The organism is Acinetobacter sp. YH12106 (assembly GCF_013418995.1).
GTDB classification, from domain to species: domain Bacteria; phylum Pseudomonadota; class Gammaproteobacteria; order Pseudomonadales; family Moraxellaceae; genus Acinetobacter; species Acinetobacter pseudolwoffii.
In genome coordinates this window covers 1-57671 of sequence record NZ_VPAV01000008.1, presented here as the reverse complement: position 1 = coordinate 57671, position 57671 = coordinate 1, and the positions used below count along the sequence as shown (strand labels likewise).

Genomic DNA, 57671 nt, shown 5'->3' with positions numbered 1-57671 from the left:
TAAATTCTCACAATTTTTAATTCAGGTAGCCGATTTTAAATGGCAAATACCATTTTGAATGACTGTAAAAATAGAACTAATTTGACCGGATACCATCGTTTTTATAATCCACATCAAAACGGAACTACGACTTCAATCTCAACCGGAACACCACTCAGCGGCTGGCTAAAAGCCAGATAATTGGCATGCAAAGCCATACGCTTTAAAGGGCTGCGCTGGGGTTCAGGATGATAAATTTTATCGCCAGTAATGGGATGACCGATATGCAGCATATGCACGCGTAGCTGATGGGAACGGCCTGTGATGGGCGTGAGTAAAACCCGACTAATGTCTTGCTGGGGCAAATATCCTATTGCCTGATATAAGGTTTTGGCAGTTTTGCCCAGTTCATAATGCACCATCTGACGCGGACGGTTTTCCCAGTCGGTCATCAAAGGCACTTCGACGCTGCCCTGACCTTCAAGTTTGCCTTGTACCAGTGCGACATAATTTTTATGCACGGTACGTGCCTGAAACATTTTACTCACCGCCACTTCTGCATCACGGTGTTTGGCAAACATCAAAATACCTGAAGTGGCCATATCCAGACGATGGGTGATTTTAGCCTGCGGATACTGGTCCAGAACCCGCAAATAAGCACTGTCATGATGTTCAGCTAAACGCCCGGGAACCGACAATAATCCGGCCGGCTTTTCAATCACCACCAGATCATCATCTTCATAAACAATATGCAACGGTTCTTGCGGTGGGCAATAGACAAAGTCGGGGTTGATGGGCATTTTAGGAATACAGCATCTGGAACAATGCGCGCAAAATAACAAGCTGTATTTAACCTGTCAATCACCGCGCATAGCCAGATAAATTAATCTGCCAGATAATAATCCACCGTCGAAACTACACGGACTTTTTTCAAATAGGGGGTATTGCTGTCGCGATCTTCGATACTAAACATGCCCTGATTGGCGGACTTGATTTTCCCCAGACTGCTTTTTGAATCTGCGGCAAATTTTTCTGCCACACTGCGGGCATTTTCGGTGGCTTGTTCAATCATCGCCGGCTTAATGTCATTCAACTTAGTAAATAAATATTCGGTTCTTTGTCCGGAATCATCTCCAGCAAAGGCAATGCCTTTTCGACCCAAAGCCATCAGACGGCTTTGTGCCTTGCGTACTGCATCGATGTTGTGGGTATAGACGGTAATGGTCTGACTGGCAGTATAGCGCAGTGCGACATTGGCATCACCGCCGTATTGCTGGGCGTATTTATCGGTAATACTCGGTGAAGCACTGGTGATCTCTTCGACACTAAAACCTTCATTTTTTAGAAAGGTCTGAATTTCCTGGGTATTGTTTTGCATGGTATCGTACAACTGGGCCAGATCCTGACTGCCTGCGTTAAAACGGATCGGCCAGACTGCTACATCAGCTTTGACTTCGCGTTCCGACAAACCTTTGACCGACACAATACGTTCATACTGTTTGATTTTTAAGGCGCTATTGCCCAGAATCCATCCTGAAATTATCATCCCTAAAGCAATCAAGGCACCCAAAATCAGTGCCGGTTTGACTTGATTCATCTGCATCAACTCCTTTGAAATCCTGTTTTAATTGTTATTTAACTGGACTAATCCCAAGCTATTTTTTGTCATTAAAAGATTCAGTTCAGGATCGCGCTTAACTTGGTTTGATCAAATAGATTGCAATTAAAGGCGCCAGGTTAAACAGCAAAATTCCAATTTTATATAGCGCCATACCCGAATAATGAATCACATCGAAACTGGCTTCAGACAGCCGGAACCATTTTCCGTGCACTTGTTTCATCCAGTTTCGGGCAAATACAAAAACCGTGAACCAGAGCATAAGAATGACGTAATTGATGAGCAAGGAAAATAGCAAAAAACGACACCAAATATCGAGATTCATCACAATTCCCCACCGGGCAGCTGATGCTTTAAAAATAACAGTTTTGATCTGGGAAAATGAGAACTGATTTGTATCTTGCTGGAATGAATATTTTCTTAAGTTTTTGATTTATTATTATTTTAATAATTTCTTATGTTGCCTTACTGGAAAATTTTTTAGGGTGTTGGGAAAACGTTTCATGGTTTACTTCAACTATCAATCTTTGTAAGACTTGATCTTATAGCCTATAAACTTGTGGTCTATAGCGTCCTAAGCCGGATCGAGACCTTTTGGGTTCGTACTGCACTCGCGTTTTGCGCCGCTCGCAGCATGCTACTCTTTCCGATCCCATCACACCCTTGAAAGCTATATTAGGCAAAGACGGACGGGATTAATTTCCTATGTTTTTTTAATTTCGACTAAATCTGAAAATTTATTTCATCATTTATATCAATATAGAGAAATAAATTCCATTTCTGATTTTTTACGCTTTTTTATTCGATAAAATTAGAGTTTATTGCAATTTATATTCAGGACATAATTACTGTTTTATTGAAAGAATGTTCCCTGAATCCATTGCACACTAAACCACCAGGCACTGATCGCGGACATCCCGCACAGAAGATTGGCCAAGACCTTGTTGAGTCTGGTCAGCTCAGAACTATAAATTTTCAGGTTAAGTAGATAGGCGATCACAGCGTAAAACGAGCCAATCGCGCCCCCAAAAAGAATCAAGATGAGCGGCCATGCTGAATAGAAATGGGCTTTTTTATCTAATTTTCCTGACTCTGGTGCGTGCTGTTGAATATCCATAAGTGATAGCCCTCTTTTTAATATATGCACTTGCACTATTTCAAGGCAGATATTTAGCTGTTATTAAATATTTGCCGATTAGGACTTTGATTGAAGCAAGAAGCAGACCAGTTTTAGCGTACAAAAAGCTGACGAGTATGTTGGTTGATATAGGCGTTCAGGCCATCGCCATATCGGGCAAGCTGTTTCATGTTTTCCACATGCTGATCACCGGCACTGCTATAACTGTAGGTATAAACTTTCGAGGTTTTCTTAAATTGCACGCGAATAAATTCGTTACCAATCTCGTAATTGGCAACACCTGAGTCGTGATTAAGATCAAGATAATGTTGCAATTAAGCTGCCCTAAACACTGTGAATCTAGGGTTTTAGATGGGGTTGTAATGGTTAGTTTTCAATTAATCTTAAACTATAAATAGTGATGTTTGGATAACAAAAAGCCCTATCGAGTAATAGGGCTTTCGTTCAAAACAGAGGGTAACTGTTTGAGTTGTTTTGCTTAGGCATTCTTATTGTTAAATTGATTGCCTTGGCATTTGGTACACGGTGGTAAACGATCAGTACCAATTTCTAAGTAGGTGCGGTGTCCGCATTGAACACAAAAATAGAAGCCTGTTCCGGGTTTTTCGCCAGCAGTAACCATCTTTGTTCTCCATGGTTTTAGAAATGGTCTGTCTAGTATAACCCTCTGGTGATGAATGTCTATTGTCCATTTTTGTAAATGATGATGTCGTTTGGGCGAAGACTAGAAGACTAGCTATTAGTCACTAAGTTAGTTCTAATAATCAGCATTGATATAATTACATAACCTCTCATTCTCATTTTGTAGCCAATGCTCGAAATTATCTGGATCTTGAGAAACTTCAAGCATATTCTTCAACGAAGATCTATCCATTATCAAATCCAATCCGCTTTGACAAAACTTCCACCCTGCTACCAAGTTTTCTTCGATATACCTATCAAGCTCGTCAAAAATCTTTACAATTTCAATAAACTTATCTTCATTTAAAGGAGTTGAGGTAAAGTGGACGCTATTTTTATAATCAGACATTGTTGCAGGAACTGCTCCATATCCCTCTAAATGGAAATGAAATGATTGACTCTTTTTTTCAAATCCACCATGAGCAAAAGTGTTACGATATTTTTCTTTTATTTGAATTAGATTGTCATAAATCTTTTTGGATAAACCTTTGCATCCTAACACTTCAATATATTTTTCAGACCAAAATTGACCAATGATTTTTTTAATTTCATATTTTGAATCTTTTTTTGCAAATGGAAGTATTAAAACCAATACATGCTCTAATCTACTAAAATATGAATCAATCATTGAAAGTGCGTTATATACAGCTTCTCTTTCCCAATCTTTTTTCCTAAGATAATTTGAAAGTACTTTCGTAAAATCTTTATCTTTCCTGGTAATTTCTTTAGCGAATAATTTTTGAGCTTCATAACGAAAGTACATGTACTGATTATCTAACTTATGAAAGTTATTTTGAATCGTAAAATTGCTTGAATTAATTTGTTCTTCAGCATATTGAGCTAATATTTTTGTCTCGATAAACTTAATATTCTTCTTTAGTTTATTTATGACTTCTTTATGATTTGTACTTCTATCTACTTTTTGGCTATAAATTCTCAAACCAAATTTATGTGAACTTATCATATTCACAATACCTTTATATTTAAAAACTATTCCCCAATGCATCTTATCCCATCTATAAATAGAACTGAATTTACATATTTTATGTAAGGTAAACAGTAAAATAGCTTCAACAGGAAAGTCCTCACGAGAAATAGAAATATAAGATTTATCATCAATCAAATTTTCAGATTTTGGATCTGCATAGGTAAAATCTTTAAACAAGATATCTAATCTATTCTGTATTTCTGGTTGAACGTACATAAAATTTCACAAATAAAAAACCTACATGAATGTAGGTTTTTTATATATTAAAATCAAATAAGACCAATTGAAATCATCAAGCCACATTCCCTTCCAAGAAATCCTGTGCAAAGCGTTGCAACACCCCACCCGCTTCATACACATGCACTTCTTCTTCAGTATCCAGACGGCAAGTCACAGGCACTTCAATAATCTGGTTCTTACCATCATCGGTTGAACGCTCAATCACCAAAGTCAAAGTCGAACGTGGCGCGATATTACCAATCACACTATACAGCTCCGTACCATCAAGACCTAAAGTCTTACGATCCGTACCCGGCTTAAACTCAAGCGGCAATACCCCCATACCGACCAAGTTGGTACGGTGGATACGCTCAAAACCTTCTGCGACAATCGCTTCCACACCAGCCAGACGTACACCTTTCGCTGCCCAGTCACGGCTAGAACCCTGACCATAATCCTTACCGGCAATAATGATCAACGGCTGTTTACGGTTCATGTAGGTTTCAATCGCTTCCCACATCCGCATCACTTCGCCTTCAGGCTCCACACGTGCTTTCGAACCCTGCTTGATGCTGCCGTCTGAACGCACCACCATTTCATTAAACAGTTTCGGGTTGGCAAATGTTGCACGTTGTGTGGTCAGGTGATCACCACGATGCGTTGCATAAGAGTTAAAGTCTTCCTCAGGCACGCCCATTTTTTTCAGGTATTCGCCTGAAGCACTGTCGAGCACAATCGCATTGGATGGTGACAAATGATCGGTGGTGATGTTATCACCCAAGATCGCCAGTGGACGCATATTGGCTAAGGTACGTGGTGCAGCGAGAGCACCTTCCCAATACGGCGGACGGCGGATATAGGTACTTTGCGGACGCCAGTCATATAGCGGGCTTGCTGCCTTTTCATTCACACCCAAGTCAAACATCGGAATATAGATTTGACGGAACTGTTCCGGCTTCACTGCTTCTTTCACCAGTGCATCAATTTCTTCATCCGATGGCCAGATGTCTTTTAGATAAATCGGGTTGCCATCTTTGTCATTACCAAGTGAATCCGTTTCGATATCAAAACGAATCGTACCGGCAATCGCATACGCCACCACCAGTGGTGGAGATGCCAGAAAAGCCTGCTTCGCATAAGGATGGATACGGCCATCGAAATTACGGTTGCCCGACAATACCGCTGTGGCATACAGGTCACGGTCAATAATTTCTTGCTGAATTTTTGGATCTAGTGCGCCCGACATGCCGTTACAAGTGGTGCAGGCATAAGCCACGATCCCAAAACCCAGTTTTTCTAAATCTTTGAGTACGCCAGCTTCTTCCAAATATAACGCTGCTGCTTTAGAACCCGGTGCAAAAGAAGATTTCACCCAAGGCTTACGGACTAAACCGAGTTCATTGGCCTTACGCGCCAGCAAACCTGCCGCCACGGTATTTCGCGGGTTTGAGGTATTGGTACAAGACGTAATCGCCGCGATAATCACCGCGCCATCTGGCATTAAACCTTCAGCTTCTTGCGCACGTGCAGCCTCTAGATTACCGGCAATGCCTTTTTCTTTTAAGTCAGATGTCGAGACACGAGCATGTGGATTGGATGGGCCAGCAATGTTACGGGTTACTGTTGAAAGATCAAAACGCAATACACGTGGATATTCTGCCTGAGTCATATCCGATGCCCACAGACCAATCTCTTTGGCATAAGTTTCAACCAGTTTGACTTGCTCTGCTTCACGACCGGTCAAAGTCAGATAATCAATGGTGTTCTGATCGATATAGAACATCGCAGCGGTTGCACCGTATTCCGGAGTCATGTTGGAAATCGTGGCACGATCACCCACTGACATGCTGTCGGCACCTTCACCGAAGAATTCTAAGTATGCCCCGACCACACGTTCTTTACGCAGGAATTCTGTCAGTGCGAGCACAATATCGGTTGCGGTAATGCCCGGCTGACGCTGACCAACAAACTCCACACCAATGATGTCAGGCAGACGCATCCAAGATGCACGGCCCAGCATCACATTTTCCGCTTCCAAGCCGCCAACACCAATCGAGATCACGCCCAATGCATCTGTATGAGGCGTATGCGAATCTGTACCGACACAGGTGTCCGGGAATGCCAGACCGTCACGGTTTTGAATCACCGGAGACATTTTCTCCAGGTTGATCTGGTGCATGATGCCATTACCGGCAGGAATCACATCGACATTTTCAAACGCGGTTTTGGTCCATTCAATAAAATGAAAACGGTCTTCATTACGACGGTCTTCAATCGCGCGGTTTTTCTCAAAAGCATCCGGATCAAAACCACCAAATTCCACTGCCAATGAATGATCGACAATCAGCTGGGTCGGTACCACTGGATTGACTTTAGCCGGGTCACCGCCCTGTTCTGCAATTGCATCACGTAAGCCGGCAAGATCGACCAAAGCCGTTTGTCCCAAGATGTCGTGACAGACCACACGTGCCGGATACCATGGAAAATCATGTTCCTGTTTACGCTCAATCAGCTGTCGCAAAGACTGTTCTAAAATGGCAGGATCACAACGACGAACCAGCTGCTCAGCAAGCACTTTGGAGGTATAAGGAAGTTTGGCATATGCGCCTGGCTGAATATCTTCTACGGCCTGACGCACGTCATAATATTCCAGCTGGGTGGATTGCAGCGGTTTACGGTAGTTGTTGTTCATAGCTTGCCTGCCCTCGTTTATTACTCTTTTTTGCACATCAAAATTTATTGATGACTTGTTTTTAATCAAGGCATTGTACGCTGCCGAAAGTCCATTTCCCAAATCTTATAATTTTCAATAGTTTAATTATAGAAATCGGTCTATTTTAATAAATTTGTTATCTGGCCTTTAGAATTTTGGCTCTAAACTTCTATTTTTTTGAAAAATCGTAGAAAATTCATCTCATTCTTTAGTATGAGACACTCACAACAGCATAAAAAACAATCAACATATAGGCGCAATAAACAGGCTTTATTTCATATTCATGCAACTTTTATGAGCTGTATTTTAAGCAGCGAATAGACCCTATAACCGATTAAAAGCCAACTATTAAAAGCCAAATAAGTCTCTTCTCTTACATTTAGGTCTTTATATGCAAGCGGCTTGTTGATAAAAACTGGATATTAAGCATATCTTCAAAACATCCTTATACAATAATTCCGAAAATCATCGTATTTCAGCGATAGAACCATTTAAAAGCTGTGTCCTGATTCAATTCCATAATTTTCGTAAGACTTTCTTACAAATTTTACAACTATTTTAATATGTTAGGACTTACGCACTATTATTTATAGATTCTCTGTGGTAGCAGATGATTTTTATCGAGAATAAAGTCATCAATGAAGTTATCGACGGGAGACATGGATATTCTGTGGAAAGATAAAGGCAAGAACAGCTATTCTAATGAAAATATCCTCCTGTTTCAGCAAATTCAGTATCGATGCACTCACCCGGCAGGTACAACCAATCTCAATAATTGTGATGCTGGTGAAGTCGGTATGCTGGAAGATTATCAAGGCCTGAATGCCTTTAATTCATGGGGAGCAAATCATTATTACACCTCGATTAATGGCAAAGTACATGGCGAGATTCAAGTTGAGCAAAACCAGTTTAAGCGCTGGCGTATGATTCATGGTGGTGTTCGCGACACCCTTGGTCTTATTATTAAGGAACTGCCAAAATCACAAAAATTTACCGCTGAACAAACCATTAAAGCTTGTTCTGAATTCCAGGAAGAAGACAAAAAAGCAGATTTTGATCAGCTCACCAGCTTGCCGGTCTATACCATTGCTCAGGATGGTTTAACCATGGATCATGTGCAGACACGTAGAATCTCGATATTTCAACCCGGTTACCGTCACGATGCGATGGTCGCCTTCCCAAGCACGAATAGATACTGTATTTTTGACACCAACTTGAACATTGATGATGAAATCAATACCATCCCTACATCCGGACAAATTACCCCTCAACTCGCTCCGGGTAATACGTTAAATGCCCAACTACTGGGATGGGTGAATGTCAAAGCGAGTAAATTAAAAGCGCAAACGCCAGCCCAGTTTTTACAAACTCAGGCACAGAAAATTGGCTTAAACAAAGAAATTCAGACCCAGCTCTCACAGTTAAAGCTTTCTGCCTTTATCGACCATCCATCGCTGATGACCACTGAAATTGAAAATCGCTTAAAAAACCGTCCACCACAACGCTCAACCTTCGATGCCAGCTTTGGTCCAAATGGTAAGTTTGGCTACCGTTACAGTGATATTGAGGGAATCTATAGTTTTGGTGACCTCTTTACCGGCGCGGATGCAGTAGAAGGTGCATATGTACGGAAACTGGAATTTGGGCAAATTGATGAATGGATTCTTAGCAGTAATAACCTGAATCATCCTTATCATATCCATGTGAACCCCTTCCAGATTGTAAAAGTACTGGATCCAACGGGTAAGGATGTCAGCGATATTCCGCTGGCAGTAGATCCAAATCCTAATCTGGAAGATATTCAATACCGCGGCTTAAAAGGACAGTTTAAAGATACAATCTTTGTTAAACAGGGGTATCAGGTAATTGTCCGCAGCCATTACAAGAAATTTGAAGGTGATTTTGTACAGCATTGTCATATTCTCGATCATGAAGATCAGGGCATGATGGAATATGTTCGGATTTGTGGCGGTAAATTCCCTTGTGATTCGCCATTACCGGCTAGCCATCACCACTAAATATTATCATTCCATAAAAGCCGATGATTTAGATTGTTGGCTTTTTTGTTTGCCTCTATTTGATGCTTGCTGCACAATAACTGCATTGATTTATAGTATTCAAACTGGGGCTTATCATGGCAACGTCTCCTGCTTTTACATTGTTTAGTCTGAATGGTGTTGATGCACAAAAATTCCTTCAAGGTCAGGTGACTTTGAATACTGAAACATTGGCTGAAAACCAGACACGTTATACCGCGATCTGTAGCTTGAAAGGCCGTATTCAATTTGGCTTATGGCTTAAAAAGCTCAGTCCGGAAAGCTTTGAAATTGTAAGTACTGACGATCAGGCCACTGAACTGGCGAATCATATTAAAAAATTTGGTGCCTTTTCAAAAATGAAACTGGAACTGGTCGGTGCGGTTTATCCTGTGATCAATGATATTCATACTGACTTTGTTGCGACTGAAACCGATGTGGCGACCTGGGAGCAGCAAGCCATTGAATCAGGTCAGGCCTGGATTCAGGCGGCCACTGCGACCCTATTTCAACCACAGGAATTGCGCTTACATCAACGTGAAAGCATTCACTATGACAAAGGTTGTTACTTAGGTCAGGAAGTCATTGCACGCTTATGGTTTAAAGCCAAGCCCAAACACTGGTTACATCTGGTTCAAGGCACAGATACCGCGCCTGATGTTGCAACCAAACTGAATAATGATGTTGAAATCGTTAATAGCATCACGACTGATGCCGGTTATAAAGCGCTAGTCGTGGCAAAGCCTGAGGCATTAACCGAATTGGGCCTAGAAGTGCTGGAACTTCCTGAAGCCTTAAGTGGTGATGTGGCGCGTCCGCAATAATTCAGGTTCCGCCCATGAAAAAAGCCAAGATAAAATTCTTGGCTTTTTTGTTTTAGAAACCATGAAACAGCTTGTTCATGTCTTTTACCACATAATCTTTGAAGTGATAAGCACGCGCATGTTTGGCATCAAACTTTGCCGTGAGTTCACCTTTTTGAAAGACATATACCCGGTCTTCCTGACTAATCAAAAACTCTGCACCAAGTTTCATCAGCAGCGCATCAATCTTGTCTTCATCGGCAATCGATTCATCTGCATTGATTCTGTCATAGTGACGTTTAATGGTTTTGACAAACATGGTGAAATCCTGGGAGTCTGATTTAAACCGAGATTTAATCAGAGAAGTCGGCTGAAGCAAAGTAATCCTTTTGATATCTGCAGGATTGATCAGAAACCTGTCCGAATCATGCATCGATATAATCGGTGTATTGTGCTTCGATGATTTGTATTTAGTGACAAATTGTATATTTACAAAGCACAAAATCCTTTTATGATGTAAGTGAAAATGATTAAAACCGCACCAAGGAATAAGGTGCCAGCAATAATAAGGTTATAGGAACCATGAAAAAATTAGTACTCGCTGCAGTTCTTGCCGTTTCTGCGCAATTCGCTCTGGCAAATACCGTAAAAGATCAGGCCGACCCCCAGTTTGTAAAAATTGAAGCCATGGTGAAAGCCAATAATTTCAAAGGCGCCTATGACGCTTTAAATCAATTGGCTAGTCAGGGAAATGCCCAAGCCATATATAACTTAGGCTATTTAACCCAGACCGGCCAGGGCACTGCCAAAGACGAGAAAAAAGCCATCCAGCTCTATGAACAGGCAGCCAGCAAAGGTTACCCTGTGGCCAATTATGTACTGGGCAAAAATTATGCGGCGGGTACATTAGGACTAAAGCAGGATTTAAGCAAAGCCAAACAGTATCTGGAACGTGCCTCAGCAGCCAACTTTGATGATGCCAGTGTAGATCTGGCTGTGCTGTTATTTGCTGAAAATACCCCCGCCTCAAATAAAATCGGACTACAAAAGCTGCAACCATTAATCACAAAAGGTAATATGCAAGCGATTCACGCCAAAGCCTTATATGACATCAGCTCTGGTTTTAAAAACAAAGATGAAAAACCGATTCAGCAAGGTTTAAGCAGTATTCAGGATCTGGCTAAAAAAGGCTATATCCCTGCCCTGATGGCTGTCGGCAATATGTTTGCCAATGGCAGTATCGTGCAGCAAAACTTGCCTGAAGCGAAAAAAATCTTTGCTGCATTGGCACAGCAAAATATTCCGCAGGCTAAAGAGTCTTTGGCAGCAGTAGACAAAATGATGGCGGAGCAGAAAAAAATACCTGCCAAAAAGAGTTAATTTGGTTTCGCCCCAATGAAAAGCGGAGCTTCGCAAGAAAAGTATCTTGCGGAGCCATACTCTCATCGCAAAACTCGTCAGCCAGCATCCACTGGTAAATTTGTCGCAAAAACAATCATTTTTAATCTTGCGGTACAATACACCGTATGCCTCAAACAGTTGCGGCTGACTTTTCTACCTGTAAAATATAATCATGAATTTAAAAAAGAAAATGCCAATATGGGGCTTTTTATAAGGAGAGAATCAATCCTGGAATGAGCTATCCCCACCACAAGGCAATTAGGCCGCTGGTCACGATAAAACCAGCGATGGTGCTCATCAGCAGTGGTGTTAAGGCTCGATCATTTAAACCATAGGCCTGTCCCAACATACCGAAGATTGTTGGCATCGGTAAGGCAGCAATCAAAGTACCCGCATGAACCATTTCCTGACTTAAACTGGTCAATTGACTGAGGCCAAGATACATCAGCAGCGGCATCATAATGTTGTTAGAAAACACCAGATAGAAACTTTGCAGATTAACGTATTTCAGGCTCATTCCCACAATACCGCCACCAATTGCAAACAGGGCCAATGGTGAGGCAGTTTGACCAATCAAGGCAAAGACCTGATCGATATAGAGCGGAATTTTAATCTGGAAAACAGCACAGACCATCCCGAGCATCACGCCCATAAACAAGGGATTCTTTAGCAAAGTCAGCAATACACTTTTCAGAATGGCGCCAAGATTTGCCTGATGTTGTGTACCCAGCGCAGCCATGACCAGCACCAGCGGAATCAGCAAAACGCTTTCAATGATGACCACCAAAGAGGTATAGGTCATCGCCTGTTGCCCGATCAATAAACTGAGCACAGCCGTACCAATCAGGCCGGTATTCGACATTGCAGCGCCCAGCGACAGCACTGCACTTTGCGAATGTGTATTCTGAAAATGACGGCGCATGATCCAGAAACCGCTGCCATAAAGCAGCAAGGTCACGCTGCTATACACGGCAAAGTATTCAAAATACCAGATTTCATGCAGGTCTTTGGAGGCAAGGGACTGAAAGAACAGCAAGGGCAAGGCTACTTTAATAACAAAAGCACCGACCACCCCCACCTGCTCTTTGTTTAACACTTGACTCTTTACAGTCAGATAACCCAGTGCCAATAATAAAAATATGGGCACAATGACCGCAAAAATCATAATGCAGTATCCTCTTGCCAGTGATATTCCATTATAAGAATTTCTGAGACTAAAGCAGTGTTAAAAAGGCTCAAACAGGTGATTCAAACCATGCGGTGCACAGCGCAGATATTGCGGTGAAATCTTGATTTTTTCCTCAAGTGCTGCCGCTGCATGCCAAGGCCAATGGGGATCGTACAGAATGGCACGGGCAATGGCGATGGCATCGGCTTGGCCCTTTTGTAAAATATCTTCTGCCTGCTTAGCTTCAGTAATTAATCCCACGGCAATCACGGGAATATTCACCACTTTCTTGATCGCATCTGCAAAAGGCACCTGATAATTCGGTTTCACATCAATGTTCTGTTTAGCATGTAAACCGGCACTGGAAATATGAATATAGGCAGCCCCAGCAGCTTCCAGTGCTTTGGACAATTCAACTGAAGAATCAATGGTCCAGCTATCTGGCTGATCCATCCAGTCGCTGGCCGAAATACGCACTCCAATCGGATAACCTTCTGGAACCGCCGCTTTCATGGCTTGTAATACTTCCAGAGTCAGGCGAATCCGGTTTTCCAGTGAACCGCCATACTGATCATCACGTTTATTTGAAAGTGATGACATGAACTGATGCAGTAAATAACCATGCGCTGCATGCAGCTCAATCAGGTCAAAACCGGCCTCAACTGCACGTTTGGCACTTTCTGCAAAGTCAGCAATGACCTGCTCAATTTCCGACTGGCTTAAGGCTTTAGGGGGATGCTCATCTGATTGAAAAGGAATATCACTGGCGGAAACAGTTTGCCAGCCATGTGCTTCATTCGGCTTAAACTGACCTTTACCTGCCCATGGTTTATCTGTTGAAGCTTTACGTCCGGCATGTGCGAGCTGAATGGCAAAAGGCATCGGGGAAATGGATTTGACTTTTTCCAGTAAGGTCTTGATCTGCTTTGCCTGTTCGTCATTCCACAAACCCAGATCGGCATAACTGATCCGGCCTTCTGGCTGTACCGCGGTCGCTTCGACAATACATAAACCTGCACCCGATAAGGCATAGTTGGCCCATTGCTGCTCGTGCCAATAGGTGATTTCCCCCTGCTCTGTTGCGGAGTACTGACACATCGGCGCAATTACGATTTTATTTTGAAGTTGCAGTGATCCAAATTGAATAGGTTGAAATAGTAATGCCACGCTGTATTTCCTCTTTTTATTGCACAGTTTCACTCTAGAAATAAAAACAGGCTCCTAAGAGCCTGTTTAGTTATAACGTGAACGATCAAACTTTAGAAGATGATTCGTGTAGTCAAACCGAGTACCAGTGCATCATCTACATTATTGCTTGAACCTGGATTAATGACATATTGCAGGTTTGGACGCAGCATCAGCCACTTTGTTGCATTATAGCTATAGTTCAGTTCAATATTGTATTCTGCATCAGCATTGAAAGCTGGCCGTGAATCAGCAAAGCGATCATTCACATGCACACGGTTTACTGCCAATCCCAGAATATCATTCGGCTGGCTGTCCGCAAGACCGATATATTTCACACCAATTTGTTGTGAATTATCCACTTTGTTAGTATCGCGGTCATGCCAGGTAAAGTTGGCAAATGAATGCAAACCCTGACGGCCCTGACCTGTAGACGTTAACTGTTGTTCTACAGCTAACCAGCCTGCAAAGGTACGGTTTTTACCCTCAACCCCCACACCATCGACCTTACCCTTAGCAATATCAAACTGATTTTCGGGATTATCGGCAGTATTGTACATCCCGCCGACACGGTAGCTGCCTGGCAGGCCATTCACCCATGATTTCGGCGTCCAGATTACTTCTGCCGGAATCGTCACGCCATCGGCATGATCTGTATCTAAACTCCAGCCTTGATCTTCGCCATAACTTAAACCATTGTCTGGATTAAACTCATACACACCGACTTGTACGGCAAGTTCAGGATTGAGTTGCTGCTTCACGCGCGCACCCCATTGTGCAACCGGGGTATTCATCCAGATATTGCCCTGCCATTTACCCATCTGTGCAGCACAAAATGCCGTACTGGCAAAATCACAAGCCATGACATTAAAGTCCATGCCCAGACCAAGACGCCCCGCCTTAATACTGAGTCCCTGGTCTTTATAATTCTTTTCAATAGACAGCTCGCTCAGACGACTATCCTGATTACCACGTCCGAAAGTACCTTGTACATTGGCCAGTTGCGGTGCACTAGGATCCTGCAAGTCACGAACAGAGGTACTTTGACCCTGACGTGCAGTCATCGCGGCACGTACAGTGACGCCATTCCATCCTGCCAGTTTCTCCATATCCAGTTGAGTACCCAGCCATAATTGGGCAGAAGTTAATGGATCTGCGCCCTCATTACGGCCGCCATCAGCAAGATAGGCTGTATCGGTTAACAGATTGGCTTCAAATTTAATTCCCTGTTGGGCCAGTTCTGTACGTTGACCATTCCAGTCCCCCAGTAAATACTGACCTTGTGGATCAAATGCAGATTCCGCCTGAGCGGTTGTCATGGCAGCCATTAAAGGCAGTAGAGCTAGACCTAAATATTTCATGTAAAACCTAAACATTCGGAGAGAAAAACAAGCAAGGTTTTTAAATTGCTAATAGGTGCATGAATTTACATAACTTTTCATATAAATTCTCAGCATTTTTTTTATTACTCATTAAACTTTTAGTTATGCCTTAAACATAAAAATATAATTTTTATTTTAATAATATTAAATTATTTATATATTTTTCAATATCTTATAATGTATTGATAATTTCCATTCGATTTTCTCCTAAGAAAATTCGCTATAAAAACATAGAAACCCAGTTTATTCTTTAAACAATTACAGCTTAAATAAATATGAAATACCCAGTCATTTTCCGGCGATTTCACCCAGATTAACGCTTGCAATCCCGGCCAATTCACCCAATATTAGCTGCATCTCCCTCGCCACTGATGTGTTATGCCTGAATTACCAGAAGTAGAAACTACCAAAACCAGTTTATTACCCTTGTTAGAACAACGTGTAAAACGGGTTGAAATCCGTCAGTCAAGTTTGCGCTGGCCCATTCCCGAAAATATACAAAAGCTGGTCGGGCAGAAATTACTCAACCTGTCGCGCCGTTCCAAATATATTCTGGCTGAGTTTGAGCACGACACCATGCTCTGGCATTTAGGCATGTCTGGCAGCTTTCGTTTGTGTGAAACAACTGAAGAATTACGCAAACATGATCATCTGATTATTCAGTTTGATGATATTGAACTACGTTATCATGATCCGCGTCGTTTTGGCTGTATTTTATGGCTGGATGCGCAGTCACAAAGCAAACTGATTGATACGCTGGGACCAGAACCCCTGAGTGAAAATTTTAATTCTCAGTATTTATTTGAAAAATTGAAAAATAAAAATGTTGGCACCAAAGTTGCGATTATGGATAACCATGTGGTGGTAGGTGTCGGCAATATTTATGCAACCGAAAGTCTGTTCAATATGGGCATTCATCCAGCACAACCCGCCTCGACTTTAAGCTTGGCACAGATCGAAAAATTAGTGCTGGAAATCAAGCGCATATTAAAACAGGCCATTGATTTAGGCGGGTCGACATTACGGGATTACACCAACGCCATGGGGGAAAATGGCTATTTTCAGCAAACGCTGCTGGCCTATGGTCGTGCCGGGGAAATGTGCGTGAACTGTGAGACCACGCTTGAAAATATTAAACTGGGACAACGTGCTTCTGTGTTCTGTCCAGAATGTCAGCCTTTGAAAAAGATGCAACTCCCTGTCAAAAAACTGGCAACTGTACGAGGGGAAAAGTCATGAAAACAGCCATTGTGCGTCATATTCTGGTTAAAGATAAAGAAACTGCCGAGCAGCTTAAAAAGAAGATTTTGAGTGGCGCTGACTTTAATAAAATCGCCAAACAATATTCAACCTGTAATTCTGCCAAGCGTGGCGGAGAACTGGGCGAAGTAAAAAAAGGCCAACTGGTGCCTGTCATTGATAAGCTGGTGTTTACGGCTGCTGAACGGGTCTTACATGGTCCGGTCAAAAGCCAGTTTGGTTTTCATTTGGTAGAAATTAAGTTCCGGATGGATTTTTAATCTTATAAATCTCTCCCCACCTCCCTTTAACAAAAGGGGGGATTTAGGAGGATTAAAAAAACGGCACAAGAGGCGCCGTTTTTTATTTGTGTCAGAACGCTTATGCTTCAGGACGTTTTTTCAATTCATCACGAATTTCACGCAATAATTCGATATCTTCAGGGGTGGCTTCAGGTGCAGGTGCTTCTTCTGCCTGTTTACGACGAAGTTTATTCATCATTTTCACCAGTAAGAATACCACCCATGCCAACAACAGGAAATTAATCAGAATCGTTAGGAAGTTACCATAAGCAAATACATTCAGACCTTCAGCCTGTGCATTTGTCAAAGAAGTGACATTATTAGGATTATCACCCAGTACCAGGAACCAGTTAGAATAGTCAACATCACCACCTAAAATCCAGCTAACGATTGGCATGATGATATCTTTTACAAAAGAATCAATAATTTTACCAAATGCTCCACCAATAATAACACCGACCGCGAGGTCCATCACATTGCCTTTGACAGCAAACTCTTTAAATTCTTGAATAATACTCATTTTTTCTCCAATAATTCATTTTAAAGTTTGTGATGAATTATACATTAATTATAAGTGATTTCATTTTCACATAAGGTGATGTTTTTTATAAGTTTTATGGTTCTAGTTAAAATTTTAATACAAAAAAAACCGCAATCTTTGAAAAGATTGCGGCTTTAGGAATCTTAGGTCAATAATCTACAGATTATTTACCTGAACGGTTACGTTTACGTTCGTTTTCAGTCAAATAACGCTTACGGATACGGATTGACTTCGGTGTTACTTCAACTAGTTCGTCATCTTCAATGAATTCAAGCGCTTGTTCAAGCGTATATTCAACTGCAGGAACAAGTGTTAATGCTTCATCAGTACCAGATGCACGTACGTTGGTTAACTGTTTTGCCTTAGTCGGGTTCACAGTCATGTCGTCAGAACGTGAGTTAATACCAATAATCATACCTTCGTAAACTTCTAACTGAGGCTTAGCGAATAGACGACCACGGTCTTGTAATGTGAACAATGCATAGCCCAGGCAAGTACCTTGAACCATAGAGATCAACACACCGTTTTGACGTTTCGCAACTTGGCCTTGTTTCATTGGACCATAATGCGAGAAGCTTGATGTCATGATACCCGTACCTGAAGTCATCGTCATGAATTCAGAACGGAAACCGATCAAGCCACGTGAAGGAACAGTTGCTTCAATACGGATACGGCCTTTACCGTCAACTTCCATATTGGTCATCTCGCCTTTACGGCTGCCCATTTGCTCCATTACAGAACCTTGGTGCTGTTCTTCAACGTCAAAAGTCACGTTTTCGTACGGTTCTTGCATTTGACCGTCAATTTCTTTCAAGATGACTTGCGGACGAGATACACCCATCTCGAAGCCTTCACGGCGCATGTTCTCAATTAAAACTGAAAGGTGAAGTTCACCACGGCCAGATACTTTGAAACGGTCAGGACTGTCAGTGTCTTCAACACGTAATGCGACGTTGTGGATCAATTCGCGATCTAGACGCTCACGAATGTTACGTGAAGTTACGAATTTACCTTCTTTACCAGCAAACGGTGAGTTGTTTACCTGGAATGTCATTGTGACTGTAGGTTCATCTACAGAAAGCGGTGGAAGCGCTTCAACAGCTTTCGGATCACAAATCGTGTCAGAAATGTTCAATGCATCAATACCCGTTACGCAAACGATATCACCTGCATTGGCTTCTTCGATGTCCACACGGTCTAAACCATGATAACCCATGATTTTTAAGATACGACCGTTACGTGTTTTGCCTTCTTTATCGATTACAGTCACTTGCGTGTTCAATTTAACTGAACCACGTTGAATACGACCAACACCGATAACGCCTACGAAGCTGTTATAGTCAAGTGAAGACACTTGCATTTGGAATGGACCATCAACGTCAACTGCTGGCGGTTCAACGATGTCTACAATTGTTTGGAACAATGGCGTCATGTCGTCAGCAAGTTCTTCTGGAGAAGGACCCGCCACACCACGAAGACCAGATGCATAAACGACCGGGAAGTCTAACTGTTCGTCAGAACCACCCAAGTTATCGAACAAATCGAATACCTGGTCAATCACCCAGTCTGGACGTGCGCTTGGCTTATCAACTTTGTTAATAATTACGATTGGCTTCAAACCACGTGCGAACGCTTTTTGCGTTACGAAACGTGTTTGTGGCATCGGGCCTTCTTGTGAATCGACAAGAAGAAGTACGCAGTCAACCATCGACATTACACGTTCAACTTCACCACCGAAGTCGGCGTGTCCCGGGGTGTCCACGATGTTAATGCGATATTCAGTATTGGTACGTGCATCCGTCCATTTAATTGCAGTGTTTTTTGCAAGAATGGTAATACCACGTTCACTTTCGATAGCGCCAGAATCCATGACACGCTCAATCTCACCCGCGCGATCACCGAGAGCACCTGATTGTTGCAAAAGTTTGTCTACAAGAGTGGTTTTACCATGATCGACGTGCGCAATAATGGCGATGTTACGGAGAGTTTTAATATCTGACATGTAAATTCAATGCGTATGTAATTTGAGGGCAAATTATACAGAAAAATACAAAACTTTTATAGTCACTGTTACCACACTCCTCAACTTTTTTTAAGGAGATGGGCTTTTTTTGATTTTGTAAAGGCGTGTAACTCGATTAGAATAGCGCCACCCTGCCTTAATTTGCATTGACACATGTCTGATTTTAATCAATCTCCTCCTCCTAAAGATCAACTCGACCTGGTATATGGTCTGGATGATCGTCCAAAACCATTTATTGCTTTTTTAGCTGCATTCCAACATTTATTGGCAATTATTGTCCCGATCGTGACCCCTGGCTTGCTAATTTGTCTGGCACTGGGGGTATCCAAAGAAGACACCAACATGATTTTGTCCATGTCCCTGGTGATCTCAGGTATCGCGACTTTTTTACAGTCTAAAAAAGTCGGACCTTTTGGTGCCGGTCTGTTGATTGTTCAGGGAACCAGCTTTAACTTTATCGGCCCAATTATTGGTATTGGTTCAGCCATGGTTGCTGCCGGTACGCCAGTTGAGTCAGTCATGGCAGCAATTTTTGGTGTGGTGATTGCAGGTGCATTTATTGAAATGGGTGTGTCCCAGATTCTGCCTTGGATAAAAAAACTGATTACCCCTTTGGTGACCGGGATTGTCGTCCTTCTGATTGGTTTAACCTTAATTAAAGAAGGTCTAATCAGTATGGGCGGTGGTTATCAGGCCATGAGCGATAAAACTTTTGCCAATGCAGACAACCTGATCATGTCCTGCACAGTCTTGGCGCTGATCATTATCCTGAACCGTATCCGGATTACCTGGGTAAAAAGTTCTGCCATTTTGATTGCTTTGGTTTGTGGTTATATCCTGGCCGGCTTTATGGGCCATCTGGATTTTTCTGGCTTAAAAGATGCCCCACTGGTACAGATTCCAACTCCAATGCATTTCGGTTTAAGCTTCTCCTGGAGCCTGTTTATTCCGATGGCATTCATTTATCTGGTGACCTCTTTAGAAGCGATTGGCGATATCACGGCGACCTCAAAGCTTTCTAACCAGCCAGTCGATGGGCCAAAATGGATGCAACGCATTAAAGGCGGTGTATTGGTTAACGGTGCCAATTCATTCCTTGCCGGTATTTTTAACACCTTCCCAAGTTCGGTATTTGCACAAAATAACGGTGTGATTCAGTTGACGGGTGTAGCGAGCCGTTATGTCGGCATCTGGATTGCTGCTTTACTGATCATTCTGGGTTTGCTGCCTGCGGTTGCCGGGATTATCCAGGCGGTTCCGCAAGCGGTACTGGGTGGTGCAGTGATGGTGATGTTTGGTGCAGTAGCAGCTTCCGGCATTAATATTCTGTCTGGCGTACATCTGGATCGCCGTGCCCTGCTGATTATTGCGATTTCACTGGCACTGGGTTTAGGTGTTGCACAAGTTCCACAAATTCTTGAGCATCTTCCTGAGTTATTCCGTAATATCTTTAGCTCAGGCGTTGCCACTGGCGGTATTGCTGCCCTTATTCTGAATGTTGTACTTCCTGAAACAAAGAAGTAATTTCATGTCCAAAGAACACTGTCTAGGTCAGACTTAGGCAGTGTTCTTTATATTGGAGAGATACCTATGGATCCTAAAAGCGAAGTTTTATTAAGACAATATGATTTTTTGTCGGGTCGCATCTTACTCATTAATGCACCGACAGATGATCTACTCGCTGAATTCGATGCCTCTATCAATCCCGCTGTCTGGACATGGAATTTTAATGATTTTCAATATTTCCAGTCGCAACAAGCAGATGTCCACTTTGGCGCAGAGATGCCTGAAGCTGAGTTTGATCAGGCGGTTATTTTTGTACCCAAGTCTAAAGAACTGCTCAATTATTTACTGCATAATGTGGCAGCACAACTTAAACCGGGCAGCAGTATTTTCCTGGTTGGTGAAAAGAAAGGCGGGATAGAGCGTGCAGCCAAACAGTTGCAGCCTTATGGTAAAACCCTCAAACTGGATAGCGCACGTCATTGCCAGCTTTGGCAACTGGTTCTAGACCACACGGTCGAGAAAAAATCACTTGCAGACTGGGCACAGCGTTATAGCGTCTCGACCCCGAATGGTGACCTGAATATTTGTGCCCTGCCGGGCGTGTTTAGTCAAAACCGTTTAGATATTGGGACTGCCACCTTATTACCTTATTTGTCACAAGTTACCTCGGGTAAAATCGCTGACTTTGGTTGTGGCGCAGGTGTGATTAGTGCGTATCTGGCAAAGTTGAATCCGAAAAACCGGATTTTCGCCATGGATGTTGATGCCTTTGCGCTGGCCTCCACCCAAATGACCTTTGATGAAAACCAGCTTAGCCCTGAACAGATCGAAATTAAAGCGGTCACTGGCATTGCTGATGCACCCTTGTTCTTGCATGCCATTGTCAGTAATCCGCCTTTTCATATGGGAATCGAGACCGATTACACGGCCAGCGAAACCTTGTGTAAAACTTCGCGTCGTCATTTAAAATCAGGTGGCGAGCTTTGGATCGTGGCCAACCGTTTCTTAAACTACCCGACCCTGATTGAACAAAACTTTGGTCGCTGCACAGTGAAAGCGGATCAACAAGGCTTTAAAGTGCTGTTCGCTAGCACACAAAAAAATGTTAAGGAATCGTGATGAGCGAAACGCAAAATACGATGCAGCTGCAGCGTAAGCTGGGTGCTCGTCATCTGAATATGATCGCTATTGGCGGATCCATCGGTACAGGTCTATTCCTGGCCTCGGGTGCGACCATTGCCAATGCCGGGCCAGGCGGAGCACTACTTGCTTATGCACTGATTGGTGTCATGATTTATTTCTTGATGACCAGTTTGGGCGAACTCGCCACGCATAATCCCACCTCGGGTGCATTTTTCACTTATGGCACTAAATATGTCGAGGGCGGTTTTGGTTTCGCCTTGGGCTGGAACTACTGGTACAACTGGGCCATTACCGTAGCTTTTGAGCTGGTTGCCGTTCAGTTCATCATGAAATTCTGGTTTCCCGATATTCCTGGTGTTTATTGGAGTGCAATTTTCCTGGCCATTATTTTTGGGATTAATGCCCTGACAGTTAAAGGCTTTGGTGAATCTGAATTCTTCTTCTCTCTGGTGAAAGTTGTCGCGATTATTGCCTTTATCATTATCGGTATCTGGATGATCGTGAAGATTATGCTAACCCCAGGCGCAGAAGCATTTGCCAACTGGAGTATTGGTGACGCACCTTTTGTCGGTGGTTTCCAAGCCTTAATTGGCGTGGCGATGATTGCCGGATTCTCCTTTCAAGGAACCGAAATGGTCGGGGTGGCTGCGGGCGAATCGAAAGATCCAAAGAAAACCATTCCGGTGGCAATCAAGCAGATTTTCTGGCGTATCCTGTTATTTTATATCGTGTGTATTTTCATTATCGGCACATTGATTGCCTACAATGACCCACGCTTATTACAGGCGGCTGCGACCGACAATATTGCGCTTTCTCCTTTTACCCTGCTCTATGAAAAGGCCGGCTTTGCCTTTGCTGCGAGCATTATGAATGCGGTGATTTTGACAGCCATTCTGTCTGCGGGTAACTCAGGCATGTATTCCTCTACGCGCATGCTATTTGATATGGCACGTAAAGGTAGTGCGCCAAAACTGTTTGGCCGTCTGGATCCACGTGGTGTACCGATGAATGCCCTGTATGCCACCACTGCAATCGCAGCACTGTGTTTCCTGACTACCTTCTTCGGTGAACAGGAAGTCTTTAACTGGCTACTCAATATGTCGGGCATGTGCGGCTTTATTGTCTGGCTCGGGATTGCGATTTCACACTATCGCTTCCGCAAAGGTTACTTGGCTCAAGGCTACAAACTGGAAGATCTGGCTTATCGCGCCAAGTTCTTCCCCTTTGCTCCTTGGTTTGCTTTTATTCTCTGTGCGATTGTCGTCCTTGGTCAAAACTATCAGGATGTTCTGGCAGGTCAATGGATGGGGGTTCTCTCGACCTATATCAGTATTCCATTGTTCTTGGCAATCTGGTTCGGATACAAATGGAAGAAAAAATCCAAACTGGTGTCTTATCAAGAGATGGATGTACAACCTATGAAACTTGATCAGGAATAAACCATCATAAATTAAAAAATCAGTCTACGGGCTGATTTTTTAATTTCTTAGATTAGTTATGCCGCATGACAAAATTACGGTCATCAATCACAATCACTTGCTGACAGATCCCCTCTGCCTGACGCTGCTGCTCGAATACATCTGCCGGCATCGCATCAAAACTGTCAAAGAAACTGATCTCATGTTCATCTATTGCATAGATCAATGAATGATTACCGACCCCTTCTAAGGTATCGTAGAAAACAATCACGAAACGGCCTGCTTCCACCTGCTGCTGGATTTCTGCATAAGAGATCACACGCTCTTCAACAGGTATTTTAAGTGTCTGTGCTTGTTGATAAAAATCAAGCTCGACTGGCTGTTTATCTGCATCATATTCGCTAAAAAAAGCAACATCCAGTCCCAGCGTCTGCAAAGCCACTGCAAGGGCAATAGTTGAAGTTCCCATTTCCGGATTGTGACGACAGAGCTGAACCAAGTCCGGAATATGCAGGTCAATTCCATAATGATGGAAAATCATCCAGATCGAGAAAATTCCGCTATTGGCTTCCAGATTTTGTAAATCTTCAGGAATTTCAACACCCATGTTATCACTCAATTACATCTTTAATGACTCAGTGTAGTCAAAATTCAGATATAAAAAAAGCGGCTCATAGGAGCCGCTTTTTTAACAATTCAATAATTAATTATTGAGCTTGTTGTTGACCTTCAACTAGTACAGTACGGCTACCAGTGATTGTCGCGAATACACGACGGTTCATAGCACGACCTTCTTTAGTGTTGTTGTCAGCAATCGGTTGATCCCAAGCGAAACCTTGAGTAGACAAGCGAGATGCATCTACGTTGTATTCATTCACAAGTGAAGATTTAACAGAGTTAGCACGAGCCAGAGACAAACGTTCGTTTAGTGCACGTGGACCAGTGTTATCAGTGTGACCTTCGATGCGAGCAGTAGCGTTTGGATATTCAACTAGCTTCTCAGCAACTTTCGCGATTTCAGGTTTGTATTGATCTTTGATGTTTGATTTGCTGGTATCAAAGAACACACGAAGTTCCATGTTCAGGTCTTCAGTCAACTCTTGTGGAGCTGGAGCAACCGGAGTTACAGGCTCAACTGGAGCAACTTCTACTACTGGAGCAGCTGGCTTCAGACGGCCACCTAGAACTACGTTAAGACCAGCAAGTGCTGTATAGTTCCAGAATTTTTCGTCAAAGTGGTAAGTACCACGAGCTTCAGTACGTAGTGCCAATGCATCGTTGATGTGCCAGAATGCACCGATACCCGCGTTACCTAGAGTACCTTCTTCACCATCGCGGTATGCTAATGCAGGATCATCAAATTCATATTCATAGTGACCAGCACCTAAAAGCATGTATGGCTTTACTTTGCTGTCATAGTTGCCAGTAAATACATCTGAAGTCGCATAGAAGTTACCTGCGATATTCTTAGCTTTGTATTCACCACGGTTAGTGTCAACATCACCCTTTACTTGACTATATTCAGCTTCAAAACCTAACCAAGGAGTAAGTTCTACACCAATAGCAGCACCTACAAATAAATCATCCTGTAATTCAGGACCATTTGTTAATTCGCCATCGTTACCGCCATTGTTGTGCTGAGTGTCTTGGAATGTATAACCTAACATCAACGGAGTAACAGTTACGCCTGCATTTGCAGCAGCAAAAGGTGCAGCTACAAGCATAGCTAAAGCAATACGACTCATTTTCATGGATTTATCCTCCAGAGATAACAATTGTTGTTCAAGCTCAAGCCCGTAATAGGCCATCCTGAGATAGGCTTTTTATTACCCCAGTTTTATTCTTAAGCTATTCACATGGCATCATACAAACACTTTATTATTTTTCCAAGTGCTTGATTAATTTAATCAAGTAAATTATTGACAAAATTACTTACAATTTCCGTTGTAATTCAGTAATTTTTTACTCAATTTTTTATTCTGAATGACCTATTGTGATTGCCAATTATTTTTTAATCGCTTTCTTGAGATTTGAGTAACAACCAAATTACATGCTCAACAAAGCATAAAAAACGCATAATTAATAACATGTTTCCTATAAAAATAATATATAAATCAGGTAACTCTATGTATAGAAAAATAACAAGAGCGTTCACTATTGTTGAATTGATTATCTGTGTTGCAGTGCTTGCAATTTTGGCCAGTATTGCCCTGCCTTACTTTCATGAATATCAGTCCAGACAGGAAGCCAAACAGATTCCTATCAAATTATCTGCGGTTAACCGTTATGCACGTAGTCAGGCTGCCGTGTTTCACCAGAATATTGTGATCTGTCCCAGTCAGGATTCACTCAGCTGTCACCCCAATCAATGGAATAAAAATATACTGGTCTTTATTGATAAAAATAAAAACCGGCAAGTCGATGCGGGCGAACAAATTTTACACATTGATGCTCTAAATCTTAAATATGGCAACCTGAGTTGGCGAGGCGCATTAAGTTCACCAAGTGTCACCTATCAGGCACATACCGCCCTTCCGATTGGTTCGAATGGCAGTTTCTATTATTGTTCTGCTCAACTTTCAAGTCAACAGCGTATTGTACTGAGTAAAATGGGACATATCCGGGTAGAAAGTCTCCCTTCTTGCTAACAGAACTATGCAGTTTATGATTGACTGCGATTAGCGCTTCAATCCTGAGTTTTTTTCAATATACTGCTTATGTTTGAAAAATTGATTAAAACTCATACGGAGATATAACAATGACTGATATCGTAATTGTCAATGGTGCACGCACAGCCATGGGTGGCTTTCAGGGTAGCCTTGCCAGTGTAACTGCACCTGAACTGGGTGCGGCTTCAATAAAAGAAGCGATTGCTCGCGCAGGCTTACAAGCAGCAGATATTGAAGAAGTCATTATGGGTTGTGTCCTTCCTGCGGGTTTGAAACAAGGTCCTGCCCGTCAAGCGATGCGTCAAGCCGGCCTTCTGGATTCAACGGGTGCTGTGACCATTAACAAACTCTGTGGTTCTGGCATGAAAGCGGTGATGCAAGCAGCCGATATGATTAAAGCCGGTTCTGCAAATATTGTGGTTGCAGGGGGGATGGAATCAATGACCAACGCGCCTTATGTATTGCCGAAAGCGCGCGGCGGCTTCCGCATGGGACATGGCGAAATTAAAGATCATATGTTCCTAGATGGTCTTGAAGATGCTGAGACAGGTCGTTTGATGGGTTCATTTGCCCAAGATATGGCAAATACCAAAGGCTATACTCGCGAACAGATGGATGATTTCGCCATTCGCTCATTGAAACGTGCACAAACTGCTGTGAATGAAGGCTATTTTTCTGATGAAATCGTAGCAGTTACGGTAAAAACACGTAAAGGTGATGTGGTTGTTGATAAAGATGAACAACCCTTCAATGCCAATATTGATAAAATTCCAACCCTGCGTTCAGCCTTTGCCAAAGACGGCACCATTACCGCTGCCAATGCCAGCTCAATTTCTGATGGTGCATCAGCTCTGGTGATTAGCTCAGCGGATCATGCCGCAGCAAAAGGTTTAAATCCTTTGGCCAAAATTGTTGCCTATGCTTCAAATTCACAGCATCCTTCTGAATTTACCATAGCGCCAGTGGGTGCAATTCAAAAGGTTCTCGATAAAGCAGGTTGGAATGCTCAAGATGTCGACCTCTGGGAAATCAATGAAGCCTTTGCCATGGTGACCATGTGTCCAATGGATGAATTCAAGCTTGATCCTGAAAAAGTCAATATTAATGGCGGTGCCTGTGCCCTGGGTCATCCTGTCGGTTCAACCGGTTCACGTATTATCCTGACTTTGATTCATGCGCTGAAACGTACTGGTGGTAAACGTGGTATTGCTGCACTTTGTATCGGTGGCGGTGAAGCGACTGCTGTGGCGATTGAGTTGCTTTAATTAAAAGCCTCCCTTTTAAAAAAGAGATTTAGAGGGATTTTATAAATCCTCCCCTCTTGCGGAACATCGTTCCTCATCCTTTAATAAAGGAGGGGGAATTTTAGAAATCAAAAAGCCTCCGATTGGAGGCTTTTTATCGTCAAATATTCAAAGCTGTACTTTAAATGATAAGACTTAAAGAATTTCTTTACGAAGTTGCTCAGGTGATTTCATTGACAACAAGCCCGGTGCCACATCAAATGCTGTTTTTGCACCATACTGCTGCATTTGATTTAAACGATAAGTTGCACGTGCATAAGCAACTAAAACGCTGGCTGTAAATTCTGGATTACTTTCTAGTTTTAATGAAAACTCAAGCACTTGTTTATGTGCATCACTGGTGTTTCCACTACGAATCACAAAACCACCATGCGGCATACGCTGGTGATCTTGTGCTAAAGTTACTTCATCAATGAAATTCACAGTCGTGTCATAGTCGGCAAAATAATCCGGCATGGTCACAATCGCTTGCTTAACTGCTTCTGCATCTGCACCCTCTGCAAGCACCACATAACACTCACGGGTATGTTTTTCTTTGGTCGTTAATACTGGACGAACACCACTACGTACTTTCTCAATTGCTTCTGTTGAAGGAATGGTATATTGCACCCCTGCTTTCACACCTTCTACACGACGAATGGCATCTGAATGACCCTGACTTAAGCCTTTGCCCCAGAAAGTATAGGTTTCACCGTCTGGTAGTAAAGCTTCACCAAATAAGCGATTGATCGAGAACATGCCTGGATCCCAACCAATGGAGATCATCGCAGTTTTCTTGCTGGCTGTTGCAGGTGCATCGACCGCTGCATAATATTCAGGAATACGTGCGTGGGTGTCAAAACTATCGACAATATTAAACTGGCTGGCCAAGATCGGACCTTGTTGCGGTAAGTCGTCTTTTGAACCGCCACATAAAATCAGCACATCAATTTTATCTTGGAAATCTGTCAGTGAGTCCATATGGAACACTTGGGTTGCTGCGAAGCAAGGAGATACCGTTTCAGGCGCACGACGGGTAAAAATACCCACAAGTTGTAAATCTGGATTCTTTTGAATGGCGGTTTCAACGCCACGACCCAAGTTGCCATAACCAGCAATACCAATACGGATAGAATTTTGCATAAAGACAAGTCACTTCATCATGAAAAAATTAAAAAAATAAATCAGATGACGATCCCATTAAAATCGCCCTCTTGATTGATTTTGCATACTCGAAAATTAGCGCTCTGCTCGCGTTACTCTCAGCATAAAGATACTTATGCTACAGCAATTCGCAGCAATTTAAAGTATTCAGGATAGTATAGAAACAATCATATCTATCGTCCAAAGCAAACAAAAAGCCTGCATTGCAGGCTTTTTGTTTATAAGAAAAACAGACTTATTTACAGACAAGCTTTTTAACTTTCAGGTTAGGCACCTGTTTGATAATTTGCCTGATTCACCGCGGTCGATGCCTGGTACGGATTTTTAAAATCACTTAAACCGGCAGCCGCCTCCTGAATGTCTTTACCTTCTTTAATCACGAAAGTATCGAAACCGGAACGCTTCATGTAGTTCAACACATCTTTGAATACATCACCAGTGGCACGAAGTTCGCCTTGGAAACCTTGACGGCGTAAAAGTGCTGCAAATGAATAGCCACGGCCATCATTAAAACCGGCAAATTCAATAAAGATTGCATCTAATTGAGCTAGCGGAAATTCATTGCTTTCAGGTGAAGCATCAACGGTTAAGTACAATGCTTTTTTACCTGAAACATGGCGAAGCTGATCTAACTGATCTACCGTCAGAACCACATCACCTTGTGGTAAAACACCCTCTTCACCGATGAGCTGGTAAGTATTTTCTGTCACTGTGCCATCTTTAGAGAGCACTGCGAGTGCGGTATTAAGCATATGCACGCTCCTTGAATGGTTGGATGCCAACACGGCGATAAGTATCGATAAACTCTTCAGCGTCCTGACGTAGATCAAGATAGGTATTTAGAATTTCTTCTACAATATCCGGCACCACATCTGCTGCAAATGACGGCCCAAGAATATCGCCAATTGAGGCATCATGGTCTGCATTACCGCCAAGCGTGATCTGGTAGAATTCAGCGCCTTTTTTATCAACACCCAAAATCCCGATATTACCGACATGGTGGTGACCACAGGCATTCATACAGCCTGAAATATTCAGATCCAGTTTACCTAGGTTATAAATCGTATCCAGATCATCAAAACGGCGTGAAATTGCTTCAGAAATCGGAATGGATTTCGCATTGGCCAATGAACAGAAATCACCACCCGGGCAGCAGATGATGTCGGTCAAGAAACCGATATGCGCACGTGCCAGGTTATTTTGCTCAAGAGTTTGCCATACAGCGAACAAATCTTTTTGCGGTACATCCACCAGTGAGATGTTTTGTTCATGCGTGGTACGCAGCTCACCGAAAGTGTACTGATCGGCAAGGTCTGCAATCAGGTTCATTTCTTCCGTGCTGACATCACCCGGTGCAATCCCGGCACGTTTCAGTGAAATCGTCACAATACGATAACCTTTCACTTTATGTGCATTGGTATTGATGTTGAACCACTGTTTGAATTTCGGATATTGCGCGAACAATTCAGTGAAATCTTCATCTGCATAATCTTGGTAATCGAATGGCGTGAAGTTCTCATCCATTTTTGCCAAAGTGTCTGCATCGATTTTCAAAGTCTTAACAGTATGCGCAAATTCAGCTTCAACTTTCTCAGCAAATACCGCTGGCGTTAAAGCTTTGACCAAAATTTTGATACGGGCTTTATATTTGTTGTCGCGACGACCATGCAAGTTATACACACGAAGCACTGCTTCAAGATAAGCAATCAAGTCTTCACGTGGCAGGAACTCACGGATAAAGCTGCCAATCACTGGAGTACGGCCAAGACCACCACCCACTTTGATTTTATAGCCCATTTCGCCGGCTTCATTACGCACAATATATACACCGATATCGTGAAATGCAGTGGCTGCACGGTCGGTTTCTTCAAGCGCAGAGACTGCAATCTTGAACTTACGTGGCAAGAAGGCAAATTCCGGATGGAAAGTTGACCATTGACGGATCAACTCACAGGTCGGACGCGGATCGGCAATTTCACCAGCCACCACACCGGCATACTGATCCGTCGTGGTATTACGGATACAGTTGCCTGAAGTCTGAATCGCATGCATTTGCACGGTCGCCAGTTCAGCCAGCATATCAGGTACGTTTTCCAGTGCCGGCCAGTTAAACTGAATGTTTTGACGGGTCGAAATATGCGCGTAACCACGGTCATATTCTTTAGCCAAATCAGCCACTTTACGCAGTTGCTTTGAGTTCATCAAACCATAAGGCACTGCAATACGTAACATCGGCGCATAACGCTGCACATACAGACCATTTTGCAGACGAAGCGGACGATACTCATCTTCGGTGAGTTTGCCGGCTAAATAACGTTCCGTTTGGTCACGGAACTGTGCAACACGTTCATTAATCAGTTGCTGATCGAAATCAGTATATAAATACATGGCGTACAGCTGCTAGTAGTTTCTATTATATCGATCGCAAGGATAGCGAGATTAAACCTATCAATAAAATGCTTTTTATACATATTTCATAGCTGTTTTATTGATAAGCCTGCCAAAGTTTCACTGATATCACGGTTTAGCGCATTTAGTGTAGTTTTAAAGCAATAACGCTTTAATTCATCAATCGTTAGCAGTTATCTTCATATAGTGATATTTCAATCTTTTACCCTTTTTTGTCTTTTAAATAATTAAAAATATTACCATTTTTCACTCTCACCCAAAAACTGACCGACAAAATCATAACGTATCTTTGAACGTGAAAATTTAATCGGACAGGCCAGTTGTGCTTCGGTCTGCTGACTATCGGGTTTTAATGGAACCTGAACTAGCCATTCTCGCTGTTGCGCCAGATCAGAATGCAAAGCTTCTTCAAGTTTTAGCACCGGCTCAACACAGACATCCAGCGCTGCGAATAGTGTTTGCCATTCCGCTAATGATTTTGACTTTATTCTATTTTGAATTGCCTGTTTCACCGCAGCACGATCTTCTGGAGCAAAAGAATTGCCTTTTTCTAGAATAATCGGCAGCTCTAAAGCCTGTGCCAATCCCTGCATAAATTGAGGTTCCAGACTGCCAATCGACAGATAACGTCCATCCTGTGTTGCATAATAGTCATAGAAAGTCCCGCCATTCAGATAGCCAGACTCAGGTCGTTGATGCTGATTGCCAGCCAGACTGGCGGATGCGGCCAGATTATTCATCGTCACCACGCAATCGGTCATGGATATATCAATATATTGTCCTTTGCCACTTTGCTGACGTTCAATTACGGCAGCCAAAATTGCAATTACGGCATGCATGGAACCACCTGCAACATCGGCGACCTGAATTCCCAAGGCTGGTGGCCCACTTTCGATCCGGCCACTGTGTCCAGCAATACCGGACAAGGCCAGATAGTTAATATCATGTCCTGCTTTCGCTTTGTAAGTACCGGTTTGGCCATAGCCAGTGATGGAACAGTAAATTAATTTGGGGTTAATTTCGCTTAAGGTTGAGTAGTCCAGCCCAAGCCTTTGCATCACGCCGGGACGGAATTGCTCAATCACAATGTCATAATCTGCAACCTTGGATTTGACCAATTCGATATTGGTCGGATCTTTCAAATCCAGTGCTACCGATTGCTTGTTTCGGTTCAGATAACTCTGTGAAGTGGCCTGTCCATTGGCAAAGGGGGGCATTAATCGCAACAGGTCCGGGCGGGTCGGTGATTCAATATGCACAACCTCGGCGCCGAGATCAGCCAGATATAATGTCGCGAATGGGCCTGGTAATAATGTAGAAAAGTCTAGAATTTTCAATCCTTTTAAGGTATATGACATTGGAATATTTACTCTACTTATATTGCTTTTTTCAGCATCATAGAAACATAAATGCATAAAAACAATGTCATGTTCAGCCATTTACCTTGATAGTTTCGGCAATCTAATATGTAAGAAAATGGCAAAGGTGTTCTTGTAAATTGCCATTGCTTTATTATTTTTCGTCATTTAGGTCAAATATTAGTGAACATTAAAGAGACTGAAGGATTAAACATGAGTCGTGATACGATCAGTATCCATTTCGTCAATGCAGCCTTATCTGGCGTCAAGCGCTTAGGCATGGATGTCGATACTTTATTGTCTCACGTCGGAATTGAAGCAGAACTGCTGCATCAACCCAAAGCCCGTATTTCACCTGAACAATATACCCGCTTTATTAAAATGTTATGGATGGTGACCCAGGACGAGCATGTCGGCTTTGACAAACAGCAACGCCGGTTAGGCACTTTTGCCATCATGTGTCAGCTCATCATTCATGCCAAAACCTTAGGTGATGCACTGGAACTTTCCTCGCAGTTCTATAAACTCTTCGGTGATGACTGGTCGGTGACCCTGGAACGTGACAAACACGAAGCACGTCTGGTGCCCCTCATTCCAAATGCGATGGATCCGGATCATTTTATTACCGAAAGCATGCTGATGATCTGGCATGGTCTGGCATCTTGGCTGATTGAACGTCGTTTACCGCTGGAACGTGTGCATTTTAGCTATCCACGTCCAGTCCATGCCGATGAATATGATGCCCTGTTCTTTGCGCCGGTAATGCAGTTCGACATGCCACGTACCGAAATCACCTTTGCTGCGGACTATCTGGACCTGCCGATCCGTCAGAATGAAGAAACCTTAGAGGAATTCTTGAAAGCTGCGCCTGCTCAGCTCCTAGTGAAGTTTAAAAATACCAACTCGCTGACCTCAAGAATCCGTGATGTATTGAAGAGCCAGATTGGCGAAGAAATGCCGACATTGAATGATGTCGCGTCAATGCTGTATTTATCTCCTCAAACCTTGCGCCGCCGTCTGGCAGCCGAAGGTAAAAGCTATCAAGGTGTGAAAGATGCCTTGCGCCGTGATGCCGCGATTCATCTGTTATTGAATCCAGATCTAACCCTCGAAGATGTCGCGCAGCAGGTCGGTTTCAGTGAAACCAGTACCTTCCATCGTGCCTTCAAGAAATGGACCGGTGTAACCCCAGGTCTATATCGCCAGTTGCATGGTTATCATTAATTAAAATTCTCGATATCCTCTTCTCCAGCCCAGGCTTCCAGACCTGGGCTTTTTTTATTGGCAAAAATCGTCAAATGATCTGGTCCGTTCTCGTCATTGCACTTCAAAATTTAAGTATTACACTCGAGTCATTAGAATAATTTTCAGCAAATTAATAAAAGGGACATGCTATGAGCGAGGCATATATTATCGACGCCATTCGCACGCCACGCGGAAAAGGTAAAAAAGATGGATCTTTACATCAAGTCAAACCCATTTCATTACTGACTGGCTTACTTAACGAACTTCAGGCACGTCATCAATTTGATACATCAAAAGTCGATGATATTGTGCTGGGTTGTGTCACACCGATTGGTGATCAAGGCGCCGATATTGCCAAAACCGCGGCAATCGCAGCGGGTTGGGACAATGATGTCGCCGGTGTACAAATCAACCGTTTCTGTGCTTCCGGTCTGGAAGCTGTCAATCTGGCTGCACAAAAAATCCGTTCTGGCTGGGAAGATCTGGTCGTTGCAGGCGGCGTCGAATCCATGTCCCGCGTAGCGATGGGTTCCGATGGCGGCCCTTGGGCACTGGATCCTGAAACCAATATGGCCTGTGATTTTATTCCGCAAGGTATTGGCGCGGACTTGATTGCCACGATTGACGGTTATAGCCGCACCGACATAGACCAGTTTGCCGAGCAATCCCAGAAGAAAGCCGCTGCCGCACAAGCCAATGGTTATTTCAACGCTTCTGTTATCCCGGTCAAAGACAAGGCCGGTGTGGTGATTCTGGACAAAGACGAATTTATCAAACCGACCACAACTGCTGAAGGCTTAGGCAAACTCAATCCTAGTTTCGCGACCATGGGACAGATGGGCTTTGATGCCATCGCCCTACAAAAATATCCTGAAGTTGGCACGGTGAATCATGTGCATCATGCCGGGAATTCTTCCGGAATCGTCGATGGTGCAGCCGTAGTTCTCATCGCATCAGAACAAGCGATCAAAGAACAAGGTTTAAAACCGCGTGCCAAAGTACTGGCCACGGCGCTGGTCGGGGCTGATCCTACCATTATGCTGACCGGCCCTGCCCCGGCAGCACGTAAAGCTTTGGCTAAAGCTGGCTTGACGATTGATGATATTGACCTGTTTGAAGTCAATGAAGCTTTTGCTGCGGTGGTGATGCGATTTATTAGCGAACTCAATGTTGATCCAGCGAAAGTGAATGTGAATGGTGGTGCAATCGCTATGGGTCATCCATTGGGCGCAACAGGCGCGATGATTCTGGGAACTTTACTGGATGAGTTAGAACGCCAAGGCAAAAAACGTGGACTAGCCACACTGTGTGTCGGTGGCGGTATGGGCATCGCCACCATTATTGAATTGGTTTAACTCAAATATTTAAAGTGTTTGATTCACGTTTTAGTCATATGCAACCTGAGCAAAACCAAAGCACTGCTTTGGTTTTAGCGCAAGATCATTGTTTTACAAAATTAATAGATTTTGCGTATGACAATGGTTTGCCTACTTTTGCTAAATGAGAAATACATTTCGCAAGACAGGTCAAACTGAAGCTTAAACCAAGAATTTAGATGAATTTGGAAAGGCTCCGTAATAAGGAAAATTTCTAAAATCTAATCAGGATATTAACTCCAAATTCATCCCATTATGATCTGGATAAAAATTTATGAGCGCAATTCAATATCAAAAAACTGAAGATAATATCGTCATTCTGACCTTTGATTCTCCAAACCAGTCTGCCAATACCATGAATGCAGATTTTCGTAGCGCTTTGGCTGAAACCGTAGAAAAACTCAAAGCTGATGAAAATATTACTGGCATCATTTTCCGGTCTGCGAAAAAAACCTTCTTTGCCGGTGGCGATCTGGATGAACTGATTCAAGCTACACCTGAACATGCGACTGAATTCTTCAACATGATTGAAGAGATGAAAGCACAGATGCGTTATATCGAAACCCGCGGCATTCCGGTTGTGGCTGCACTAAATGGCACAGCACTGGGCGGTGGCTGGGAGATTGCTCTGTGTGCCCATCATCGTATTGCCTTGAATGACCCTAAAAGCAAGTTTGGCCTGCCTGAAGTCACACTGGGTTTACTACCCGGTGGCGGTGGTATTGTCCGTAGCGTGCGCCTGCTCGGCCTGCAAAATGCCTTTCCCTTGTTGATGGAAGGCAAACAGTTGGGTGTAGAGAAAGCCCGATCTTTAGGGCTGATTCACGATGTGGCAGACAATACCGATGAACTCTTAGACAAAACCATTGTCTGGATTAAAGCCAATCCGAAGTCACAACAGCCTTTTGATGTAAAAGGCTACAAAATTCCGGGTGGTAGCCCTTCAACGCCAGCAGTTGCACAGATGCTGGCAATTGCCCCGGCGATGCTGCGTGATAAAACCAAAGGTTGCTATCCTGCACCTGAAGCAATCATGTCGGCAGCGGTGGAAGGTGCTCAGGTCGATGTCGATACGGCGCTGACCATTGAATCGCGTTACTTTACTTATCTGGCCACCGGTCAGATTTCTAAAAATATGATCGCTACTTTTTGGCATGGATTGAATGCGATCAAATCCGGTGCCAGCCGTCCCCAAAAGATTGCGAAATGGAAAGCCACTAAAATTGGCATTCTGGGCGCAGGCATGATGGGCGCAGGCATTGCTTATGTGACTGCCAGCAAAGGCATTCAGGTTATTTTAAAAGACATTTCGATTGAAGCGGCTGAAAAAGGTAAAGCTTATAGCCAGAAACTGCTGGATAAAAAAGTAGCTCAAGGACGTTTATCTGCTGATCAACGAGATCAGGTTTTAAGCCTGATTCAAGCGACTGCATCCAATCAAGATCTGGCCGGTTGTGACCTGATCATTGAAGCGGTGTTTGAAAATCCCGCACTGAAAGCTCAAGTCACACAAGAAGCAGAACAGTATCTTGCCAGTCATGGCGTGATGGCATCGAATACTTCGACCCTGCCTATTATAGAGTTAGCCCAGGCTTCAAAAAATGATCAAAACTTTATCGGTCTGCATTTCTTTAGTCCGGTCGATAAAATGCAGCTGGTCGAAATCATCAAGGGGCAAAATACTTCAGCAGAAACACTGGCCAAAGCCTTTGACTTTGTCCAGCAGATTGGCAAATTACCGATTGTGGTAAATGACAGCCGTGGCTTCTTTACCAGTCGTGTCTTTGGTACGTTCGTTCAAGAAGGTTTGCGCCTGCTGGCAGAAGGCGTGCATCCGGCGCGGATTGAAATGGCTGCACTCAAAGCCGGTATGCCAGTCGGGCCATTGGCCATTCAGGATGAAGTGTCCTTGACCCTCTCCGAACATGTGGCCAATGAAAGATACAAAGTCTTAGAAGCACAAGGTCAGACCATCACCAAATCACCCGCAGATGAAGTCATTCACAGTATGATTCATGAGTTTAACCGTAAAGGTAAGGCTGCCGGTGCAGGTTTTTATGATTATCCAGAAAATGGTAAAAAGCAGCTCTGGACGGGTCTCAACCACTGGAAAAAAGAGGTTGATCTTTCTGAACAGGAAATGATGGATCGTTTCCTGTTTGTGCAGGCACTGGATACCGTGCGCTGTCTGGAAGAAGGCGTGCTGGAGTCTGTGGTCGATGCCAATGTCGGTTCCATTTTTGGCATTGGCTTTGCAGCCTGGACGGGTGGCGCGGTGCAATTCTTAAATCAGTATGGTCTGGCCAAGGCGCTGACCCGTGCCAAGGTACTCGAAAACAAGTATGGTGAACGCTTCAAAGCACCGCAACTCCTGAAAGACCGGGCAGCAGAAGGCCAGCCGATTCAATAATTTTGAGCTCTAAATAAAAAGAGGAACTGAGTTGCTCTTTTTATTTTCCGGATTTGGCTGAATCACTGGATACACTCGTCTAATGACAGATTTCGATCTGCTTTTTGATCAATTTATGTTATAAAGTTACATAAGTTTGATATCCACGTGGGTAAGACCTATGACTGATCACAGTTCACCTGAAAAATCCCCTTGGGGTTGGAAAGCACTTATTATCTTCTGTATTTTAGGTGGATTATTCATGTTTATTTTTTGGCTTGCGGTGACGAATGAACCGGATTACATGCCAAGCCAGCAAAATAAACAAACCACCCAGCAGCATGCTTTTAAAAATGCACCGACCATGTCTCCTGAAGCAATTGCGAAGGCTCAAGCAGATCGTGAGGCACGTGCGACTGCCAATACGGCTCATTCCGATACAACAGCGAATGAACATAATATGTCAACTGAAGAACATGCCAATATGGAGAGTGCCGAGCATAGCTCAGCGCATGGCCACTGATCTTGATTCAGTAAGGGCGTAAAAAAGCGAGGTCAATGCCTCGCTTTTTTGTATCTCAATAACTAAAAAATTAAAGGTTTAAATACATATTAATATGCGGGATGCCGCAATCCAGATAGTCTTCGCCCTGAACCTTAAAACCCAATGCCTGATAAAAACCGATGGCATGTACTTGCGAAGACAGTTTTAAATCTTTTCGATGATCTGCTTTGGCATAATCGATAATCGCCTGCATCAATTGCTGCCCGATCTTCAAGCCACGATGTGGCTTTAACACTGCAACACGACCTACACTGTTATTCGCCAGCAATCTTGCAGTGGCTATCGCATGCCCCTTTTCATAGACCACAAAATGGATGGAAATGGCATCTTGCTCATCCCATTCTTCTTCAGCAGCGATATTCTGTTCTTGAATAAACACGGCTTCGCGAATGGTTTTGGCATGCTTCGCTAAATCCTCCCAACCACCCGAAACAATTTTAAGCTCTGAATCCTTTAGCATTTAGAACCAATCCCCTGCTGATCCCACTGATTATTCAATAACAATTCCAGTGAATGTTTTTGGATAGCGTACATTTCTTTCAAGTCCTGAATCTGTTTCAAGACCTCCTGATCGGGTTGTTGGTAATCTTTGCGTTTCGTCGCCAGAATCATTTTATTTTTACTGGTATGTTCCAGTGCCACAAACTCAAAAACTTTGGTTTCATAACCATAGGCTTTCAGCAATAACGCACGAATGGTATCGGTCAGCATTTCTGCCTGTTGACCGGCATGAATACCAAATTGCAGCATCGGACTCAGCACTTTTGGCGCCTGTAACTGTGGACGCAATTCCTTATGGCAACATGGCGCACACATGATCATCTGTGCATTCAGGCGAATACCGCTGTGAATCGCAAAATCCGTTGCCACATCACAGGCATGCAAAGCAATCATTACATCCAGACGTTTCGGTTCATAAGTACGCACATCGCCCTGAAAAAAGTCGAGCTGATCAAAGCCAGATTGTTGCGCGACCTTTTGGCAGAACTCGACCATTTTCGGATTCAGTTCCACCCCTGTAACCCACGGCGTCTCACCATGTTTTTGCATATAGTCATATAAAGCACAGGTCAGATAGCCTTTACCGGAGCCAAAATCCACCACACGCAGACCTTCGACTTGTGGCTTGAGCTGCGCCAATGCACCCGAAAAAATCTCGACAAATTTATTAATCTGTTTCCATTTACGCGCCATGCTCGGAATGATCTGCGCGTTATGATCGCTAATGCCGAGATGCTGTAAAAAGATGCTGTCCTGATCAACATAACGTTGTTTAATCCGGTCATGACCCTGTTCAGCGGACTTGACCTGAAGCGTCGAGTTTTTGTTTTTAGTACGGGTCAACATAGCTTTTTTCTTGTTTTTTTTCAGCTGTAATTCTTCATCTAGCGTCATTAAATTGGCTTGCTTGCAACATGCTAATAATACTGTCACCTGTGCCAGTGCATCCGCTAAAGGATAGTTTTTGGTGACATCCTGAGTTTTATGGCGATACAAACAGCTCAGTACTTTTTGCCCATTTAATGAAATGACTCGCAAGGTCATTTTCTCTAAATCCTGCAGTTCACCTTTATACTGGCTTAAGATCAGACGATCAAATTGATCACTTTCAACAGCTTGCTGAAATACATCTAAAAACTGCTGTTCTTGGTCTGAGAGAGTTGCCAACGTTGACATAGATAAAACCTGAAATGAATTGCCCCTCAAGTTTAAATCTTCTTAACCTAAAAGCAAAATTGAATTACTATACAAATGTATATTTTAAAGAAGAATGACAATCATGCAGAATGCGCCGCTGGTTCCAGATTATGATCACACTGAGGAACGAATTAATTATATCAGTCATGCTGTGGGTGCTGGACTATCGGTAATTGCTGGTATTCTTTTGATTATTAAAGGGTCTTATCTCAGTACTGGACAATGGATTGGACTTTGGGTCTATGCGCTGAGCATGATCTTGCTCTTCTCTGCGTCCATGCTCTATCACATGGCCACCGCAGCAGACCGTCGTTATTTTTATAAAAAAGTTGATCATACTGCAATTTATTATTTAATCGCCGGAACCTATACGCCTTTCCTGTCAATTGCCATTCCAACAGCCAAAGCCCAGTATTTATTGATTGCACTCTGGGTGATCGCCCTCATTGGTACACTGTTCAAGTTCGTTTTCATTCATCGTTTCCAGAAAATTTCTTTGGCGGCTTATCTGGTCATGGGCTGGCTGGCGCTGCTGGTGATGGATGATATGCAACAATATCTTAGTGCTCAATCTTTGACCTTTCTGATCATTGGCGGATTGGCTTATACCGTAGGTGCATTGTTTTACGCTTTAAAAAGAGTAAGATATACCCACGCTATCTGGCACATATTTGTATTGATAGGCGCAGGATCACATTTTCTGTCTATCTATCTTTACGTGATTTAATCATCTTCTTTTTCATTTCAGTGACCCTGAGCGAGTTAAAGCGAGAAGATTGCAGTTGTTTTTTTAAAAAATTACGCCTTTTTTAAAAAGATTACGCTTTTAAAACTAAGCTTTTTTATTTTTAGTAAGTGTAAGGTTCTTCATGGCGTCGTCTAATTCTGCTGCTCAGCCAGCACAAAATTCAAAATTTCGCGTTTTAACCGCGAGCTTGGTCGGTACTACAATCGAGTTCTTCGATTTTTATATCTATGCCACTGCTGCTGTCATTATTTTTCCATATCTGTTCTTCCCTGCAAGTACAGATCCGATGACTGCCACCATTCAGTCGCTGGCCACTTTCGCCATTGCCTTTATTGCCCGCCCGATTGGTGCGGCACTCTTTGGTCATTTGGGTGACCGGATCGGGCGAAAAGCCACATTGGTCGCTGCCTTGCTGACCATGGGTATTTCCACCGTTGCGATTGGCCTCTTGCCCACTTATGCGCAAATCGGGATTGCTGCACCACTCTTGCTTGCACTCTGTCGTTTAGGTCAGGGCTTGGGGCTGGGTGGTGAATGGTCAGGTGCAGTACTTCTTGCCACCGAGAATGCACCTGAAGGTAAACGTGCCTGGTATGGCATGTTCCCGCAACTGGGTGCTCCAATCGGCTTTATTCTGGCAACAGGTTCTTTCCTGACGTTGGGCGCTTTCATGTCTGAGGCTGACTTTATGGCTTGGGGCTGGCGTATTCCATTTATCTCAAGTGCCTTGCTAGTGATTGTCGGTTTATGGATTCGTTTAAAATTGCATGAAACCCCGGCATTCCAAAAGGTGCTAGATAAACAAAAAGAAGTGAACATTCCATTTGTTCAAGTCTTCAAAAAACATTCTCGCATGCTGGTACTCGGCACCATCGCTGCAATTTGTACCTTCGTGGTGTTCTACCTCACCACAGTATTTGCATTGCAATGGGGTACTAAACAGCTAGGTTATTCTCGTGAAGAATTCCTGCAATTGCAGTTGGTTGCAACCCTATGTTTTGCTGCCTTTATTCCACTTTCTGCAGTATTGGCCGAGAAGTTTGGCCGTAAAACCACCTCGATTGCAGTCTGTGTTATCTCTGCCATCTTCGGGATTTTCTTTGCAGATATGCTGGAATCTGGCAGCACGCTGGTGGTATTCCTGTTCTTGTGTATTGGTCTGGCGATCATGGGTTTAACCTATGGGCCAATCGGCACTGTATTGTCTGAAATCTTCCCGACTTCAGTACGTTATACCGGTTCTGCATTGACCTTTAACCTGGCAGGCATCTTTGGTGCATCCTTTGCTCCGCTAATTGCCACCAAACTGGCAACGACTTATGGTCTGTCTGCAGTCGGTTATTACCTGACCGCAGCATCAATCCTGTCACTGATTGCATTTCTGTTGATTCGTGAAACCAAGAATGATGATGTAAATAATCAAATTTAAAGTCTTAGTTTGATTTAAAAGCCAGCATTCGATGCTGGCTTTTTTATGATTTCACAACAAAACTCTGCTACTTATCTCGTTAAATTTGCTCAACAATCAAATGGACTCAACCAGACAATGAGACAAGGCAATGCAGGAGCTTATTGAATCCCTAACCCAGAAACAGTTGGTCAATATTATCATTTTGCTGGAAGATGATAAAAAAATAGAGGCCGTTCGCTATATCACCGAGCATACGACTTTGAATGAAATCCAGGCGCTGCAAGTGATTGAAGAGATTGTCCGTGAGCACGATGTGGTCATGAAAACTGAAAGCACAGGACCGCGCTTTAGTGATGATGCGGGTGAGATTGACCTGGTAACGCCTCCCCTTGAAATTCCGACCCATCCGAGCCTGAATACCCCCACAGAAGCTGAAATTACCGCACGACAATTACGCGAAGAAGTCCCAACCCGAAAAATTGAAAATAAAATCTGGATTCTGGCAGCCATTGCAGTGCTGTTATTGATCCTGATCTGGATCATTAGTTAAAGCTGAACAGGACAATATCTCCATTTAGATCAGTTCAATAATATCGATAGTGGGCGGCACTCGAAAACGAAAAGGTACGCCGACCAAACCGGTGCCGACCGTGACAAACACATCTGCATGTTCATGACGGTACATGCCCTTCTTATGCCCCAAAATTGACACTTTTTTCATGACATAATCGGTCAGCCAAGGCAATTCCACCTGTCCGCCGTGGGTATGTCCAGCCAGCATGAGAGGACGTGTCGGCAATTTGGGAATCATATCCACCGTATCGGGATTATGCGACAAAATGACCCAAGGCTTGTCCTGAGGTAAATCTGGCAGACTGCGCATATCGGCTTTACCCGCCCAGAGATCGCCCACACCCAAGAGCCGAAATTCATCAAATTCGACAATTTGCCCTTCAATATCCATGACCTGATTGACTTGCAGTGCATAATGCAACAGTTCCTGAATCGGTGGTCCCGGATATTGCTCGTCATGATTGCCATTGACGGAATAGACTGGGGCATGAATTTCTTTTAAAACTGCCAGTTCTTGTGCCAGTTTATTTTCCGGCTCATAAGTCCAGTCTCCGGCCACCACCACCAAATCGGGTTGAACATGATTTAACTTATGCACAATTTGTCGCAACTGCCGTTCATGACCAGAAAACAGACCGATATGTAAATCTGCAATCAGGGCAATCCGGACGGGTTGCTTTAAGCGTTTATCCGCATTGATCTGATATTGTGTCGTTTTCACTTGAATTAAATGCGGCTCGATAAAGCGTGCATAACTCAAGACGGCGCTGATCAAAAATACAAAAACAGCTTCATGCAAGGAATAATAACCGCTCCATCCGGCATAAATACTGAAGAACACCAGTGGAACCAGTAAATAGGACAGGTAAAAAGCCAACAAATGACAAAATGCTTTAAATGGATGAATGGTCTCGGTACGAGATTGACTCGACCATGCCTGGTACACAGCCCAGATGGCCAGAATGGCCATGCCTAAATAAAAATAAAAAAGTACGGAACTGGTATCCCACATAGATTTGCCTTGTCGAGTCGAGAAGCTGATTACTGGCTTTATATTTATCTTTTCATAGCTGGCAATTATACTCAATTCTAATTTTTCATTCTTCGACTTATATGGCCACTGCTTCCCACGCTCAAGCTCATTCAAAATTTTCCTGCTTTTCATCAATTTACCGCTATAAAGCTGGGATTTTACTGAGCTGCAGCATGATCTTGGGTCTTCCTGCATGCAGTACTTTGCCCAAGCAAACTGAGCAGCCTAGCCAGATGGCATTTGAAACAGATACCTCACAAACCAGTTTGGCGCAAATTGTTGAACCTTTACGTGAACAGAACATCGGCCTGACCGGTTATCGTGTGCTCTATGACCCACTCGAAGCACTGGGTGCGCGTATCCAGCTGATTAACAAGGCCGAGCGTAGTCTGGATCTACAGTATTATATTTGGGACAACGACCGGATTGGCACCCTTGCCCTGCATGCGATTATTCAGGCGGCAGATCGTGGCGTAAAAGTGCGTCTGTTAATGGATGACAATAATGCCAAGAAAATGGAAGGCATTTATCTGGCCTTAAACCAGCATCAGAATATCGATGTCAAACTGTATAATCCCTACCGTTTTCGAAAATATCGTGCCATGGACATGGTGCTGGATTTAAAGCGTATTAATCGCCGCATGCATAATAAAAGTTTTATTGCCGACAACCAGATTGCCCTGATTGGTGGACGCAATATGAGTAACCAGTATTATAATGTCAGTGAAATTTATCAGTTTTCCGATGTCGATGTGATGCTGGTCGGTGCAGCATCGGATGAAATCATTCATTCCTTCGATGAATACTGGAATGATGATTATGCCTATCCGGTGCAACAGATTGTCAATCCGCGCCATCATGGCTTACGCTTTCCAAGCCTGAAGCAACAACTGGAAAAGCACAGTCAGGATCAGGCCACACAGAATTATCTGGATCTGGCCAATCGTTCCAGAGCATTTGATCAATGGCTGGAACAAAACATTCAACTGGATTGGGTCGAAGCCGAAGTGGTCAAAGATCCTCCAAGCAAAATCAAGGCCAAGGCCAAAGCCGAAGAACATCTCAACTTCCAGTTATTACAACATCTCGAAAAACCTGAACAAAGTGTTGATATTGTCTCTGCCTATTTTGTTCCGGAAAAAATTGGCGCAGATCGTTTAAAGAAACTGGCGGATGAAAATATCGAGGTCCGTGTCTTGACCAATTCGTTTAAAGCCAATGATGTTGCCGTGGTACATGCCTTTTATGCCAAATATCGTCAGGATTTATTGGAAAATGATGTGCAGCTATATGAGTTTCTTGCAGCGCCAGATGCCGATCATCTCAATGCCAATACAGCGGAAATTTCCAAAAAAGCCAAAGTCAGCCTGAAAGGTTTAAGCCGCTCCAGCCTACATGCCAAGCTGATGGCAATCGATCAAAAACAGGTGTTTATTGGTTCTTTTAACTTTGATCCACGTTCTGCATATCTCAACACTGAAATTGGTGTCTTACTGAATAGTCCATCTTTAGCACAGGCAGTGCACCAAACCATGGATCAGAACTTAAGTAAATATGCCTATAAACTGGTGCTGGATGCCAACCAGAATATTAACTGGAAAATCAAGAAAGCCAATGGAGAGGTTAAAACCTTCACCAAAGAACCCGGAATAAGATGGTACCAAAAAGCTGGACTCAAACTGATGTCCTGGTTGCCGATCGAAGGGTTTATGTAAGTGACAAACAGCTTGAGTTGAACTATTTAAAATAGCCTCTTATTTAACACTGCCTGCTTCTCATGGATTTGCCCCAAGTTTCAGAGATATGAGTGTGGCAAGGATGCCACACATTATCCATCACGACAGGACGTCGTGTATGGCTAATAAAGACTTTTGCCTACTTTGGGTCTGTCAAAAGTAGAGTTTTGCCAACACAAAGCCATTTAAATGTTTAAAGCAAAGATGAGGCTATACACGTCTATTCCCAAGAATAGATATCAAATGCCTAAATTTCTCATCCAGTTGTTTTTTATTAAGTCTTTTCTAGTACACGCGATTGCAACTCCACCAAGCCAGCCTGCATGGTTTGCTGTACCACACGGGTCAGGCTTTCAACAGTGTGCCCCTCAGTCGCGATTGCAGGTAAAGCCACTAAATGTGCAATCACTTGTGGCATTTCCAGTACTTTTTTGACATGGGCTGCAAAACTGATGTCATTGATAAACGGCGCAACCACATCGAGGTCGCCCTGCTGATTCACATAACAAATCAGGCAAATTTGCACAGGACGCTGTGCCTCAATCGCAGCACCCAAAATCCGGCCGTGTACTTTTTTAATGGCTCGCCCATCTGAAGTGGTGGCTTCAGGAAAAAATAATACGGGAATATTCTGTTTTAAAAATCCGGTAATCTGTTCGCGGATACGCACCGAATCACCAGAACCACGTTTGATAAATAAAGTGCCGCCACCTTTGGCCAATTTACCCAGAATTGGCCAGTTTTCAATTTCTGCTTTGGCCAGAAAAAATACGCGTGCCCCTGAACCTAAAACTGCAATATCGAGCCAGGACACATGGTTACTCACCCATAAAGCGGGTTCGCGCGGAATTTCACCGTGCACCTGGACTTCTATGTTGAATACTTTGCACAACTGTCGACAAAAATGTTGCACATAACGGGTATTGGTTGGATTGTTCGGATTTTTGTATAAACCGTGACGGAAAACCAAATAGAACCCTTCACTGATAACAGCCAGTGAAGCTGTTACTTTTCGCGTATAAAGCCAGAATTTTGCCAAGCCATGTCGGTGAGATGTTTGATCTTGTACAGTTGGGTTCATAAAAACGTCACTAAATCCTAAGCTAGATACAGGGAATATCCACGAATTAAACTCATTCTATACTGTTCATTCGCAACATGCATTGATAATAAAAACCGACCAATAAGATCTATATCTTCAATTTTAATTGGATTAATAAATCATTTAGAATAAAAACATCGGAATATTAGATTAAAAAGGATCGCTGCCATGCCAGATCAAACCCAGCCTGCGAATGAAAAGCTTCAGCCTTTACAAGTGCTCAAATATATTTTGGGTGGTACCTGTATCTATGCCGCTGTACTGGTAACACTTGCACAACTGTTTGTCACCGCACTTTAAACCAAAGCCGCGCTAATTCAGTATCTGCCTCGCTCTTTTTCAACTACACTAAAGCTTTCAAGTGGAGATTGGCCTGAGTGGAATATTTAGAACAACATCGGGGGAAAGAACGCGTCATTCTGGTGAGTGTCAGCGTACAAATGCTGGATGACCTTGATGCTGAAGAGTTTAATCTGCTGGCGCAATCTGCAGATGCCGAAATTCTCGAACATATTCATGCTCAACGCGTCAAACCGGATGCCAAATTTTTTATCGGGTCAGGCAAAGCAGAAGAAATCGCCGAACGCGTAAAAGAACTGGACGCCAATCTGGTCATTGTCGATCATGCCCTGACACCGGCCCAGGCCCGTAATCTGGAACAGGTCATCAAGTGCCGTGTGGTCGATCGTACCGAACTGATTTTAGATATTTTCGCCCAGCGTGCCCGTACCTATGAAGGCAAGCTGCAAGTCGAACTGGCACAACTGCAACATTTATCATCCCGCTTAATTCGCAGCCGTGGCAATCTCGACAGCCAAAAAGGCGGCATTGGCTTGCGTGGCCCGGGTGAAACCCTGCTTGAAACTGACCGTCGTTTACTGCGTATTCGCATGGGACAACTGAAAGCCAAAATTGATAAAGTCCGCCAGACCCGAATGCAAGGTCGTATTGCCCGTCAAAAAGCAGCTGTCCCCACTGTGTCTTTGGTCGGTTATACCAATGCCGGCAAATCGACCCTGTTTAACCTGCTGGCCAAGAGTGATGTCTATGCAGCCGATCAGCTTTTTGCCACCTTGGACCCGACTTTAAGACGTCTGGAATGGGATGGCATCGGTAATCTGGTATTGGCAGATACGGTGGGTTTTGTTCGCAATCTTTCCCACTCGCTGGTTGAATCCTTTAAGGCGACCCTGGAAGAAACCGTAGAAGCTACCCTGTTGCTGCATGTCATCGATTCAAGTAGTCCAGAAATGCTGGAGCAGATTGAAGCGGTTGAAAAAGTCTTGAAAGAAATTGGTGCCGATGTTCCGATCCTGCAGGTTTACAATAAAATTGACTGTAGCGGCGATGAGGCCAAAATTATTTATCGACGCCCGGGTGAGCCAGAACGTGTCTATGTTTCAGCACATAGTGGCGAAGGGATCGACCTGCTGCGTAAAGCGGTACATGAAGCCCTGATGGGACAATTGCAATCCTTTGACCTGATTCTGAAACCCGCCTACGGCAAGCTGCGCAACCAGCTTTATGGTTTAAATGTAATCCAGTCAGAACATTATGATGATGAAGGTCAGCTGCATTTACATATTCGGATTGCAGCACAAAAACTGGAGCAGCTGATTAAACAGGCGCATTTACCTTTAGATGAAATTTTGGGAAAACAGGCGCAGCAGTTTCAACGTCCACTGGAAGCGTTTGAAATCCGGTCAAAGATCGAGTAAAACTTGATAAGTAAACTTAATAATTGATCATACGAATGAACTGGATAAAACGAATAGACTGGCCAGCATGGATCGGCACCCTGTTACTTATTATTGTCTTTCGGGAAGCATCCGTCTGGCTCATGACCCAGCTGGATCATCCTGAATTGGGCAATCTGGTAGGGTTACTCAGCTTATTGATTGCCCTTTTTACCTGGCGCTATTTCGGCAAACTTCCCGCTCGTCTCGTAGACACCAATAACAAGCTGATGAAGGAAAGCGCCTTTGCTTTCCTGCCTGTCAGTGCAGGTGCACTGATGATGCTGGTCCATATGGGCCAGAAAATTCCGGCATTTTTGTTCATCATGTTTTTCAGCACCCTGATTCCTTTATGGATTTACGCCAAAATGGCCAAGCGCTGGTTATAGGAGTACCGCATGTTATCTATTTTATATGGCTTTGCGGTCACGCTGATGGCCTATCTGATTGCCAAACCCTGTAACCGGATCATCCCGCAAATTCCTGTCATCGTATTTAGCATGTTCTTTGTGCTTGCAATTTTATTTGTGCTCGGGATTCCTTATCAAAATTACATGGATCAAGTGAATCCGCTCTTCAATCATTTACTTGGCTATGTGACCGTCGCCCTGGCCATTCCACTGGCTGCAATGCGCTATGATGACTTACCACTAAAAGCGATTATCGGTATCTTGGTTTTTGCCAGTATCAGTGCTGTCGCCCTGCCAATGGGACTGGCATATCTGCTGCATATGTCTTCCGCAGATATTATGGCTTTCGCGACTCGGGCGGTGACGACACCCATTGCGATTAATATCGCCACCTTGCTGGATGCTCCAATCAGTATGGTGATTCTGATTGTGATTCTTTCCGGAGTGATTGGCGCAGCATTTTCACCGTTTATCCTGCGGCATATCAATGATGAACGTGCTTCCGGACTGGCCTTAGGATTGGCAGCACATGCGATTGGTACAGCTCAGGCCTGGCAGCGTGGCAGTGTTGCGGGACGTTATGCCGCTTTCGGTATGGCAGTCAATGCGGTGTTTACTGCCATCTGGCTGCCTACTTTTATACTTTATTTGCAAAAAATGTGACTAGTGAATCATTTTAATTGTTTGTTTTGTGCTTTAATCGTTCCTAATATACAAACATAAAACAATTTTATTCAAGGAACAGAAATATGAAAAAGGTTCAATTATTCTCGGCTTTACTTTTAACCTCTTTCAGCCATCTGGCCTTAGCTTCGGATCTGTCAGGGACATGGCGTAATATCGATGATAAAACCGGTTCACCTAAAGCATTCCTGGAAATTCGCGAAACAGCTACAGGCACTTATACGGCCAAAATTACCAAAATCACGCCGCGCCCGGGCTATACCCCAAAAGAAAATTGTGTCTCTTGTCCTGCACCTTATACCAATAAACCGATTCTTGGACTGGATGTACTGACAGGCCTGAAGCACACCGGCAATAATAACTTTGCTCAAGGCAAACTACTCGATCCATTATCCGGGAATGTGTATAGCACCAAGGCAAAATTAAGCAGTAATGGTAAACGTCTGACTTTACGCGGCTATGTAGGCGTTTCGGCCCTGGGTCGCAGCCAGACCTGGATTAAACAGGATTAATTCATACTCTATTGAATAAAATGTGATGAGTTTAAAATTTAGCAGAGAGAAGCTTGCATTTTCATACATTAAGTTGTATGAATATTGAACATATGCTTTTCTCATGGATTATGAAAGTATAATAAGTAGAATTTACATAATATGTATCAAATGGAATTTGATGCGTTGTCATAAGGATATCGTATGCAGAAAATTGCAATTTTAGGTGTATTTACAGCCTCTATAGTCACCTGCTCCATGGCATTTGCGCAGGAGTTATCGGGTTTCTGGCAACAGATTGACGATAAAACCGGCTCACCTAAAGCACTGATTGAAATGAAAACTCAGGCAGATGGTTCTTATACTGGGAACATTCACAAAGTTACACCGCGACCAGGCTATACGCCACGGGAAAAATGTATAAAGTGCCCACCCCCATATACAGACAAACCGATTTTAGGACTAGAGATCATTAAAGGGCTGAAACCAACCAGCAAGAATAACTATGGACATGGTCAAATACTCGACCCTTTAACTGGCAAAATTTATGATTTAAAAGGGCGGATTTCTGCCAATGGGAAACGACTGACTCTACGTGGATACATTGGGATATCTGCCATCGGCCGTACACAAACCTGGATTCGCCAGGATTAATAAAGCAGCACATTTGTGTTGGAGATATTTTATTTCATCTATAAAAAAAGGGATAAATATAATGAAACAATCTAAATTAGGATTAATATTCATCGCTGCCATGATGACTGGCACTGCGTATGCACAGGACTTAACAGGCACCTGGCAACAAATTGATGACAAAACCGGTTCACCAAAAGCAGTGATTGAAATTCGCCAAAATGATAACGGTACGTTTGCCGGAAAAATTATCAAAGTTACGCCACGTCCGGGCTATACTCCACAAAAAACCTGTAATAAATGTCCCGCGCCTTATACCAATCAACCTATTCTGGGCATGGATGTACTGACTGGCTTAAAACATGCGGAAGGCACCAATAACTATGAAAAAGGCCGTGTGATCGACCCGCTGGCAGGTAAAATTTACGATGCCAGAGTACGTCTAAATGCCAATGGTAAACGTTTAACCTTGCGTGGTTATGTCGGCGTTTCTGCTTTAGGCCGCAGCCAGACCTGGATTCGTCAGGATTAGTATCCAATTCTCAATATTAATAAAAGCTGCCAACTTGGCAGCTTTTTTTAGTACATTAACTCTATAGTATTCATATAATTATTGACTATTTAATCATAATTCCTAACATGAGGGCGCGATGACAAAAAACTCTCTGGAATGACTCTCTATGTTAAAAAAAATATTACTTGCCGCATTGACCACAGGGTTTAGCATGACCCTTTGGGCGGAAGATATTACTGGAACTTGGCAACAAATTGATGATAAAACGGGAGCTGCCAAAGCGATTATCGTAATTAGCCAAGAGCCTAACGACACTTACTCTGCTAAAATTGTGAAAGTTACCCCTCGTCCGGGCTATACACCACGTGAAAAATGTAATGCCTGCCCTGCTCCCTATACCAATCAGCCCATTTTAGGTATGACAATTATCAAGGGCTTAAAACATGTTAAAGGCACCAATAACTATGAAAAAGGTAAAGTGATTGATCCTTTGGCAGGTAAAATTTATGACGCAAAAATGCGTTTAAACAACACTGGCAAACGTTTAACCCTGCGCGCCAGTGTAGGTGTTTCAGTACTTGGTCGTAACCAGACCTGGATACGTGCAGACTAATAGATAGTTTAAAAAAGCCACGTGATCACGTGGCTTTTTTTATTGGATTTACTTAGATCACCGGATTATCAACCGCGAACATCTGCTGATCTTCCAGACGGAATGCCATGAGTTGATTGCCCCAGACACAGCCACCATCGACATTTTGAATTCGGTCCGAAATAGTTTTACCATTTAAGGCAGCCCAGTGACCAAACAGAATCTGATGGCTTTGCGCTGCTAATGACTCAAATTCAAACCAGGGTTTAAAGCCTTCCGGCATTGGATCATCTAGCGCATCTTTAAAGCTGTATTCCAGACGCCCCTCTGCATCAGTGAGACGCATCCGGGTCAAATAATTCACGATACAGCGAATACGCTCATGGCCCTTTAGCTGGTCTGACCACAGTGCGGGTTCTTTCCCAAACATCTCTTTCAAAAAATCATCCAGCACATCGAAGTCATCATTAGAAATGATGGCTTCAACTTCTTGTGCCAATTGAGCAGTTTTTTCTGCATTCCAGATATTCGGAATCCCTGCATGGGTCAGAATAGTCTGCTCATTTGGAAATAGACACAGCGGCTGTTTACGCAGCCAGTCAATCAGGTCATCGCTGTCGATGGCATCAATCACATCACGAACATTGTCTTTTTCTTTAATCGGCTTGATGCCGCGGGCATAGGCCAATAAAGTCAAATCATGATTACCCAAGACTGTTGCAGCCGATCCCTGTTCGGCCAGCTTCTTGATAAACCGCAGTGCAGCAATTGAGTTTTCACCTCGTGCCACCAAGTCTCCAGCAAACCAGATAAAGTCCTGATCTGCATCGAAGCGGATTTCTTTAAGCAGAGCTTTCAAGGCCTCAAAACAGCCTTGCACATCGCCAATTACATAATTATATCGAACAGTGCGGTTCATCGTTATTTAAGCCACCATTTGATCTGAAAGTGCAACAAACTGTTCAAGGGTCAGAGTTTCTGGACGTGCCATCGGGTCAACACCCGCTTTTTCAAAACCATCTTCAACCAGCATGCCTTTTAAGCTATTGCGCAAGGTTTTACGACGCTGGGTAAAGACATGAGATACCAGACGTGCCAGCGCTTTTTCATTTTTGGCCACAATCGGCTTGTCTGCATAAGGCTCTAAACGAAATACCGCCGAGGTTACTTTTGGTGGCGGATTGAAAGATCCCGGTGGTACTTCAAACAGGAAAGTCGGTTTGCAGAAATACTGGATCATGACTGACAAACGGCCATATTCCTTAGTATTTGGTAATGCGGTAATCCGATCAACCACTTCTTTTTGCAGCATGAAGTGCATGTCCTGCACTTTGCCACCAAATTCCAAAAGATGAAAAAGCAGGGGAGTAGAAATATTATAGGGCAAGTTACCAACCACGCGCAGCGGACGGCCTTCTTCAAATAATGTTGAATAATCAAAGCGCAGTGCATCGGCTTCAATAATGGTTAAACGTTCTGGATGTGGTACACGACCCGGCAGGCCCGCAGCCAAATCACGGTCAAGTTCGACCACAGTCAATGCATCACATTCACCAATCAAAGGTGAGGTCAATGCAGCCAGACCCGGCCCAATTTCCAGAATGTTCTGACCTGGACGTGGATTGACTGAGCGTACAATTTTGGCAATGACACGTTGGTCATGTAAGAAGTTTTGACCAAATCGTTTTCGAGCCTGATGCCCTTCTTCTTTTGGGTTTAAGGCATTAATTTGATACATAAAAACATTTCCAACGTGAGTGATGAACAATAATCAGTGGCGCGCCAGATCGAGGGCTAAATCGACAGCAACGTGCAGGCTGGAACTTTTCGCAAGTCCCGTACCCGCAAGGGAGAGTGCTGTGCCATGATCTACAGATGTACGAATAAAGGGTAAGCCGAGGGTAATATTAATGGCTTCACCAAAGCCCTGTGATTTTAACACAGGTAAGCCCTGATCGTGATACATCGCCAGAACCGCATCGGCATCTTTTAAGTTTTCCGGGGTAAATAAAGTATCTGCGGGCAAGCTTAAACTCATATTGATGCCTTGAGCACGGTAGCTTTCAAGTACCGGATTAATCACTTCAATTTCTTCCATACCCAAATAGCCACCCTCGCCTGCATGCGGATTGAGACCGCAGACCAAAATATGTGGATGTTCAATCTTAAATTTGGATTTCAGATCGTGAATCAGAATATCGATGACTTGATGCAAACGCTCTTTGCTAATCGCATCGGCAACGGCACGTAAAGGAAGATGCGTCGTTGCCAAAGCCACACGTAAAGTCTTGGTCGCCAGCATCATCACCACCCGCTCAACGCCTGCAAATTCTTGATAATATTCGGTATGACCGCTGAAATGGATGCCAGCTTCATTCATCACAGACTTTTGCACCGGTGCAGTTGCCACGCCGACACTTTTAGCTGACATGGCATAGTCCGCAGATCGTCGCAGTTGTTCTAATACATAAGCGGCATTGTTTGGGTTCAATTCACCTAATACCACAGGCTGATTGAGTGGCACATGTTCAACATACAGCTGACCTTTTTTTGAAGATGCGTCCTGTCCGGTATATTCAATCAACGCCACAGACAATTTCAATTGATCTGCACGGGCTTTCAGCATATTCAGATCGGCTAATACTACAATCGGACGTTCATCCACACGTTCTGCCAGACTCAGGCAAATATCGGGACCAATTCCGGCAGGTTCCCCGCTGGTGACATATAAAGGCAGCATCATCTTCTCAATTTGGCAAAGCTGAGAAATATTATAACCCGATCATATCCAGGCTGCAGCGATCATTGCAAAGCGTCCTTATAAATCAATATTTTGATACGATTGAAGGGATAGTTACAAATATAGTCATCGTTTTTGCGAGATATTCAGGTTTATGCCTTTCCTTATTTCAGGAGATTAGATAAAATACAGCGCTTGAAATTTCAATTTTCATTTGTGATTCTTCACGTATTCGTTTAGAATCGCGTCTCCTTTAGTTTGGACAGATTCCATAGTCCAAACCAACTATAATAGGTAGTGGTTTAATGAAAACTCTCAGCGCTAAGCCAGCTGAGGTTCAACACGACTGGTACGTTGTTGATGCTTCTGGCAAAACTTTAGGTCGCCTTGCGACTGAAATCGCTCGTCGTTTACGCGGTAAGCACAAGACTTCTTATACTCCTCACGTTGACACTGGCGATTATATCGTTGTAATCAATGCTGAAGAAATCACTGTGACTGGTAAAAAGTCACAAGATAAGAAATACTATCGCCACACTGGTTTCCCTGGTGGTATCCGTGAGACTAACTTTGAAAAGTTAATCGCTCACAAACCAGAAGCAGTTCTAGAAAAAGCTGTTAAAGGTATGTTACCTAAAGGTCCTCTTGGTTATGCAATGATCAAGAAAATGAAAGTGTATGCAGGTACTGAGCATCCACACGCTGCTCAACAGCCACAAGTTTTGGACATCTAAGGGATAACAGCACATGGCTACTAATTATGGTACAGGTCGCCGTAAGACCGCAACTGCACGTGTTTTCCTATCAGCTGGTACTGGTAAACTCGTAATTAACAACCGTACTCTTGAACAGTATTTCGGTCGTGAAACTGCTCGTATGGTGGTTAACCAACCTCTTGAGCTGCTTGAAGCAACTGAGAAATATGACCTTTACATCACTGTTGCTGGTGGTGGTATCGGTGGTCAAGCAGGCGCAATCCGTCACGGTATTACTCGTGCATTGATCGCTTCTGACGAGACTTTAAAACCTGCTCTTCGTCAAGCTGGTTTCGTTACTCGTGATGCTCGTGAAGTTGAACGTAAGAAACTTGGTTTACGTAAAGCTCGTAAACGTCCTCAGTTCTCTAAACGTTAATTCGTTTATCGAACCGGACAAAAAGCCTTGGATTATTCCAAGGCTTTTTTTATAAGTATTCATTTTCAATATTGAAGGATATTTTTGCGGTTATTGTTCATGTATATCTTTTCCCCAGCCCCCGTCATGACACCAGAATGATTTACTCAGATAATAATTTGCTACGCCAATAACAATAAATAGCAGGATGATGAGCAGTTTAATAAGCATGCTGTTTTTCTCCAGATATTTTTCTTATAATCTACCTTGGCTCAAGCCGATTGATCTTTGATGCTTGGTGCTTTTTAGGTTGAATTTTAGTATCCTAGTCTATTCATTAGAACTTCATCAGGATTTATGTCAGTCGAAAGCGCGCCTCTTCAAGGAATTACCTTATATAGTCATGCCGATGACTTCCGTTCCCATTGGATTCGCTATGTGCTTGCCGAGAAGCAAATTAAATACAACCTGATTCTGGTAGATACAGATGACGAGGATCTGGCCAGTCTCAATCCTTATAATCAGTTGCCGATGCTGATCGAAAATGAACTCAAATTATTCAATACTTCAATTATTTCTGAATATGTAGATGATCGCTATCGTCAGAATAAACTGTATGCCGATGCGCCGATGCCGCGCGCGGAGCAACGTCAATACATCTGGCGCTTTGAAAATGACTGGCTACAACTGGCCGATATCATGTTACGTCATCCAGACACCCTAGATAAAAAAGCCAAAAACCAGGCACAGAAGCAGTTACAAGATATCCTGACCTCATTGATGCCACTATTCCAGCATTTTCCCTATTTTATGTCTGAACAATTCAGTATTCTGGATTGCATGTTGGCGCCAATTTTTATCCGCCTGAAACAGATGGGCATAGAATTACCGCAGCAGCAATGCCGTCCATTTTATTTATATTGCCAGCGAATTTTCAGTCGTCCTGCCTTTGTAAAATCTATGACATTGCAGGAAAAAAACCGTTATTCAGCACAAATCAAGAACCTGTAGAGAAACATCATGTCCGAACAAGAATTCAACCTTAGCCCTACTCGTCCCTATATGGCACGCGCAATCTATGAGTGGGTTTGCGATAACAATATGACGCCCTACTTGCTGGTCGATGCGACACGTCCAAATACCATGGTTCCTGAGCAGTTTATTAAAGATGGGAAGATTGTGCTGAATATTGTGCCTCATGCGGTACATGCGCTACATATGAGCAATGATGCAATTAGCTTCTCTGCTCGCTTTGGTGGTGTCTCTCGTGATATCTATGTCCCTATGGCAGCCGTACTCGGTATTTACGCACGTGAAAACGGCCAAGGTTTATTCTTTGATCCAAGTGAATATGAACATACACAAACCGATGAAGATGCTTTAAAATCAAGCACTGAAGAAAAACCTGAACAGCCAAAGAAAAAACCAACTTTAAGGTTATTAGATTAAAAAATAATGGAGCAAGTGAATGGCTTTTGATTTAGTACAATATTTTGTTGAACAGATAGAAACTCAAAAGCCTGAGCTTCTAAAAGACCATACGAAAGAAGAAAGACGAAAATATATAACTGAAATTAATGCCTTAACTTTAGGCAAACTGATTACCGAGTGGCGCAACAATCCACAAAAAATTTATAACGAAATTAATCATCCTGATGAATTATATATACTGGAAGTCGTGCGTCATCTGGCCACCCATTCGGAAAACCAGTCAGCTCTGGATCGAACTCAACTAGAACAAAGCACCTCGGAAATTTTCCATTTACAGCTCACTGAATTAAAACAGTTACATGATACCGGCAATCATAATCTTAACAGCATTCAAGAACTGCTCACCGGCCAGATTGAACATTTATCCGGTCAAGCAGATGATTGGGTTTGGACAACAAACAACCTAACAGAACTCAAAGGCTCTAAACCAATTGTACAAGAAGAGCTATCATTGGAGGCATCAATGAAGGAGTTTAATCAAATGGTAAGCCAGAATCATCAGCATCAAGATGTTGAAGACGTCGTTCTTGTAGAAACCCCAAAATGGGCAAAGATTGTTGAACCCATCATCGCCATTGCAATTCTTTGGGTATTAATCGCAGCCGTAATGCGCGTATTTGGTTAAAATGAACTGCAATCAAAAACCAGCATTTTGCTGGTTTTTTTATTTGCCAAGATTTATAAGATCGGCCTATCAATTATTTTAGAGCAAACCCAAGATTCAAGATCTCCTATCACTCCTATAAGAACAACCCTCCTAAGAAAGTTTTGATCAGCTTTGAAATATAAATATATTTAAGCACTTCAATAAGTTTGAGAAGCTCTAGTAGTTTCAATATTACTTATTAAAAGTTCTTAAAAATCCCGCACACAAAAAAACACCCCCCTGCATAAGCAGGGGGGTGTTTCGAATAATGAGCTGGCGATGACTTACTCTCACATGGGTAACCCCACACTACCATCAGCGCAAAGAGGTTTCACTTCTGAGTTCGGGAAGGGATCAGGTGGTTCACTCTTGCTATTGT

The 57671-nt window shown here is 43.2% G+C and carries 58 protein-coding genes, 1 rRNA gene and 1 pseudogene; 32 read left to right on the top strand and 28 right to left on the bottom strand.

Annotated elements, in window-relative coordinates:
* Nucleotides 1-113 precede the first annotated feature (113 nt).
* The 8 genes from FTU45_RS08485 to acnD form a co-directional block, all read right to left on the bottom strand.
* On the bottom strand, nt 114-779 hold the full coding sequence (locus FTU45_RS08485; protein WP_180076258.1) for a pseudouridine synthase: 666 nt from the start codon (nt 777-779) through the stop codon (nt 114-116).
* 83 nt (nt 780-862) lie between these two features.
* Complete coding sequence (locus tag FTU45_RS08480; protein ID WP_180076257.1) at nt 863-1576, bottom strand: SIMPL domain-containing protein; 714 nt, start codon at nt 1574-1576, stop codon at nt 863-865.
* 97 nt (nt 1577-1673) lie between these two features.
* A complete protein-coding gene (locus FTU45_RS08475) occupies nt 1674-1922 on the bottom strand; it encodes a DUF6868 family protein (RefSeq protein ID WP_180076256.1) in 249 nt (82 codons plus the stop codon).
* A 528-nt stretch (nt 1923-2450) separates the two neighbouring features.
* Nucleotides 2451-2714, bottom strand: a complete 264-nt coding sequence (locus FTU45_RS08470; RefSeq protein WP_180076255.1) for a hypothetical protein — start codon at nt 2712-2714, stop codon at nt 2451-2453.
* Between the two features lie 113 nt (nt 2715-2827).
* Nucleotides 2828-3049: a hypothetical protein gene (locus FTU45_RS08465; protein WP_180075569.1), complete on the bottom strand. Its 222-nt coding sequence runs from the start codon at nt 3047-3049 to the stop codon at nt 2828-2830.
* Nucleotides 3050-3213: 164 nt separating this feature from the next.
* On the bottom strand, nt 3214-3357 hold the full coding sequence (locus FTU45_RS08460; protein ID WP_004645925.1) for a zinc ribbon-containing protein: 144 nt from the start codon (nt 3355-3357) through the stop codon (nt 3214-3216).
* A 135-nt stretch (nt 3358-3492) separates the two neighbouring features.
* Nucleotides 3493-4620 (bottom strand): hypothetical protein, encoded by a 1128-nt coding sequence (locus FTU45_RS15455; RefSeq protein WP_005097978.1) that lies wholly within the window; start codon nt 4618-4620, stop codon nt 3493-3495.
* A 76-nt stretch (nt 4621-4696) separates the two neighbouring features.
* Complete coding sequence (gene acnD, locus FTU45_RS08450) at nt 4697-7315, bottom strand: Fe/S-dependent 2-methylisocitrate dehydratase AcnD (protein ID WP_005097979.1); 2619 nt, start codon at nt 7313-7315, stop codon at nt 4697-4699.
* A gap of 644 nt (nt 7316-7959) precedes the next feature.
* On the opposite strand from acnD, the pseudogene FTU45_RS15575 reads away from it, so the two are divergent.
* A pseudogene (locus FTU45_RS15575) lies at nt 7960-9354 on the top strand (multicopper oxidase domain-containing protein); the annotation flags it as partial.
* 116 nt (nt 9355-9470) lie between these two features.
* Nucleotides 9471-10196: a folate-binding protein YgfZ gene (locus FTU45_RS08440; protein WP_180076254.1), complete on the top strand. Its 726-nt coding sequence runs from the start codon at nt 9471-9473 to the stop codon at nt 10194-10196.
* 52 nt (nt 10197-10248) lie between these two features.
* Here the strand turns inward: FTU45_RS08440 and FTU45_RS08435 are convergent, their stop codons facing one another.
* On the bottom strand, nt 10249-10494 hold the full coding sequence (locus FTU45_RS08435; RefSeq protein WP_159516693.1) for a hypothetical protein: 246 nt from the start codon (nt 10492-10494) through the stop codon (nt 10249-10251).
* 263 nt (nt 10495-10757) lie between these two features.
* Here FTU45_RS08435 and FTU45_RS08430 point away from each other — a divergent pair, with 263 nt between their 5' ends.
* Entirely contained in the window at nt 10758-11555 is a 798-nt protein-coding gene (locus FTU45_RS08430; protein ID WP_180076253.1) for a tetratricopeptide repeat protein, read from the top strand.
* Between the two features lie 15 nt (nt 11556-11570).
* Nucleotides 11571-11813 (top strand): hypothetical protein, encoded by a 243-nt coding sequence (locus tag FTU45_RS08425; protein ID WP_005097986.1) that lies wholly within the window; start codon nt 11571-11573, stop codon nt 11811-11813.
* A 1-nt stretch (nt 11814) separates the two neighbouring features.
* On the opposite strand, the gene FTU45_RS08420 is transcribed toward FTU45_RS08425, so the two are convergent.
* The 3 genes from FTU45_RS08420 to FTU45_RS08410 all read right to left on the bottom strand — a co-directional run bounded on the left by FTU45_RS08420 (nt 11815) and on the right by FTU45_RS08410 (nt 15290).
* Nucleotides 11815-12741 (bottom strand): AEC family transporter, encoded by a 927-nt coding sequence (locus FTU45_RS08420; protein ID WP_180076252.1) that lies wholly within the window; start codon nt 12739-12741, stop codon nt 11815-11817.
* Nucleotides 12742-12801: 60 nt separating this feature from the next.
* Nucleotides 12802-13911 (bottom strand): NADH:flavin oxidoreductase/NADH oxidase, encoded by a 1110-nt coding sequence (locus tag FTU45_RS08415; RefSeq protein ID WP_180076251.1) that lies wholly within the window; start codon nt 13909-13911, stop codon nt 12802-12804.
* Between the two features lie 92 nt (nt 13912-14003).
* Nucleotides 14004-15290 (bottom strand): carbohydrate porin, encoded by a 1287-nt coding sequence (locus tag FTU45_RS08410; protein ID WP_180076250.1) that lies wholly within the window; start codon nt 15288-15290, stop codon nt 14004-14006.
* A gap of 399 nt (nt 15291-15689) precedes the next feature.
* Between FTU45_RS08410 and mutM the strand changes: the two genes are divergently transcribed.
* Nucleotides 15690-16550, top strand: coding sequence for a bifunctional DNA-formamidopyrimidine glycosylase/DNA-(apurinic or apyrimidinic site) lyase (mutM, locus tag FTU45_RS08405; RefSeq protein WP_159516689.1), 861 nt, complete (start codon nt 15690-15692; stop codon nt 16548-16550).
* A complete protein-coding gene (locus tag FTU45_RS08400; RefSeq protein ID WP_004281718.1) occupies nt 16547-16831 on the top strand; it encodes a peptidylprolyl isomerase in 285 nt (94 codons plus the stop codon). The genes mutM and FTU45_RS08400 overlap by 4 nt, the downstream gene beginning before the upstream one ends.
* Before the next feature lie 100 nt (nt 16832-16931).
* Here the strand turns inward: FTU45_RS08400 and mscL are convergent, their stop codons facing one another.
* Nucleotides 16932-17372 (bottom strand): large conductance mechanosensitive channel protein MscL, encoded by a 441-nt coding sequence (gene mscL / locus FTU45_RS08395; RefSeq protein ID WP_074383487.1) that lies wholly within the window; start codon nt 17370-17372, stop codon nt 16932-16934.
* 184 nt (nt 17373-17556) lie between these two features.
* Complete coding sequence (gene typA, locus FTU45_RS08390) at nt 17557-19395, bottom strand: translational GTPase TypA (RefSeq protein WP_005097994.1); 1839 nt, start codon at nt 19393-19395, stop codon at nt 17557-17559.
* 174 nt (nt 19396-19569) lie between these two features.
* Here typA and FTU45_RS08385 point away from each other — a divergent pair, with 174 nt between their 5' ends.
* The 3 genes from FTU45_RS08385 (at nt 19570) to FTU45_RS08375 (ending at nt 23504) form a co-directional block, all read left to right on the top strand.
* Nucleotides 19570-20940, top strand: coding sequence for a uracil-xanthine permease family protein (locus tag FTU45_RS08385; RefSeq protein ID WP_005097996.1), 1371 nt, complete (start codon nt 19570-19572; stop codon nt 20938-20940).
* 66 nt (nt 20941-21006) lie between these two features.
* Nucleotides 21007-22041: a methyltransferase gene (locus tag FTU45_RS08380; RefSeq protein WP_074383488.1), complete on the top strand. Its 1035-nt coding sequence runs from the start codon at nt 21007-21009 to the stop codon at nt 22039-22041.
* Nucleotides 22041-23504, top strand: coding sequence for an amino acid permease (locus FTU45_RS08375; protein ID WP_005097999.1), 1464 nt, complete (start codon nt 22041-22043; stop codon nt 23502-23504). Before FTU45_RS08380 ends, FTU45_RS08375 begins: the two co-directional genes overlap by 1 nt.
* 52 nt (nt 23505-23556) lie before the next feature.
* Here FTU45_RS08375 and FTU45_RS08370 read toward each other — a convergent pair whose 3' ends face one another.
* Both FTU45_RS08370 and omp38 read right to left on the bottom strand, forming a co-directional pair.
* On the bottom strand, nt 23557-24090 hold the full coding sequence (locus FTU45_RS08370; protein ID WP_074383489.1) for a peptidase C39: 534 nt from the start codon (nt 24088-24090) through the stop codon (nt 23557-23559).
* Nucleotides 24091-24190: 100 nt separating this feature from the next.
* The gene (gene omp38 / locus FTU45_RS08365; RefSeq protein WP_100329195.1) at nt 24191-25234 is read right to left on the bottom strand and encodes an outer membrane protein Omp38; all 1044 of its coding nucleotides are present in this window, start codon (nt 25232-25234) and stop codon (nt 24191-24193) included.
* Nucleotides 25235-25609: 375 nt separating this feature from the next.
* Between omp38 and FTU45_RS08360 the strand changes: the two genes are divergently transcribed.
* Together FTU45_RS08360 and FTU45_RS08355 are read left to right on the top strand one after the other, a co-directional pair.
* Nucleotides 25610-26131, top strand: a complete 522-nt coding sequence (locus tag FTU45_RS08360) for a GspH/FimT family pseudopilin (RefSeq protein WP_100535382.1) — start codon at nt 25610-25612, stop codon at nt 26129-26131.
* Between the two features lie 110 nt (nt 26132-26241).
* The gene (locus FTU45_RS08355; protein WP_180076249.1) at nt 26242-27417 is read left to right on the top strand and encodes a thiolase family protein; all 1176 of its coding nucleotides are present in this window, start codon (nt 26242-26244) and stop codon (nt 27415-27417) included.
* A 174-nt stretch (nt 27418-27591) separates the two neighbouring features.
* Here the strand turns inward: FTU45_RS08355 and FTU45_RS08350 are convergent, their stop codons facing one another.
* From FTU45_RS08350 to FTU45_RS08335, 4 genes are all read right to left on the bottom strand, one after another.
* A complete protein-coding gene (locus FTU45_RS08350) occupies nt 27592-28578 on the bottom strand; it encodes a diaminopimelate dehydrogenase (RefSeq protein ID WP_100535384.1) in 987 nt (328 codons plus the stop codon).
* A gap of 287 nt (nt 28579-28865) precedes the next feature.
* Nucleotides 28866-29351, bottom strand: coding sequence for a DUF934 domain-containing protein (locus tag FTU45_RS08345; RefSeq protein WP_180040198.1), 486 nt, complete (start codon nt 29349-29351; stop codon nt 28866-28868).
* The gene (locus FTU45_RS08340) at nt 29344-30987 is read right to left on the bottom strand and encodes a nitrite/sulfite reductase (RefSeq protein WP_005098006.1); all 1644 of its coding nucleotides are present in this window, start codon (nt 30985-30987) and stop codon (nt 29344-29346) included. The genes FTU45_RS08345 and FTU45_RS08340 overlap by 8 nt, the downstream gene beginning before the upstream one ends.
* 257 nt (nt 30988-31244) lie before the next feature.
* Nucleotides 31245-32366: a CaiB/BaiF CoA-transferase family protein gene (locus FTU45_RS08335; protein ID WP_180076248.1), complete on the bottom strand. Its 1122-nt coding sequence runs from the start codon at nt 32364-32366 to the stop codon at nt 31245-31247.
* Nucleotides 32367-32579: 213 nt separating this feature from the next.
* Here FTU45_RS08335 and FTU45_RS08330 point away from each other — a divergent pair, with 213 nt between their 5' ends.
* From FTU45_RS08330 to FTU45_RS08315, 4 genes are all read left to right on the top strand, one after another.
* A complete protein-coding gene (locus tag FTU45_RS08330) occupies nt 32580-33590 on the top strand; it encodes an AraC family transcriptional regulator (protein ID WP_005098008.1) in 1011 nt (336 codons plus the stop codon).
* Nucleotides 33591-33760: 170 nt separating this feature from the next.
* Nucleotides 33761-34966 (top strand): acetyl-CoA C-acetyltransferase, encoded by a 1206-nt coding sequence (locus tag FTU45_RS08325; RefSeq protein ID WP_180076247.1) that lies wholly within the window; start codon nt 33761-33763, stop codon nt 34964-34966.
* 295 nt (nt 34967-35261) lie between these two features.
* Entirely contained in the window at nt 35262-37397 is a 2136-nt protein-coding gene (locus FTU45_RS08320; protein ID WP_180076246.1) for a 3-hydroxyacyl-CoA dehydrogenase NAD-binding domain-containing protein, read from the top strand.
* Between the two features lie 160 nt (nt 37398-37557).
* Entirely contained in the window at nt 37558-37899 is a 342-nt protein-coding gene (locus FTU45_RS08315) for a hypothetical protein (protein ID WP_034608399.1), read from the top strand.
* Between the two features lie 70 nt (nt 37900-37969).
* On the opposite strand, the gene FTU45_RS08310 is transcribed toward FTU45_RS08315, so the two are convergent.
* A complete protein-coding gene (locus FTU45_RS08310) occupies nt 37970-38401 on the bottom strand; it encodes a GNAT family N-acetyltransferase (RefSeq protein WP_005169487.1) in 432 nt (143 codons plus the stop codon).
* The gene (locus FTU45_RS08305; RefSeq protein WP_180076245.1) at nt 38395-39618 is read right to left on the bottom strand and encodes an SAM-dependent methyltransferase; all 1224 of its coding nucleotides are present in this window, start codon (nt 39616-39618) and stop codon (nt 38395-38397) included. Before FTU45_RS08305 ends, FTU45_RS08310 begins: the two co-directional genes overlap by 7 nt.
* A gap of 103 nt (nt 39619-39721) precedes the next feature.
* Here FTU45_RS08305 and FTU45_RS08300 point away from each other — a divergent pair, with 103 nt between their 5' ends.
* The 3 genes from FTU45_RS08300 (at nt 39722) to FTU45_RS08290 (ending at nt 42348) form a co-directional block, all read left to right on the top strand.
* The gene (locus FTU45_RS08300; protein WP_074383498.1) at nt 39722-40366 is read left to right on the top strand and encodes a hemolysin III family protein; all 645 of its coding nucleotides are present in this window, start codon (nt 39722-39724) and stop codon (nt 40364-40366) included.
* A 142-nt stretch (nt 40367-40508) separates the two neighbouring features.
* The gene (locus FTU45_RS08295; protein ID WP_074383499.1) at nt 40509-41816 is read left to right on the top strand and encodes an MFS transporter; all 1308 of its coding nucleotides are present in this window, start codon (nt 40509-40511) and stop codon (nt 41814-41816) included.
* Between the two features lie 130 nt (nt 41817-41946).
* Nucleotides 41947-42348 carry a hypothetical protein gene (locus FTU45_RS08290; protein WP_180040192.1) on the top strand — a complete coding sequence of 134 codons (402 nt, stop codon included), beginning with the start codon at nt 41947-41949 and terminating at the stop codon, nt 42346-42348.
* Nucleotides 42349-42372: 24 nt separating this feature from the next.
* Here FTU45_RS08290 and FTU45_RS08285 read toward each other — a convergent pair whose 3' ends face one another.
* Nucleotides 42373-43383 carry a metallophosphoesterase gene (locus FTU45_RS08285; protein ID WP_034608396.1) on the bottom strand — a complete coding sequence of 337 codons (1011 nt, stop codon included), beginning with the start codon at nt 43381-43383 and terminating at the stop codon, nt 42373-42375.
* Between the two features lie 101 nt (nt 43384-43484).
* Here FTU45_RS08285 and FTU45_RS08280 point away from each other — a divergent pair, with 101 nt between their 5' ends.
* Nucleotides 43485-45119, top strand: a complete 1635-nt coding sequence (locus FTU45_RS08280; RefSeq protein WP_080633093.1) for a phospholipase D family protein — start codon at nt 43485-43487, stop codon at nt 45117-45119.
* 295 nt (nt 45120-45414) lie between these two features.
* Here FTU45_RS08280 and FTU45_RS08275 read toward each other — a convergent pair whose 3' ends face one another.
* Nucleotides 45415-46221, bottom strand: coding sequence for a 1-acyl-sn-glycerol-3-phosphate acyltransferase (locus FTU45_RS08275; protein ID WP_005098020.1), 807 nt, complete (start codon nt 46219-46221; stop codon nt 45415-45417).
* Between the two features lie 189 nt (nt 46222-46410).
* On the opposite strand from FTU45_RS08275, the gene FTU45_RS15450 reads away from it, so the two are divergent.
* From FTU45_RS15450 to FTU45_RS08240, 8 genes are all read left to right on the top strand, one after another.
* Nucleotides 46411-46542 carry a hypothetical protein gene (locus FTU45_RS15450; RefSeq protein WP_005098021.1) on the top strand — a complete coding sequence of 44 codons (132 nt, stop codon included), beginning with the start codon at nt 46411-46413 and terminating at the stop codon, nt 46540-46542.
* Nucleotides 46543-46619: 77 nt separating this feature from the next.
* On the top strand, nt 46620-47960 hold the full coding sequence (gene hflX, locus FTU45_RS08270; RefSeq protein WP_005098022.1) for a ribosome rescue GTPase HflX: 1341 nt from the start codon (nt 46620-46622) through the stop codon (nt 47958-47960).
* A 35-nt stretch (nt 47961-47995) separates the two neighbouring features.
* Nucleotides 47996-48367, top strand: a complete 372-nt coding sequence (locus FTU45_RS08265) for a hypothetical protein (RefSeq protein WP_005098027.1) — start codon at nt 47996-47998, stop codon at nt 48365-48367.
* A gap of 9 nt (nt 48368-48376) precedes the next feature.
* Nucleotides 48377-49051 (top strand): LrgB family protein, encoded by a 675-nt coding sequence (locus FTU45_RS08260; protein WP_005098028.1) that lies wholly within the window; start codon nt 48377-48379, stop codon nt 49049-49051.
* Between the two features lie 86 nt (nt 49052-49137).
* Nucleotides 49138-49584, top strand: a complete 447-nt coding sequence (locus FTU45_RS08255; protein ID WP_005098029.1) for a DUF2147 domain-containing protein — start codon at nt 49138-49140, stop codon at nt 49582-49584.
* A 183-nt stretch (nt 49585-49767) separates the two neighbouring features.
* Nucleotides 49768-50217, top strand: coding sequence for a DUF2147 domain-containing protein (locus FTU45_RS08250; RefSeq protein ID WP_005098031.1), 450 nt, complete (start codon nt 49768-49770; stop codon nt 50215-50217).
* Nucleotides 50218-50278: 61 nt separating this feature from the next.
* The gene (locus FTU45_RS08245; RefSeq protein WP_074383505.1) at nt 50279-50728 is read left to right on the top strand and encodes a DUF2147 domain-containing protein; all 450 of its coding nucleotides are present in this window, start codon (nt 50279-50281) and stop codon (nt 50726-50728) included.
* A gap of 148 nt (nt 50729-50876) precedes the next feature.
* Nucleotides 50877-51323: a DUF2147 domain-containing protein gene (locus tag FTU45_RS08240; RefSeq protein ID WP_005098035.1), complete on the top strand. Its 447-nt coding sequence runs from the start codon at nt 50877-50879 to the stop codon at nt 51321-51323.
* A gap of 52 nt (nt 51324-51375) precedes the next feature.
* On the opposite strand, the gene FTU45_RS08235 is transcribed toward FTU45_RS08240, so the two are convergent.
* The 3 genes from FTU45_RS08235 to pdxA are packed head-to-tail and all read right to left on the bottom strand — an operon-like array spanning nt 51376 to nt 54042.
* On the bottom strand, nt 51376-52221 hold the full coding sequence (locus FTU45_RS08235; RefSeq protein ID WP_005169457.1) for a symmetrical bis(5'-nucleosyl)-tetraphosphatase: 846 nt from the start codon (nt 52219-52221) through the stop codon (nt 51376-51378).
* A gap of 6 nt (nt 52222-52227) precedes the next feature.
* A complete protein-coding gene (rsmA, locus tag FTU45_RS08230; protein ID WP_005169455.1) occupies nt 52228-53040 on the bottom strand; it encodes a 16S rRNA (adenine(1518)-N(6)/adenine(1519)-N(6))-dimethyltransferase RsmA in 813 nt (270 codons plus the stop codon).
* A gap of 33 nt (nt 53041-53073) precedes the next feature.
* The gene (pdxA, locus tag FTU45_RS08225) at nt 53074-54042 is read right to left on the bottom strand and encodes a 4-hydroxythreonine-4-phosphate dehydrogenase PdxA (RefSeq protein ID WP_005098039.1); all 969 of its coding nucleotides are present in this window, start codon (nt 54040-54042) and stop codon (nt 53074-53076) included.
* A 305-nt stretch (nt 54043-54347) separates the two neighbouring features.
* Between pdxA and rplM the strand changes: the two genes are divergently transcribed.
* The 5 genes from rplM (at nt 54348) to FTU45_RS08200 (ending at nt 57271) form a co-directional block, all read left to right on the top strand.
* Nucleotides 54348-54776: a 50S ribosomal protein L13 gene (gene rplM, locus FTU45_RS08220; protein WP_004281682.1), complete on the top strand. Its 429-nt coding sequence runs from the start codon at nt 54348-54350 to the stop codon at nt 54774-54776.
* 13 nt (nt 54777-54789) lie between these two features.
* Nucleotides 54790-55176, top strand: a complete 387-nt coding sequence (gene rpsI, locus FTU45_RS08215; RefSeq protein ID WP_005007735.1) for a 30S ribosomal protein S9 — start codon at nt 54790-54792, stop codon at nt 55174-55176.
* A gap of 336 nt (nt 55177-55512) precedes the next feature.
* Nucleotides 55513-56166 (top strand): glutathione S-transferase N-terminal domain-containing protein, encoded by a 654-nt coding sequence (locus FTU45_RS08210; protein WP_005098044.1) that lies wholly within the window; start codon nt 55513-55515, stop codon nt 56164-56166.
* A gap of 9 nt (nt 56167-56175) precedes the next feature.
* The gene (locus FTU45_RS08205) at nt 56176-56604 is read left to right on the top strand and encodes a ClpXP protease specificity-enhancing factor (RefSeq protein ID WP_180076244.1); all 429 of its coding nucleotides are present in this window, start codon (nt 56176-56178) and stop codon (nt 56602-56604) included.
* A 19-nt stretch (nt 56605-56623) separates the two neighbouring features.
* Nucleotides 56624-57271, top strand: coding sequence for a hypothetical protein (locus tag FTU45_RS08200; RefSeq protein ID WP_180076243.1), 648 nt, complete (start codon nt 56624-56626; stop codon nt 57269-57271).
* 292 nt (nt 57272-57563) lie between these two features.
* On the opposite strand, the gene rrf is transcribed toward FTU45_RS08200, so the two are convergent.
* A 5S ribosomal RNA gene (gene rrf / locus FTU45_RS08195) occupies nt 57564-57671 on the bottom strand; the annotation flags it as partial.

Coding starts and splice junctions, on each gene's coding strand:
- FTU45_RS08485 (WP_180076258.1), bottom strand. CDS start 779: ATGCCCATCAACCCCGACTTTGTCTATTGCCCACCGCAAGAACCGTTG.
- FTU45_RS08480 (WP_180076257.1), bottom strand. CDS start 1,576: ATGAATCAAGTCAAACCGGCACTGATTTTGGGTGCCTTGATTGCTTTA.
- FTU45_RS08475 (WP_180076256.1), bottom strand. CDS start 1,922: ATGAATCTCGATATTTGGTGTCGTTTTTTGCTATTTTCCTTGCTCATC.
- FTU45_RS08470 (WP_180076255.1), bottom strand. CDS start 2,714: ATGGATATTCAACAGCACGCACCAGAGTCAGGAAAATTAGATAAAAAA.
- FTU45_RS08460 (WP_004645925.1), bottom strand. CDS start 3,357: ATGGTTACTGCTGGCGAAAAACCCGGAACAGGCTTCTATTTTTGTGTT.
- FTU45_RS15455 (WP_005097978.1), bottom strand. CDS start 4,620: ATGTACGTTCAACCAGAAATACAGAATAGATTAGATATCTTGTTTAAA.
- acnD (WP_005097979.1), bottom strand. CDS start 7,315: ATGAACAACAACTACCGTAAACCGCTGCAATCCACCCAGCTGGAATAT.
- FTU45_RS08440 (WP_180076254.1), top strand. CDS start 9,471: ATGGCAACGTCTCCTGCTTTTACATTGTTTAGTCTGAATGGTGTTGAT.
- FTU45_RS08435 (WP_159516693.1), bottom strand. CDS start 10,494: ATGTTTGTCAAAACCATTAAACGTCACTATGACAGAATCAATGCAGAT.
- FTU45_RS08430 (WP_180076253.1), top strand. CDS start 10,758: ATGAAAAAATTAGTACTCGCTGCAGTTCTTGCCGTTTCTGCGCAATTC.
- FTU45_RS08425 (WP_005097986.1), top strand. CDS start 11,571: ATGAAAAGCGGAGCTTCGCAAGAAAAGTATCTTGCGGAGCCATACTCT.
- FTU45_RS08420 (WP_180076252.1), bottom strand. CDS start 12,741: ATGATTTTTGCGGTCATTGTGCCCATATTTTTATTATTGGCACTGGGT.
- FTU45_RS08410 (WP_180076250.1), bottom strand. CDS start 15,290: ATGAAATATTTAGGTCTAGCTCTACTGCCTTTAATGGCTGCCATGACA.
- mutM (WP_159516689.1), top strand. CDS start 15,690: ATGCCTGAATTACCAGAAGTAGAAACTACCAAAACCAGTTTATTACCC.
- FTU45_RS08400 (WP_004281718.1), top strand. CDS start 16,547: ATGAAAACAGCCATTGTGCGTCATATTCTGGTTAAAGATAAAGAAACT.
- mscL (WP_074383487.1), bottom strand. CDS start 17,372: ATGAGTATTATTCAAGAATTTAAAGAGTTTGCTGTCAAAGGCAATGTG.
- typA (WP_005097994.1), bottom strand. CDS start 19,395: ATGTCAGATATTAAAACTCTCCGTAACATCGCCATTATTGCGCACGTC.
- FTU45_RS08385 (WP_005097996.1), top strand. CDS start 19,570: ATGTCTGATTTTAATCAATCTCCTCCTCCTAAAGATCAACTCGACCTG.
- FTU45_RS08380 (WP_074383488.1), top strand. CDS start 21,007: ATGGATCCTAAAAGCGAAGTTTTATTAAGACAATATGATTTTTTGTCG.
- FTU45_RS08375 (WP_005097999.1), top strand. CDS start 22,041: ATGAGCGAAACGCAAAATACGATGCAGCTGCAGCGTAAGCTGGGTGCT.
- FTU45_RS08370 (WP_074383489.1), bottom strand. CDS start 24,090: ATGGGTGTTGAAATTCCTGAAGATTTACAAAATCTGGAAGCCAATAGC.
- omp38 (WP_100329195.1), bottom strand. CDS start 25,234: ATGAAAATGAGTCGTATTGCTTTAGCTATGCTTGTAGCTGCACCTTTT.
- FTU45_RS08360 (WP_100535382.1), top strand. CDS start 25,610: ATGTATAGAAAAATAACAAGAGCGTTCACTATTGTTGAATTGATTATC.
- FTU45_RS08355 (WP_180076249.1), top strand. CDS start 26,242: ATGACTGATATCGTAATTGTCAATGGTGCACGCACAGCCATGGGTGGC.
- FTU45_RS08350 (WP_100535384.1), bottom strand. CDS start 28,578: ATGCAAAATTCTATCCGTATTGGTATTGCTGGTTATGGCAACTTGGGT.
- FTU45_RS08345 (WP_180040198.1), bottom strand. CDS start 29,351: ATGCTTAATACCGCACTCGCAGTGCTCTCTAAAGATGGCACAGTGACA.
- FTU45_RS08340 (WP_005098006.1), bottom strand. CDS start 30,987: ATGTATTTATATACTGATTTCGATCAGCAACTGATTAATGAACGTGTT.
- FTU45_RS08335 (WP_180076248.1), bottom strand. CDS start 32,366: ATGTCATATACCTTAAAAGGATTGAAAATTCTAGACTTTTCTACATTA.
- FTU45_RS08330 (WP_005098008.1), top strand. CDS start 32,580: ATGAGTCGTGATACGATCAGTATCCATTTCGTCAATGCAGCCTTATCT.
- FTU45_RS08325 (WP_180076247.1), top strand. CDS start 33,761: ATGAGCGAGGCATATATTATCGACGCCATTCGCACGCCACGCGGAAAA.
- FTU45_RS08320 (WP_180076246.1), top strand. CDS start 35,262: ATGAGCGCAATTCAATATCAAAAAACTGAAGATAATATCGTCATTCTG.
- FTU45_RS08315 (WP_034608399.1), top strand. CDS start 37,558: ATGACTGATCACAGTTCACCTGAAAAATCCCCTTGGGGTTGGAAAGCA.
- FTU45_RS08310 (WP_005169487.1), bottom strand. CDS start 38,401: ATGCTAAAGGATTCAGAGCTTAAAATTGTTTCGGGTGGTTGGGAGGAT.
- FTU45_RS08305 (WP_180076245.1), bottom strand. CDS start 39,618: ATGTCAACGTTGGCAACTCTCTCAGACCAAGAACAGCAGTTTTTAGAT.
- FTU45_RS08300 (WP_074383498.1), top strand. CDS start 39,722: ATGCAGAATGCGCCGCTGGTTCCAGATTATGATCACACTGAGGAACGA.
- FTU45_RS08295 (WP_074383499.1), top strand. CDS start 40,509: ATGGCGTCGTCTAATTCTGCTGCTCAGCCAGCACAAAATTCAAAATTT.
- FTU45_RS08290 (WP_180040192.1), top strand. CDS start 41,947: ATGCAGGAGCTTATTGAATCCCTAACCCAGAAACAGTTGGTCAATATT.
- FTU45_RS08285 (WP_034608396.1), bottom strand. CDS start 43,383: ATGTGGGATACCAGTTCCGTACTTTTTTATTTTTATTTAGGCATGGCC.
- FTU45_RS08280 (WP_080633093.1), top strand. CDS start 43,485: ATGGCCACTGCTTCCCACGCTCAAGCTCATTCAAAATTTTCCTGCTTT.
- FTU45_RS08275 (WP_005098020.1), bottom strand. CDS start 46,221: ATGAACCCAACTGTACAAGATCAAACATCTCACCGACATGGCTTGGCA.
- FTU45_RS15450 (WP_005098021.1), top strand. CDS start 46,411: ATGCCAGATCAAACCCAGCCTGCGAATGAAAAGCTTCAGCCTTTACAA.
- FTU45_RS08265 (WP_005098027.1), top strand. CDS start 47,996: ATGAACTGGATAAAACGAATAGACTGGCCAGCATGGATCGGCACCCTG.
- FTU45_RS08260 (WP_005098028.1), top strand. CDS start 48,377: ATGTTATCTATTTTATATGGCTTTGCGGTCACGCTGATGGCCTATCTG.
- FTU45_RS08255 (WP_005098029.1), top strand. CDS start 49,138: ATGAAAAAGGTTCAATTATTCTCGGCTTTACTTTTAACCTCTTTCAGC.
- FTU45_RS08250 (WP_005098031.1), top strand. CDS start 49,768: ATGCAGAAAATTGCAATTTTAGGTGTATTTACAGCCTCTATAGTCACC.
- FTU45_RS08245 (WP_074383505.1), top strand. CDS start 50,279: ATGAAACAATCTAAATTAGGATTAATATTCATCGCTGCCATGATGACT.
- FTU45_RS08240 (WP_005098035.1), top strand. CDS start 50,877: ATGTTAAAAAAAATATTACTTGCCGCATTGACCACAGGGTTTAGCATG.
- FTU45_RS08235 (WP_005169457.1), bottom strand. CDS start 52,221: ATGAACCGCACTGTTCGATATAATTATGTAATTGGCGATGTGCAAGGC.
- rsmA (WP_005169455.1), bottom strand. CDS start 53,040: ATGTATCAAATTAATGCCTTAAACCCAAAAGAAGAAGGGCATCAGGCT.
- pdxA (WP_005098039.1), bottom strand. CDS start 54,042: ATGCTGCCTTTATATGTCACCAGCGGGGAACCTGCCGGAATTGGTCCC.
- rplM (WP_004281682.1), top strand. CDS start 54,348: ATGAAAACTCTCAGCGCTAAGCCAGCTGAGGTTCAACACGACTGGTAC.
- rpsI (WP_005007735.1), top strand. CDS start 54,790: ATGGCTACTAATTATGGTACAGGTCGCCGTAAGACCGCAACTGCACGT.
- FTU45_RS08210 (WP_005098044.1), top strand. CDS start 55,513: ATGTCAGTCGAAAGCGCGCCTCTTCAAGGAATTACCTTATATAGTCAT.
- FTU45_RS08205 (WP_180076244.1), top strand. CDS start 56,176: ATGTCCGAACAAGAATTCAACCTTAGCCCTACTCGTCCCTATATGGCA.
- FTU45_RS08200 (WP_180076243.1), top strand. CDS start 56,624: ATGGCTTTTGATTTAGTACAATATTTTGTTGAACAGATAGAAACTCAA.